Origin of the sequence: Caenimonas soli, from assembly GCF_013155545.1 — a bacterium.
Lineage (GTDB): Bacteria > Pseudomonadota > Gammaproteobacteria > Burkholderiales > Burkholderiaceae_C > Ramlibacter > Ramlibacter soli.
This window is the reverse complement of sequence record NZ_JABJVV010000006.1, coordinates 167,949-223,344: the sequence shown is the minus strand read 5'-3', so window position 1 is coordinate 223,344 and position 55,396 is coordinate 167,949. Positions and strand designations below refer to the sequence as shown.

Sequence of the window (55,396 nt, the reverse complement as noted above, 5' to 3'; positions counted from 1 at the left end):
CCGAGGCCGTCAAGGTGCTCAATGTCCTCGACCTGAAGTTCGAGATGGAAACCGCCCTGGTGGGCGGCGCCGCTTACGAGGCCAACGGCCATCCGCTGCCGGAAGCCACCCTCAAGCTCGCCAAGGAGGCCGACGCCGTGCTGTTCGGCGCCGTCGGCGACTGGAAATACGACAAGCTGGACCGCCCGCTGCGCCCCGAGCAGGCCATCCTGGGCCTGCGCAAGAACCTGGGCCTGTTCGCCAACTTCCGCCCCGCGATCTGCTACGAGCAGCTGGTCGATGCCTCCAGCCTGAAGCCCGAACTGATCGCCGGCCTGGACATCCTCATCATCCGCGAGCTGACGGGCGACATCTACTTCGGCGCCCCGCGCGGCCGCCGCACTGCGGTGGACGGCCACTTCCCCGGCAGCGAGGAAGCCTTCGACACCATGCGCTACTCGCGCCCCGAGATCGAACGCATCGCCCACGTCGCCTTCCAGGCGGCACGCAAGCGCAGCAAGCGCGTCACCAGCGTGGACAAGGCCAACGTGCTGGAAACCTTCCAGCTGTGGAAAGACGTGGTCACCGAGATCGGCAAGCAGTATCCCGACGTGGCGCTGGACCACATGTACGTGGACAACGCGGCGATGCAGCTGGTCAAGGCGCCCAAGAAATTCGACGTGGTGGTCACCGGCAACATGTTCGGCGACATCCTGTCGGACGAGGCCGCGATGCTCACCGGATCGATCGGGATGCTGCCCTCCGCCAGCCTGAACGCCTCGAACCAGGGCTTGTACGAACCCAGCCACGGTAGCGCACCCGACATCGCCGGCAAGGGAATTGCAAATCCTTTGGCTACAATATTGTCTGCTGCCATGATGCTCCGCTTTTCTCTCAACCAGCCCCGAGCCGCCGACCGCATCGAGTCCGCGGTGAAGGACGTGCTCGCCCTGGGCCTGCGCACGGCGGACATCTACTCTGACGGCACGAAGAAAATCGGCACGCGCGAAATGGGCGACGCGGTCGTCGCGGCCATTACGAAAAAGACCACCAAGGGCTAACAGCTCCGGTTCGTCGCGCCCCTCCCCGGCCCGAACGAGCCGGGGGACAAAAGGTTTACAGATAACTTTTGAAAGGGCGATGAAATGAAACTCTCGAACGGACAACAACCGCTGGTCGGCCTGGTGGGCTGGCGCGGCATGGTCGGCTCCGTCCTCATGGACCGCATGCAGGCCGAGGGCGATTTCGCCCTGATCGAGCCGATGTTCTTCTCGACGTCCAACGCCGGCGGCAAGGGCCCGGCACAGGCGAAGAACGAGACGCGGCTCAAGGACGCGTTCGATATCGAGTCCCTGAAAAAGTGCGACATCGTCATCACCGCCCAGGGCGGCGACTACACCGGCGAGGTGTTCCCCAAGCTGCGTGCGGCCGGCTGGAACGGCCACTGGATCGACGCGGCCTCCACGCTGCGGATGAAGGAAGACGCCGTCATCGTCCTCGACCCGGTCAACCTGCCCGTCATCAAGAACGCCCTGTCCAAGGGCGGCAAGAACTGGATTGGCGGCAACTGCACCGTCAGCTGCATGCTGATGGGCGTGGGCGCGCTGTACAAGGCCGGGCTGGTGGAATGGATGAGCAGCATGACCTACCAGGCTGCGTCCGGCGGCGGCGCCCAGCACATGCGCGAGCTGCTCACTCAGTTCGGCACGCTCAACGCTGAAGTCAGGTCTTTGCTGGACGACCCCAAGTCGGCCATCCTGGAGATCGACCGTAAGGTGCTGGCCCGCCAGCAAGGCATGTCGTCCGCCGAAACCGAGAACTTCGGCGTGCCCCTGGGCGGCTCGCTCATCCCCTGGATCGACAAGGACCTGGGCAACGGCGTTTCCCGGGAAGAGTGGAAAGCCGGCGCCGAAACCAACAAGATCCTCGGCCAGGGCGAAGGCTTCGGCACGCCGGCTACCCCGGTGGACGGCTTTTGCGTGCGCGTGGGCGCCATGCGCTGCCACAGCCAGGCCCTCACCTTCAAGCTGCGCAAGGACGTGCCGCTGGCCGACATCGAGCAGCTCATCGCCAACGACAACGCCTGGGTGAAAGTAGTGCCCAACAATCGGGAGGCCACGATGAAGGACCTGACCCCGGTGGCCGTGACCGGCACGCTGGACATTCCGGTTGGACGCATCCGCAAGCTGGCGATGGGTCCGGAATACCTGGGCGCCTTCACCATCGGTGACCAGCTGCTGTGGGGTGCAGCAGAACCGCTGCGCAGAATGCTGCGCATCCTGCTCGACGCATAATTCGAATTCTCCGTGTCGACGGCCTGTAATCTCTGGTTACAGGCCGTTGCCACATCACCACATGACCCAGGCTGTAACCATGCTCGGATTGACCGCCCCAAAGTTAAAAGCTGTCTCAGCTTGTCAGTCTAAGACATTGATGTTATGGTCCTTTTTAGCAAATTCAGTGTCGAGGCGTTTGTTCGCATGATGAGAAAAAAGTTGCCTGCAGACCGAGCAATGGGGGCGCAAATACCGATGGAAAAGCCGCACTGGCGCGCAACCGCCCTGGCAATTGCCACGGCCGTGCTGTTGGGCATTTCGGCGACGGACGCCCATGCCCTTGGCTTGGGCCGGCTTACCGTGCAGTCAGCCATTGGCGAGCCGCTGCACGCCGAGATCGACATCGCCGAGATCAATCCGGAAGAGTTGGCAAGCCTGCGCACCTCGATTGCCTCGCCCGAGGCGTTTCGCGCCGCCGGCCTCGAGTACAACCCGGCGCTCAGCAGCGTCTCGATCACCATCGAGAGACGCGCCAACGGCCGCCCTTACCTGCGGCTTTCGAGCCAGCGCCCCGTCAACGACCCATTTGTCGACCTGATCCTGGAGACCAACTGGTCCTCAGGCCGCATCGTGCGTGATTACACGCTGCTGTTCGACCCGCCGAGCCTGCGCCAGAGCGCGCCACCGCTCGCGGCACAGGTTCCTCCTACTGCGCCTTCGCAAAGGGCGCGGCCGGGCACCCCGGCACCCGCTACCGCCGCACCCTCGACTCGCGCACCCGTTGCTCCGGCTGCACGCGCAACCCCCGCCCCGGCACGCGAAGCCGTCGAGGCCAAGCAACCATCGGGTGATGGCAAGCAGGTCACCGTGCAAGCCGGAGACACCGCCGGCAAGATCGCAGCGGCGAACAAGGCGGCCAGCGTGTCGCTCGACCAGATGCTCGTGGCCTTGCTGCGGGCCAACCCCGAAGCCTTCATCGGCGGCAACGTCAACCGCCTGAAGTCCGGCGCAGTGCTGGACGTTCCGACGGAAGAGCAGGCCGGCCTCGTGCCTTCGGGCGAGGCCAAGCAATCGATCATTGCCCAGAGCCGCGACTTCAACGAATTCCGCCGTCGCCTTGCCGAAGGGCTGCCCGCCACCGGCATCGCCGCCCCCGATCGCCAGGTGTCCGGCAAGGTCACAGCCCAAGTCGAAGAGAAAAAGGCTGCCGCGCCCACACCCGACAAGCTCACGCTGTCCAAGGGCGCCGTGCAAGGCAAGGCGGCCGAGGACAAGATCGCCCGCGAACGAGCTGCCCAGGACGCCGCCACCCGGGTGGCTGAACTCGACAAGAACATTAGCGACCTGAACAAGCTCGGCGTTGCCACCGCTCCAGCGTCTTCCGGCAGCGCGAGCGCCGCCAAGTCCGGCGTGGCCCTGCCCATAGGGCCCGCGAGCGCGGCCAAGCCTGTGACGGCACCCGCCATCACAGTCGCAGCCAGCGCACCGGTCGCGGCCACAGTTGTGGCCCCGGCAGCCATCGCGGCAGCCTCCACTCCCGCACTGTCTGCATCCACGCCTGCGGCAATTGCCCCCGCCACAGAGCCGGCTTCCGCGCCGATGGGCGAGGCGGCGACAAGCGCCGCATCGCCCGCGAGCGCCGCCGCCAGCGCGGCCACGGCTGCACCCGTAGCCACTGCGGCCGCTTCCGCCGCAAAAGCCGCACCGGCGCCTGCAGCGCCGGCCGAAACCACGCTGGTCGAGGACCTGCTGGAAAATCCCATCGTTCCCGCCAGCATTGGCGGCATCCTGGCCTTGTTGCTGGGCTTTGGTTTCTATCGCGCTCAGCAGCGCAAGAAGTCCAACCAGGTCGACAGCTCTTTCCTGGAAAGCCGCCTGCAGCCCGATTCGTTCTTCGGCGCCAGCGGCGGCCAGCGCATCGATACCAATGAAGGCGGCGCCACAGGCTCCTCCCTGGTCTACTCGCCGAGCCAGCTCGACGCCGCCGGCGACGTCGATCCGGTGGCCGAGGCCGATGTGTACCTGGCTTACGGGCGCGACCTGCAGGCCGAGGAAATCCTGAAGGAAGCGATGCGTACGACGCCGCAACGCGTCGCCATCCATAGCAAGCTGCTCGAGATCTATTCGAAGCGCCGCGATGCCAAGGCGTTCGAACTGGTCGCCACCGAGGCCTACGGGCTGACTCGCGGCGAGGGCCCCGATTGGGAACACATCTGCGAGTTGGGCCAGGAACTGGATGCCGCCAATTCGCTGTATAGGGCTGGCGGCCAACCTACCTCAGGCGCCACCGGCTCCTCGGCGGGCAAGGCAGCTGCTGCAACGGCGGCCGCAGCGGTCGGCAGCTTCGGCGCCACGACGCCGACTCCGGTAGTGCCAGCTGCTGCACCGGCAGTCACCGATCTGGACCTCGACCTTGATTTTTCGCTCGACGACGACGAGCCTGCGGCACCTGCTCCCACGCACGCTGCGACGCAGCCCATCGTGAACCTGAACGCCGCTGCCACGCAGCCCGTTCCCAGCCTGGACATGGACTTCGGCTCACCCACCGCGCCTGTAGCGCTCGCTTCGCAGCCGGATCCGGTTCGCCTGGATGCACCCGACCTCACCCTCGACCCGAACAGCCTGAGCTTCACTGCCGAGCCTCCGAAAGCCGCCGCGTCTGCCGCCCCGGCGGCCGTAGCCGCGCCGGTTGCCGACGCGGGCATGATCGAATTCGACCTGGGCGCACTGTCCCTGGACCTTCCCGGGAATCCGGCGCCGGCTGTCCGCCAATCTGACGCGGACGAGGCACCCGTGAGCACCCAGGGTGCGACCCTCATCTCCGCGGACTACGAGGATTCGAGCGGCGACCCGCTGGCCACCAAGTTGGCGCTGGCTGAAGAGTTCAACGCCATCGGGGACCCGGACGGCGCACGCAGCTTGGCCCAGGAAGTCCTGGCCGAGGCCTCGGGCGATCTCAAGAACCGAGCCCAGCGATTTCTCGCGGAAATCAGCTGACCGGGGCATCCTGAAGGCCCGCCAATGAGGCTGGCTCTAGGCATCAGCTACAACGGACAAGCTTACGAAGGCTGGCAAAGCCAGCCTTCGGGGCGCACCGTCCAGGACCGGCTGGAACACGCCCTCACCCAATTCGCCGCCCAGCCGGTCTCCACGGTATGCGCCGGACGTACCGATGCCGGCGTGCACGGACTGATGCAGGTGGTGCACTTCGACACGGCCTTGCACCGGGAAGAATTCTCCTGGATGCGCGGCACCAACCGCTTCCTGCCCCCCGACATCGCCGTCCAATGGGCCCGGCCCGTCCCCGACGCCTTCCACTCGCGCGCCTGCGCAACGGCCCGGCGCTATGCCTACGTGGTGCTGGAATCCCCAGTGAGGCCCAGCGTGGACGCCGGGCGAGTGGGATGGGTGTTTCGCCCGCTGGACGACAGTGCCATGCAAAAAGCAGCGTCTATGTTGGTCGGGCAACACGACTTCACATCGTTTCGCGCATCCGCCTGCCAGGCCAAGTCGCCCGTCAAGACCATCTCACGGGTGGAAATCAGCCGCCGCGGCGCCTATTGGCGCTTTGAATTCCAGGCGGATGCCTTCCTGCACCACATGATCCGCAACATCATGGGTTGCATTCTTCAGATCGGCCAGGGCCACCAGGTGCCTGAATGGATGGGCCAGGTGCTGGAGGCCCGCGATCGGGACGCGGCGGCACCCACCTTTTCACCCGATGGGCTGTATTTTCTGGGGCCTGTCTACGCTCCCGAATGGAACCTGCCCAGCCGTACGGCTGCGTATGATTGGTTGCCATGAGCGTTGCCACCCGGACACGAATCAAGATCTGCGGCCTGACGCGCGAACAGGACGTGGACGCCGCCGTGGCCGCCGGAGCCGACGCCGTGGGGTTCGTCATGTACGACAAAAGTCCGCGCTTCATTTTGCCCGTTCGGGCTGCCGAGCTGGCCCGGCGCTTGCCGCCGTTTGTCACGCCCGTGCTGCTGTTCGTCAATGCGCCGGCAGCCCAGGTCATGGCTGCATGCGACCGCGTGCCCGGCGCAGCCGTCCAGTTCCATGGGGACGAAACGCCCGAGCAATGCCTGGAGGCGACCGCCGGCGGCCGGCGCCCGTTCATACGGGCCGCGCGCATCCCGCTGGATGACTCCCCGTTCGACTTGCTAAAATTCGCTTCCGATTACGCCAGCGCCCAGGCGATCCTGCTCGACGCCCATGTCGAGGGATACGGGGGCGCCGGGAAAGCATTCAATTGGTCACGTCTTCCACCAAGCGTCAACTGTCACCTCGTTTTGTCTGGTGGATTGACGCCTGCAAACGTGACCGATGGCATCGTGCAGGTGCGGCCGCGCTGTAAGACGCTGGCCGTCGATGTGAGCTCGGGCGTCGAGATTTCCAAGGGAATCAAGGACCCCGAAAAGATCAATCGGTTCGTCGCGGCGGTGCGTGCCGCCGACGCGCTACTTGCCTGAGATTTTCATGCCCTCCTATCAACAACCCGACCCGACGGGCCACTTCGGAATCTACGGCGGCAGCTTCGTCAGCGAAACGCTGACCCACGCCATCAGCGAACTGCGCGAGGCCTACGCCAAGTACCAGCATGACCCGGAGTTCCTGGAGGAATTCCGCTACGAGCTGGCCCACTTCGTCGGCCGCCCTTCCCCGATCTACCACGCCGCGCGCACCAGCCGCGAACAGGGCGGCGCGCAGATCTACCTCAAGCGCGAAGACTTGAACCACACAGGCGCCCACAAGATCAACAACGTGATCGGCCAGGCATTGCTGGCCAAGCGCATGGGCAAACCCCGCGTGATCGCGGAAACGGGCGCCGGGCAGCACGGCGTTGCCACCGCCACGATCTGCGCGCGCTACGGCCTGGAATGCGTGGTCTATATGGGCAGCGAGGACGTCAAGCGCCAAAGCCCCAACGTCTACCGCATGAACCTGCTGGGCGCCACGGTGGTTCCGGTCGAATCCGGCAGCAGGACCCTCAAGGACGCACTCAACGAGGCCATGCGCGACTGGGTGACCAACGTCGAAAACACGTTCTACATCATCGGCACCGTGGCGGGGCCCCACCCTTATCCCATGATGGTGCGGGACTTCCAGACGGTTATCGGCAACGAGTGCCTCACCCAAATGCCCGAGATGACCGGCGGCCAACCCGACGTGGTGGTTGCCTGCGTCGGCGGCGGCAGCAATGCGATGGGTATCTTCTACCCCTACATCCCCCACGAAAAGACCCGCCTGATCGGCGTGGAAGCCGCCGGTGAAGGCCTGGAAAGCGGCAAGCATTCGGCCTCGCTGCAGCGCGGCAGCCCCGGTGTGCTGCATGGCAACCGCACCTACATCCTGCAGGACGAGAACGGCCAGATCACCGAGACGCACAGCGTCAGCGCCGGCCTGGACTACCCTGGCGTCGGCCCGGAACACGCCTGGCTCAAGGACATCGGGCGGGCCGAATACGTCGGCATCACCGACAAGGAAGCGCTGGAGGCCTTCCACTACCTGTGCCGCACTGAAGGCATCATTCCGGCGCTCGAGTCCAGCCATGCGATTGCCTACGCGATGAAGCTGGCGGCGACCATGAAGCCCGAGCAGAAGATCCTGGTCAACCTGTCCGGCCGCGGCGACAAGGACATCGGAACGGTGGCCGACCTGGCCGGCGTGGACTTCTACGACCGCCCTTCCATGCGCGGTTTGCAGGTGAAAGGCGGCAAGTCATGAGCCGCCTCGCCGCCAAGTTTGCATCCCTGAAAAGCGCAGGCCGCAAGGCGCTCATCCCCTATGTCACCGCCGGCTTTCCGTTTGCCGACATCACGCCCGAGCTGATGCACGGCATGGTTGCCGCCGGGGCCGACGTCATCGAACTGGGGGTGCCGTTTTCCGACCCCATGGCCGATGGCCCGGTGATCCAGAAAGCCGGCGAAAAAGCGCTGGCCCTGGGCATCGGCATGGTCCAGGTGCTGGCGATGGTGAAGACTTTCCGCGCCAAGGACAGCACGACGCCGATGGTGCTGATGGGCTACGCCAATCCGGTCGAGCGCTACGACCTGGTCCACGGCAAGGACACCTTCATTCGCGACGCTGCCGAATCCGGAGTGGACGGCATCCTGGTGGTGGACTACCCACCCGAAGAGTGCGAGGAATTCGCCGCGAAGCTCAAGGCCAGTAACCTCGACCTGATCTTCCTTTTGGCCCCCACCAGCACCGATGAACGCATGCGGCAGGTCGCCCGGGTGGCGAGCGGCTATGTTTACTACGTCTCGCTCAAGGGCGTCACAGGCGCCGGGCACCTGGACACCGATGCGGTGGAACAGGCGCTGCCGCGCATTCGCCGCCATGTGAACATCCCCGTCGGCGTCGGCTTCGGCATCCGCGACGCCGCCACCGCGAAGGCCATCGGCAAAGTCGCCGATGCCGTGGTGATCGGCACCAAGATCATCCAGCTGCTGGAAACGCAGCCGCGCGATCAAGCCGTCGCCACCGTGGCCGATTTCCTGCGCGGGATCCGATCCGCACTCGACGCATAATGATGTCCCTCCAAGGAGTTCCCGCGCTATGAGCTGGCTAGAAAAACTGCTTCCGCCCAAGATCCAGCAAACCGACCCGGCCGACCGGCGCCAGGTCCCGGAAGGCCTGTGGGTCAAGTGTCCCAGCTGCGAGACCGTGCTGTACAAGACCGACCTGGAACAAAACCAGAACGTCTGTCCCACCTGCAGCCATCACCACCGCATAGGCGCGCGCGGGCGCCTCAACGGCTTCCTCGATGCCGAGGGCCGCTACGAGCTGGGCCAGGAAGTGCTCCCGGTTGACGCACTCAAATTCAAGGACAGCCGGCGCTATCCCGAGCGGCTCAAGGAAGCGCTGGAGAACACCGGCGAGACCGACGCCCTGGTGGTCATGGGCGGCGCGGTGCACAGCATCAGCCTGGTCGCGGCCGCCTTCGAGTTCGATTTCATGGGTGGCAGCATGGGCAGCGTGGTGGGCGAACGCTTCGTGCGCGGCGTCGAAGCCGCAGTCGAGCAGAAAGTGCCCTTCGTGTGCTTCACCGCCACTGGAGGCGCCCGCATGCAGGAAGGCCTGCTGTCGCTGATGCAGATGGCCAAGACCAATGCGGCGCTGACCCGCCTGGCCAAGAAGGGCCTGCCTTACATCAGCGTGCTGACGGACCCCACCATGGGCGGGGTGAGCGCGGGATTCGCCTTCGTGGGCGACGTGGTGATTGCCGAGCCCAAGGCGCTGATCGGTTTCGCCGGGCCGCGTGTGATCGAATCCACCGTGCGGGTGACCTTGCCCGAAGGCTTCCAGCGCGCCGAATTCCTGCAGACCAAGGGCGCGGTCGATTTCATTTGCGACCGGCGCGAGCTGCGCAAGACCGTGGCGCATGCACTTGCCATGCTGCAGCGCCAGCCCGCCGACGCCGTCGACTAACGCAGCACGGCGCCTTGCAGGTAGGCCAGCATGATGGCGGCCACCTGCAGCGCCACCAGGAAGGCCAGCGGCGACAGGTCGATGCCGCCCACCAGCGGGATCAGCCGGCGCCAGGGGCGCAGCAGCGGCGCGCAGAGGCGTTCGATCACGTCGACGATGGGCGAGTCGGCCTGGACCCACGACAGGATCGCATAGACGATCACCAGGCCGGTCAGGCCCGAGATCACCAGCCGCAACACGCCGAACACCGCCAGGATGGGCAGCAGCTGCAAGCCACCCACCCGGCCCATCAACAGCCATAGCAGGCAGAACTGGGCCAGCTCGATCAGGTACACGCTTACAAGGCTGGCCGTGTCCCAGCGTCCCATGGCGGGCAGGATTCGGCGCAACGGCAGGATCAGCCAGTCAGTGAGCGCAAACACGAAACGACCTACCGGGTTGCCGAACGGGATGCGCTGGTATTGCATGTACAGCCGCAGCAGGCAAGCCCCGCCCAGCAGGCCGGCCGCAACATCGAGAAGGAAGGAAATGATTTGGTAGGCCATAGCGCGGGTAAGTCGGTCGTGGGATGATAGCGGCCAGAAGAGCGAAACCGATGCCGTCAGCCCTCACCCTGCAGTCCCTTCCGCTGTTCCCCCTGGGCGCTGTGCTGTTCCCGGGTGGCGTGCTGCAGCTGCGCATTTTCGAGGTGCGCTACCTGGACATGATCGGACGCTGCCACAAGGCCGGCGCACCATTCGGCGTCGTCCTGCTGACGCAGGGCTCCGAGGTCCGGCATCCAGGCAGCAAGGAGGCGTTCGCCGGCGTCGGCACGCTGGCGACCATCAGCGAAGTCGAGAACCCGCGCCCCGGCCTCATGATGATCCGCGCCAACGGCGCGCAGCGCTTTCGAATCACCGCCAGCGACCAGCTCAAGCATGGCCTGTGGATCGCCGACGTGGAGCGGCTGCCCGCCGACATGGCCGTGCCCATCCCGGACGACCTCAAGATCACCGCCACCGCCTTGGGAAGGCTGATTCACTCGCTGCAGGAAAAGGTCGACGCCCCGGGCCAGATGCCGTTGCAGGGCCCCTGGCGCCTGGACGATTGCGGCTGGGTGGCCAACCGCTGGTGCGAGCTGCTCCCCCTGTCGCCGCAGCTCAAGCAGCGCCTGATGGAACTGGACAATCCCCTGGTGCGTCTGGAGCTTGTCAGCGACGTGCTGGCCCGCACGGGCATCGCGAACTAGCGCGGCGCGTACTCCGGCACCTGGCTGCGCAGCCAATGGCGAAGACCATCGCCCGCCGGCGCGGGGCCGGCATCGCCGATCCACCGCATCACCGCCTCGATATCAGACGACTGTCCCGCCGTCTTGGCCACACGCAGCTTGGGATGCGGCGTGGGCTCCGTCGTCTCGTCGTCGGCGAGCAGTTCCTCGAACAGTTTTTCGCCGGGGCGCAGGCCGGTATAGCTGATGGGGATTTCCTGCTCGGTCTTGCCGGACAGGCGAATCAGCATGCGCGCCAAATCGACGATCTTGACGGGCTCGCCCATGTCCAGCACGAAGATCTGACCCGAGCGTCCCATCAGCCCGGCTTGCAACACCAGCTGCGCCGCTTCCGGGATCGTCATGAAAAAGCGCACGATCTCCGGATGGGTCACGGTCACCGGTCCACCACGGGCGATCTGTGAGGTGAACAGGGGAACGACCGAGCCGCTCGACCCCAGCACATTGCCAAAGCGCACCGAGACGTACTGCGTGCCCGGAAACTCGGCTGCCGCGCCTTGCACCATGAGCTCGGCCAACCGCTTGCTCGCGCCCATCACGTTGGTCGGGTTCACCGCCTTGTCGGTGGAAATCATGACGAAGCGCCGCGCGCCGCACTCCCCGGCCACGCGCGCCGAATGCAGCGTGCCCTGCACGTTGGTGCGCAGCGCCTCTATCTCGTTGAGTTCTTCCATCAACGGGACGTGCTTGTAGGCCGCGGCATGCAACACCACGGCCGGCCGGTGCTTCAGCGCGATCGCCCGCAGCCGCTCGATTTCGCGGACATTGGCCGTGTAGTAGGAGCCACGCATCTGCGGATGGGCTGCGCGCAGTTCCTGCTCGAGCTGGTAGATCGCGAACTCGGACACGTCCACGCAGACCAGGTGCCCAACACCGAAGCGCGCCACCTGGCGGCACAGCTCCGAGCCTATCGAGCCGCCGGCACCCGTGACCAGCACGGTCTGCCCCGACAGCAATTCGGCCAGGCCTGCTTCGTCCAATTGCACAGGTGTGCGCCCGAGCAGATCTTCCAGCTCGATCCGGCGTGGCCCCGTGCTCTCGGTCTTGAGCCATTCGTCGGGGCGGGGCATGGTCAGCAACGCCACGCGCGAGCCGGCGGCGCTCATGAGCACCTGGTGCCGCTCAGCCGAGCCGGCGGGGCTGGCAATCAGTGCGGCCTCGGCCTGCGCGGCGGCGCAGATGTCGGCCAGGGCCGCCGTCTGGCCCAGGACCCTGACGTTCTGCATCGAACGGCCCACTTCGGCGGCTTCCGGCGACACGATGCCGACGGGGTGCCATTGCTGCGAACCCTTGAGCGCCCGCAGAGCATCCGACGCGTCCTGAATCCGGCCCGCGATGATCAGGCGCCGCCCGCCGCTTTGTCCCAGCGTCCGGTGCTCGGAAAGCGTGCGCCAGCCGGCCCTCGCCGCGCCCATGAGCACGAGCGCGATCAGCGGTTGCAGCAGCAGGACCGACCGCGGGAAGGCGGGCATGCGCAGCATCAGCACTGCCGCGGCCGTGAGCAGGCCGCCCAGCATGATGCCGGCGGCCAGCTGACGCAGCTCCGGGAGGCCTATATAGCTCCATACCTGCCGATACACGCGCGCGAACGTCAGGCCCGCCGCGTAGCCGAAGAGGCTCCACGGACTTGCCATCAGCGCCAGGCGGTTGAACTCGTCCGGAATGTCGAAATTGAATCGCAGCCAGAACGCGGCCCATCCTGCCAGCAGGACCAGCACCAGATCGACTACCAGCAGAACCGCGGGTTTTCTAGGCAGCCGCACGCCCGTCCTCGGCGAGCGCGAGCGCACGGCGCAATTGCTCGATCACGCGCGCCTGCTGCGGCGCGGTAAGGTTGGATCCCGAGGGCAGGCAGATGCCGGCCTCGAACAAGCCCGCGCAAACGTCGCCGCTGTCGTGCGCGAAATACGGCGCGCCGTGAAAGAGTGGCTGCTGGTGCATCGGCTTCCAGACGGGCCGCGCCTCTATCGAATGGCGTTCCAGCGAGCGCAGCACCAGGTCCCGCCTTTGCCCGGCGTTGGCTCCCTGCAAGGTGAAGCAAGTCAGCCAGCGGGTGGAGCGATAGCCCGGGGGCTCGGGCATCCAGCTCACCTGCGGCTGGTCGGCAAGGGCTTCGCGATACGTCTCGAAGACCTGGCGGCGCTGCGACACGCGTTGCTCGAGCACCCGCAGCTGGCCCCGGCCTATGCCCGCCAGCACGTTGCTCATGCGGTAGTTGAAGCCGATCTCCACATGCTCGTAGTGCGCCGCGTTCTCGCGCGCCTGCGTCGCGAGTTTGCGGGCGCGTTGCACCACGGCCGGGTCGTCGGCCACCAGCATGCCGCCGCCCGAGGTGGTGATGATCTTGTTGCCGTTGAACGAGTACACGCCGATCTTGCCGAAGCTGCCGCTGGCGCGGCCCTTGTACCGCGCGCCCAGCGATTCCGCAGCGTCTTCCAGCACCGGCACGCCATAGCGCTCGCATAGCGGCAGCAAGGCGTCCATGTCGGCGCTTTGGCCGTAGAGGTTCACGACGATGACGCACTTGGGCAGGCGCCCCTCGCGCCGCGCCCACTCGAATGCCCGCTCCAGCGCGGTCGGCGACATGTTCCAGGTCTGTGGATCGCAGTCGATGAAGACGGGCCGCGCACCGCAATACAGGATGGGATTGCAGCTGCCCACGAAGGTGAGCGACGAGCAGAACACCGTGTCGCCCGGCTGCACGCCAAGCAGCAGGAGCGACAGGTGGATCGCGGCCGTGCCCGAACTCACGGCCGCCCCGTGGCCCACACCGACATGCGCCGCCAGCTCCTGTTCGAACCCATCGACGTGCGGGCCCAGTGGCGCGATCCAGTTGGTCTTGAAGGCGTCCTCGACGAATGCGGTTTCCTCGTCGCCCAGGTGGGGCGACGAGAGCCAGATGCGCTGCGAGAGCTCGCGCCGGAGCATGACGTCCACTGCCCGCCCCGTCGCGTCCACCACCGGCAGATGATCGATCTGATGCTGGTCGAGCAGCGCCACCACGCGCGCGAGGGTAGCGTCGGTTCCGATGGTGATGGGGGCTTGCTCGGGCAGTTCGGCAACCGCTGCCGTGTCCTTCATATGCTGAAGCGCGGCGCGGCGCAGGTCGCCATCGGTCAGCGTGCGCCGCAGCCGCCCGTCGGGGTGCAGCACCAGCAGCATGCCGCGCCCCGTCTCATTCAACGCGAGCAACGCCTGCCCCAGCGTACAGCTGGCCGGCACGCACATTGCCGCGAATTCATCGGCGGTCATCTCAGTCTCCTTGCGGGAACACCGGCATACACGCCCGCTTCGTCCAAATGGGTGCAAACGACGGCGCCGGCGCCCACCACCACGTCGTCGGCGATGCGAAGGCCCGGCAAGACGCGGGCGCCGCTTCCGATCAGCACGCGGCGCCCTACTTTCACCCCGCCACCCAGTGCGGCAAGCGGGGCAACATGCGAGAAATCACCGACGCTCGCGTCATGATCCACCACGGCGCCGTGGTTGAGGATGACCGAGCGGCCCAGGATGGCAAGCGGCGCAACGACGGCCTGGGCCGCCACGAAGCAGCCGGGCGACACACTGGCGTGCGCGGACACACTGGATTGCGGATGAACCACGGTGGCCAGCACGCCCGGGGGCAGGGCCGCCACTTCCCTTTCGCGGCTGGCGGCGCTGCCGATGGCCACGTGAACCGCTGCCGCAGCGGCCAACGCCGCGTCGGCCGGCCGCAAGGCGACGCCCGCCAGCAACTCGCCGCTGCAGCGGACAGGATCGCGATCGCTGGCGAACACCAGTGACCACTTTGCTGCGCGCAACGCCGCATCCGCCACCACACGGCCGTGGCCGCCGGCGCCAAATATCAGCAAGCTCGACACGGCGGAAACGCCCTCGGGTTCAATAACTGTTTACCTTTTCCAGAAGTTGCGGGCCGGCCGGCAGGGTGGCGAGCAACGAAGCGATCCGTTCGCCCGCATGGCCGTCGCCCCACGGATTGTCACACGGCCACCGGCCATGACCCAGCGCCGCACGCAGGCCCGCCTCTATGGCGTCGCGCTCCGCCGGCACGTCGATGATGTTGGGGGTGCGCTCGCGCAGGCGCTGCCGGTCACCGACGTTGACCACGGGCGTGCCGAAGGTCGCGGCTTCGATGATGCCCGCCGAGGAATTGCCGATCAGCACTTCGCAATGGCGCAAGGCCGCGGCGAACAGCGGGCGCGGCGCATGACGAAGGCGCTGCGAACCTGCAGGCAAAGGGCTTTCATCGAGAGCCGCGACGATCTCGCGGGAACCCGCATCGGCGTTCGGCGCCACCCAGACCACCGGCAGGCCGATGTGCTGCAAGGCCTGCAATAGCGCCACCGCCTGCGCATGCGCCTGCCCGGCCTGCTGCACTACCGGATGAAATACCGCCATGATGAAGGGCCCGGTGCCGGCAAGGCCCAGGCCAGCCAAGCAATCGGCCCTGTTTACCGCGCCCAACTCGCTCAAGCCGTCGAGCCCGGGTGCTCCTGTGACGAAGATGCGCGATTCGTCCTCGCCCATTCGCAAGAGGCGGTCGCGCGACTGCGCTGTCGCCACAAAATGGTAGCTACTGAGCTTGCTGATGGCGTGCCGCACCGGCTCGTCCACCGTCCCCGAGCGCTCGCCACCGTGAATATGCACGGAGGGAACACCGACGTGAAGGGCTGCGATCGCGCCTGCCAGCATCTCGCCACGGTCTCCCAGCAAAAGCAGAAAGTCCGGGCGCTCGCGCGACAGCAATTGCGTCACACCTCGCAGGCAATCGGCGAGCGCCAGTGCCATGCCACTGGCGGTGCCCGTGCTCATGTCCAGCGCAATCTCCGCGCAAATGGGCAGTCCGGCGGCACGGATTTCCTCGACTGTGTTGCCGTGCTCCTCGCTCAGGTGCATGCCGGTGACCGCCACCTGCAGGCTCACACCAGGCGCCGCCGCAATGCGTTGCAACGTGCCCCTCATAAGGCCGAAGTCGGCGCGGGTTCCGCTCAGATAGAGCAGCCGCCGGGGCGCAACGGCACTCATTGCCCCTGCCCGCCTTCCAGGTGGTCCCACTGCAGCACGGTGCCTGCGGGTATGGCGACACTGGCCGAGCGGCCGACGATGCCCGGCAGTTCGCGCGGCGCGATCCCGGTTGCGGGGCGCCGGCAGGTCAACATGCCTTCACCGATGCGCGACCCGGCAGCAATATCCTTGGCCGCGACGATGCTGCGCCGCGCCACGCGCGCCGTGTCGAGCTCCTCGCCGGTGGGCGCTTTGACGCCCGTGCCCAGCATCGCGCTCACCCGGCGAATTCCCTTGACCATTTGCTCGAACTCCGCAGGCTCGAGGGATGCGCTGTGGTCGGGCCCCGGAAGGTCGCAGTCGAGCGTCAGGTGCTTTTCTATGACCGACGCGCCCAGCGCCACGGCGGCGAGCGCTGCCTCGATGCCCAGACTGTGGTCGGAGTAGCCCACCGCGATCCCGAGGTCGCGCGCCATCGACTGGATGGCTTTCAGGTTGAGGATTTCGTCGGGGGCGGGATAAGCCGAGGTGCAGTGAAGCACCGTGACCGCGGCCAGCCCTCCCCGGGCAGCCGCTATCCAGTCCAGTGCCTCCCGAATCTCGTCCATCGTGGCCATGCCCGTGGACACCAGCAAGGGCAGCTGCGCCGCCGCAGCGCGCTCGACCAGCACGCGGTGGGTGAGCTCGCCCGATGAAAGCTTGAGCCGTTGCACGCCAAGGCGAACGAGCATGTCCACGGCGTCCACGGAAAAGGGCGTCGAGAAGAATTCGATGCCGATTGCGGCGCAGTGCGCCTGGATGATTTCGTGCTGGGCTTGGGAAAGCTCCAGCTGCTGCAGCATCGCGAACTGGTCCTGGTGACCGGTCTGCCGCTCCTGGTATGCGGCGGTCGGCGCGCCGGGCACCACCAGGTCCTGGGCGCGGAAGGTCTGGAATTTGACCGCGTCCGCACCACTGGCCCGCGCGGCATCGCAAAGCCGCAAGGCCATGCCGAGGTCGCCGTTGTGGTTGACTCCGGCTTCCGCGATCACGAACACGGGGGATGTTGCAGCTACCATGCCGTCCAGCCGCCATCCACGACCAGGTTGTGCCCGGTCACATACTTGGAAGCGTCGCTCGCCAGGTAGCGCATCGCCTGGGCGATCTCGCTTACCTCGGCCATTCGGCCCAGGGGCACCCGGCTGGAATAGTTCTCCATGAAGACATCGTTTTGTCCGCTGGAAACACCGCCCGGGGTGACCGCGTTGACGCGCACACCCCGATGTCCCCAATAACTCGCCAGGTACTTCGTCAGTCCCCAGAGACCGGCCTTGCTCGCACCGTAGACCGCCGGCGTGTTGATCGGACGGCCCAAGTACATGGACCCTTCGTAGATGCGCTGGTCCGGCGCCACGATGCCGTAGATCGACAAGGTATTGACGATGCTGCCCTGGCCGCGCTCGGCCATGGGTGAGCCGAAGACCTGCGCCGCCAGCATCGCGCCGGTGAGATTGACACCCATTACTTCGTTCCAGTCTTCCAGCGGGAACGTCTCGAAAGGTTCGAAGAAGTTAGCCGACTTCGCCGCGGCGTTGTTCAGCAATACGTCGGCCGTTCCCCACCGGGCATCGAGCTGCGAACGCGCGCGCAGAAGCGATTCGCGGTCGGACACGTCGGCCGCGCAGTGCAAAAACGAGGCACTTTCGGGTCCGAGTTTTTGCTGCAGCAGGGCCTTGTTCCGATCGATGGCGAAGACGCGCGCGCCGGCCTCCAGGAAGCTGCGAACGACCTCAGTTCCGATGATCCCGGCAGCACCGGTCAGCACCACGACCTTGTCCTGAAGCCTGAATGGGTCGGTCATGATTGGCCCTTCTTTTTCATGAGCAATTCCACCATATCGAAATCCACCGGGTGGTCGATGTCGATTGATCGCTCGCGCGGCATCACGTGAAGCGCAATGCGTCCGCAATTCCACAGCGACTCGCTCAGGCTGCGGCGGTGCCATGCGTAGATGCTGGCATTCATTGCGTAGACCTTGGGAGCCGACTGGCGACTCAACACCTCGCGGCCGGGGAGACAGACGCGCTCGAAGGAGCCGTCAGGCTTTTGCTCCACCATGTTGAAGTAGGGATTCTTCTCGGATTCGTAGCCGGTGATGACCAGGTCTGCGTCGTCGCCCAGCAGCGCGTCGCAGGCCCGGATGTCCGCCACCTCTCGCAGCGGTGAGGTCGGGTCGAGATCAATGATGCGCGACACCGGCCCGGTCCGCGCCTCAATCCACTCGACCAGGTGGAGAATGGCAGGCAGCTTCCCCGCGGATGCCGTCGCGAGCACGGCTGGCCGCAGGAAAGGAACCTCGGCGCCATAGCGACGGGCCACCTCGGCGATTTGCTCGCTGTCGGTGGATACCAGGACGCGATCTGCCACACGGCTCGCGAAAGCCTGCTCGATCGTCCATGCGATGAGTGGCTTGCCGCACAACAGCCGGATGTTCTTGCCGGGCACCCCCTGGGAACCGCCGCGGGCGCAGATACTGATGATTTTCATGTCGCCTCCTTCATGGCCAGCATCAGCTCAGCGGCCTCGAAAGCCTCGGACAGGGGCGACACCAGCGGGCGTTGCGGATACTGTACCGCGGCCAGCCAATCGGCCATCTGGGACCGGTACGTGCCGGCGACGTCGAAATCGGTGGCGTCACTCGTGATGCTATGGACGCCGGCGCGATCCGCCACCGTGATCTCCCGCGCGATCAGGTCGCACACGATCGACCCACGTTCGGCCACGAAGGAATAGCGCCGCACCGGCCGCTGGGACACATAGTCCAGCGCCACCACAACCGGCGCCGCGCCAGGCCCCACCAGCAATGCCGTGTGAACGTCATCGCATGAAACGGGCAGGGACGAAAGATGACCGCCGATCGCGGCTTTCACCTGCAACGGGCCCAGCAGCCAGACGGCCATGTCGATTTCGTGGACCAGGTCGAACACCACGCCGCCGCCCTGGGCGGAATCGGCGCTGTACGACCCCGCGAGTCCCCGGCCCGGCCGCCATTGGGTCAGATCCTGCCCGACCTCGAGTTGGGCACGCACGAGCCTGCCGAGCGTGCCCGAGGCGAGAATCTGCCTGAGCCGCGCAAGCGCGGGCAAATGGCGCAGGTTACAGCCCACCTGCACCGCCAGCGGTGCAGGCGCGGCCGCGGCGGACGCGCGCAATCTGACGAGTTGCTGCCGCGCAATGACAATGGGTTTTTCGACCAGGCATGGCAGCCCCCCCTGCAGACAGGCGTCGAGCTCATCGGCATGGCGGCTCGAAACACTGGCGATCACCACGGCATCGGGTTTCCAACGGAGCCCCCGCGCCATGTCCGCGAACACCTCACAAGGCTCGAAGGATTCGTCGACCGTCCCGGTGCGCGAAATCACGGCCACCACCACGCCGGGCGAGAGCGCTCGCAGATGCTCCGTGTGGCGCTTGGCGATCGAACCGCGTCCGGTGACCAGCACGCGAAATGCCATCACAACTCCAGGAAGTCGGCAAGCACACCCAGCCCGTGTTCCGCGCTGCGCTCCGGGTGGAACTGGCAGCCGTAGATGTTGTCGCGGGCAACCGCCGCGCAAATGCGCACGCCGCCATAGAAGGTATCGGCAAGCCGGTGTGCTTCCTCGGTGGGCACGGGCGCGAAAGAATGGACAAAGTACACGGGTTGGCCCGGCCGCATTCGGGAAAGGATCGTCCCCTGCCACGTTTCGCGCGCGGCGGGCCTTTCCAGCCGGCTCCAGCCGATATGCGGGATGCTGTGCCGCTTCCCATCGGCATCGAGCGAAGGCACCGGCTGCACGCGTCCAGGGATCAGGCCCAGCCCGGCGTGGTCGCCAAACTCCTCACCGATGTCGAAGAGCATTTGCGCGCCTACGCAGATACCCAGGAAAGGTCGGCCCGTGTCCGTGTAGCGCTTGACCAGCTCGTCGAATCCACGCGCCCGCAGCTCCACCATTCCGTCAATGAATGCGCCGACGCCGGGCAGGACCATGCGATCGGGCAGCTCCTCGACCTGATGGGCCTGGTCCACCACCCGGACCTCGGCGCCGCAATGCTCGAGGGCACGGACAACATTGAGCAGGTTCCCGATGCCGTAGTCGATCACCATCACATGCCGGGCGTTCATAGCCGCACGTCCAGCCCCATATCGGCAGCCTGGTGCTTGAGCGCCGGCACGGTGGTGCGCTTCCAGTGCAGGGCATCGGCAACGGCCACGCCAGAGGCGCCCGCCTCGGCAGCCGTCTTCAGTTCCACAGCCTCGGCAAAGCCACCGCTTGCGATCACGGGCACATCCACGCGCGACGTGACGGCGCGCAACAAGGCGATATCCAGGCCCTTGCGGGTTCCCTCCTGGTCCACCGCCGTCAGCAATACCTCACCTGCGCCCAAGTCAACGGCCTTGACGATCCACTCGACCACGTCCAGGCCAGTGTGCTCCCGCCCGTTGTCCGTATATGCCTCCCAGCGTCCAGGACCGCTCTTCTTGGCCTCAACCGAGAGCACCATGCATTGCGCCCCGTACCGCTTGGACACTTCGGTGATGAGCGCGGGCCGTGCGATCGCGGCGGTGTTGATGGCCACCTTGTCTGCGCCCGAGCGCAACATGGTGTTTACGTCGTCGAGAGAGCGAATGCCGCCACCCACGGTGATCGGGATATAGACCTGGTTGGCCGCACGGCTGATGATGTCGCTGAGGTTGTTGCGCTGATAGAGGCTGGCAACGATGTCCATGAACACGAGTTCGTCGGCGCCCTGCCGGTAGTAGTCCAACGCGAACGCGTGCGGGTCCCCGACGACGCGCAGGCCCTCGAGGCGGATGCCCTTGATCAGGTTAGGGCCCTTGATGTCCAGGCGCGGAATGATGCGAAGCCGTGCCATGCCTGCCGGTCCTCAGACGGACCCGAACACGGTGTGGCGCAACTTCCACTGGCCGTTCTCGCGCTTCCAGAGATGCGGCGAGCGGAACGTGTCCGCGAGCCGCATGAAATAGTCCCGGTCCATGACGGGCGACTCGAACATCTTGGAGGCCTTCGGAAATTCCCTCTGCGGGATACTCAGGTAACGCAGGATCTCGTCGATGAATCGTTCGGGAAACTCGCCGTCGTAACGCCGCACCAGTGCAACGCCCTCGTCGCGGGTGATGTCGCGGGAGCGGATCTCCTGAGCGGCGTCGTAGGTGGCGCGGCCGATGCCGAACTTGATGTACGTCGTGTAGTAGTGATAGTCGTCGATCCGGTCGTCGATGCTGTTGTACTTGCTGTAGGTGCCCGGGGTGCGCTCCGGGGATGCCTCGAAGCCTCCGTGCTCCACCGCGTAGTAGTAGCAGCTTTGCGGATGCCACTTGAGGTAGTAGCCCAGGTAGTGCACCTCGACCTGCTTTTTCTCCATCTGCGCCGGATCGGCGGGCAGGTAAGGCAGCAGGTCCTGCTCTTCCAGCCCATAGTCGTTGTACAGGCTCGCCAGCGAGGTGCCGCCAAGATAGATGCTGTTCTTGTCGGCCGCGGTGAAATACGACCAATCGCGTTTGGCGCTGCTGGTATCGCCGATGGGATTGCCGTACTCCGCCTCATTCTCTCCATAGATCACGAAGGGAATGTCGTGCAGCACCGCCATCTTGGGCGCGAGGGACTTCTGGCCAAAGATGAAGGCCTGGAAAGGGTGGAACAGGTTCTCCACAGCCAGGCGCGTCAGCAGGCGGTGCACGCGGCCGTTGGGTGTCATCAGGTAGTTGTCAAAACCTGCGTGCAGCCACGACTGGAAATTTTTCCAACCCCATTCCGTATAAACGTGCGGTGCCCAGGTCACGGTGAGCGGATGCATGCCGAATCGCGTTTTCAGCACGTGTGATGCGTAAAAGCTGTCCTTTCCCCCCGACCCCGGCACCAGGCAGTCGTAGCCGGACTTGCTGCGAAATTTGTCGCATAGCGCCGCCAGCTGGTCCTCCCTGGTCTTCCAGTCAATGGTGCCGTGCTTCTGTTCGGCGAAGCGGCAGGCGTCGCACACGCCTTCGGCGTCGAAGGCAATCGTGGCCTTCTTGCTGGCCTTGGTGTGTTCGTACTCCACGGCCGAGTTGGGCCGCTGGTTGGAAATAACGCAGCGCTTGCAGAATTGCACCTGGCGCGGGAGGCCATAAAGCACCCGCGCGTTGTCTTCCCCTGACTCGAACTGGGACAAATCGACCGGAACCGGGTTAGGTATGAGTTGCATGCACTGCGGCTGGATTGTGGAGTGGAACAGCTTCGAGGGGCAGCACCGTCGCGGCCCCTTGCAAGGGGATTATAGGAAGCCGCGGATCACCTCGACCACGCGGTCGGTTGCTGCCTGGCCCGCCACGTGCACCTCGCGCCGCGGCATTTGACGCAGGCGATCGAGACCGGAAGCGATTCCGGGAACAGGCACGGCCAAATCGGCAACGCCATAGCGCTCCAGTGGCATGGCGTCATCGAAGACGGACCCCAGCACCTGCAAGAGCCGTGCCCCGGCCAAATGCCCCTCCAGGCCGACCGTGGAGTTCAACGTCGCAACCACATCGACCGCGTGAAGAAGCGGGTGCAGGGGCCAGTCCTGGCCGGTCAGGACAATCCGCGGGTCCGCCGGAAGCAACGGCTGCGGATCACCGGCGCGCGGGCGAACGCACAGCACGCTATCTTCTCGCGCCAGGATCCACCGGATCACCTCCGCGAGCGCGCGTCCCGGCAGGCCCGGATCGCCAGGAGTGCCATTGAACGGATGAAACGCGGGCTCGGTCTGCGTCGGCCATAAAACGACCTTGCGGCCATCCCAATCGTTCTTGCGCCGAATCTGGGCGCCGAGCGCCGCCATCGCGGGGGCGCGCAGCGCGTCGAATCCAGGATTCCCCGTCACTTCGACTTCTGTCGCCAAGCGGCCTGCGCCGATCAGGAATTCCCGCACCGATTCGTTCAGCACGCAGACCCGGTCCGCGTAGCCCGGTTTCCCTATCCATTTCACTTCGTCGATGCAGAAAAGATCCACCATGCAGACGGAGGGTATGCCGAGAGATCCGGCGGCCTCGATGGCAGCACGCTCCGCGCGCGGCGAATTCGTGGCCACCAACAGGGCAGGCCCGACCTGACGCAGGATCCGCTCTACGGTCCGCCGTGGCAGAAAGGCCTGGCGACCGAACTTGGCGTATGAAGCCCGCGCGGCGTCGGCACCCAGCGTGTCGATCAGGTCGGACATGGACAGACCAAGATAGGCAACCGTGTCGTCGGGGTCCGCGATGGGCCCGCTCATATCGCGCATCATCGCGCGGCCAAGTTCCAGCGCAGCGCCATCGGCGGCGGTCACGAAATCCTTGAACTGGACCACCTCCAACCCGGCTGCCCGCGCAACGGCAGCCGCAGTGGTCAGCGCCAGAACCAACGGGCGAACTTCGCCCTGCATAGCCAGGGCTTTCGCCACGGGCACCACCATCTTGATGTGGCCGCTACCGTAGGCAACGAACAAGACCGTGCGTTGGGATGCCGCACCGTTCATGCGCCGTCCCTCCGCCCCACCAGCCGCAATGCCGGCCGCTCCATGAGCATGTAGTACGCGCCGGCGCACGCCAGCGTGATGGCCACCAGCGCCAAGTATTGCAAGTGAAGCGCGATCTCGCCGCTCCGGAAGCGCAGCAACATGCAAAGCACCACCAGCAGTGGGTAATGCACCAGGTAGATGGAATAGGAAGCGTTGCCCAACGGCCGCACCCACCTGGTGGGTTGGCCCAGAAATCCCAGTACCAGGAAGAAGGAGGAGACAAAGAAGCCGAGCATCAGCGCCGTCGAGGCTGCCTTGCCGGCGGGCACACCGCTGAACGCCTCCACGGCGCCCAGCGCCAGGAAGGCGCAAGCGCCTACGGCCAGACTAGCCCTCGCCGGGATTTTCACCCCCCTCCAGCGGTTGATCTTGAAGGCCAGGAACCCCAGACCGAAGGCGATGTTGTAGGGGGAGAGGATGAACGACCATGGAAACGGCAATTGCATCCCCGCCAGCATGACCGCACCGGAAGCCGCCAGCCAGAGGCCCAGCAGCATCGCGCCCAGCCGGCCCAGCAGCAGCGATGCGAAAGTCATCAGGTAGAAGAAGAGCTCATGCGCCAGCGTCCACGCCACCACCGGCACAAAAGTGTCCAGATTCTCCCGCGGCACGATCAACAGGTTCGCAAGCACGGTGGAGGTGTCGAACGAGTAGGCGGCCGGGCAGGCGTTCGCGAACACCAGGCACCCTCCCGTCAGCCCGAGCATGACCGGGACGAAGGGCACATAGATACGCCGTGCCCTGGCAAGCAAGAACTCCCACGCCCGGCTCTTCTGCTCGGGCTCGTGCGTGAGCATAGCCATGAGAAAGCCGCTGATCACAAAGAACAGGTCGACGCCCCGGTGGCCGAACTCGAAAAATCCGCCAAACACCTGGAAGCCGAAGTACTTTTCTTTCTGGAACAGGACATGGGCGTGGTAGAGGACGACAAGCAGCGCCGCCCAGCCTCGCAAATCCTGGATTCCGCCGTAGTAGACGTGGCCGCGATTGACGGCGGTAGCAACCGCGCCTGGGACCGGCGCCCTGAGCGCATCAATGCTCAAGTCCGCGCTCCCACAATGCCAAGGCAGCCAGGGCGCGCAATTCACGGGTGTAATTCGCGCTGCCGTCGCGATGGCCAGCCAGCAAGTTCTCCACCCCTTCAGGCCGACACAAGCGGCGCAACAATTCGCTGCCCTCGAGCGTCCCGCGCAACCAGACATGGCTCTCGCCCCTGAACCATTCGCCCACCGGCACGGTGAACATCTGCTTCTTGCGATAAGCCAGGTCGGCGCCGATCAGCGGAGTCACGGCCTTCTTGTACCAATGTTTCTTGTCGCCCGCGTGCAGTTTGGTTGCGCCACGCGAGCGGAATGCGAATTCCATCATCCGCCAGTCCAGGAAAGGCGTGCGCGCCTCGATCGACACCGCCATGCCCATGCGGTCCGGCTTGACCAGGTTGTTGCCCGAGAGCAGCAACTGCATGTCCAGGTACAGGGCCTGGTTGAGGCGGTCGAAATGCGACGCTTCGTCGAACCAGGGCTTGGCTGCGGCTTCGAAGCTGTCCAGCCCTCGCAACTGCGCGGCCACGGCAGGCTGGTACAAGGCCTGCTTGGCTTGCGGGCTGAACAGCGAGATCGAGTCGAAATAGCTGCGGTGGAAAGCGGGGATCGCCATGGCCTGTGCATCGGACCGGGCGAAGAAGTCGCCGTATTTCTCGTAGCCGGCAAACAATTCGTCGCCGCCGTCTCCGGTCAGCACGACCTTCACGTGCTTGGCCGCGAGTTCGCTCACCCGCAGCGTCGGCATGAAAGACGCGTCGCCGTGCGGCTGGTCCAGGTGATATAGAACCTGCGGCCACCGATCCAGCATGTTCAGCTCGGCGATCTCGCTCGTGTGCTGGCAGCCGAAGCGCCGGGCCGCCTCCGCCGCGAAGGCCGACTCGTCATAGCGCGGATCGGCAAAGCCTATGCAGAAGGTTTTCACCGGGCTGTCGACATGCCGGGCCATCAGACCCACGATGGTGCTCGAGTCCACTCCGCCCGAAAGAAAGGCCCCCCAGGGGACATCGGCGCGCAAGCGAATGCGCGTCGCGTCGTCCAGGATGGCCATGAACTCCTGCGCCCATTCGTCGAACTCGAAATCGCGCTCCTGCTGCGCCGCCAGGTTCCACCAGCGCTGCGTCTGCACCCCAGAACGGGTGAACTTCATCCAGGTCCCGGGCATCACGTGGCGGATGCCGCGCCAAATGGTCCACGGCGCGGGGATGTAGTTGAAACTCAGGTAGTGATGAATCGCCTCGATATCGATGCCTGCCAGTCCCGCGCTGGCCTGCGTCCACGGCAACATGGCCTTGATCTCCGACGCGAACACCGCTCGCTGCCCGTCGTCGGCAACGTACAGCGGTTTGACACCGATGCGGTCGCGCACCAGGTACATCGCGTCCTCGCGCGCGTCGTCGATGGCGATGGCGAACATGCCGTTGAGCTTGCCGACGCAAGCGATGCCCTCGCGCTCGTACAGGCGCAAGATGACCTCGGTGTCGGAAGCGGTGCGCAGCACCACGCCCTGGCGGCGCAGTTCCGCGGCAAGCTCGACATAGTTGAATATCTCTCCGTTCTGGACGACTGCGACCTGGCCGTCATCCGAAACGAAAGGCTGGTGGCCACCACCGATGTCGATGATCGAAAGCCGCCGGTTGCCGATGGCCACGCCACGGTGCGGCTGGCTCCACAGGCCCTCGTCGTCCGGCCCGCGATGGACGAGTTTCTGCGCCATGGCGGCGAGCGCGTCGCCCGGCAATGCCTTGCGGCCGCGATCCCAATAGCCGAAGATTCCGCACATCTAGTTGCTTCCCTTGCCGCTCACGCGCGCGAGCGTCATGAGCATGATCTTGCAGTCCAGCCAGAGGCTGTGTTCCCGCGCATAGCGCAGGTCCAGTGCGAGGCGCTGTGCTGCGGTTGCATCGGAGCGCAGCAGCGCCTGGGCCAGGCCGGTGATGCCCGGGCGGACGCTGCAGCGCTCGGCCCAGTCGGCGTCGGTGTAGCCCGCGCGTTGCGCAGGCACGTCCGGCCGCGGACCGACCAGACTCATGTCGCCTGTGAGGACGTTGAACAATTGCGGCAGTTCGTCGATGCTGGTGCGCCGCAGATAGCGGCCAACCCGCGTAACGCGCGGATCATCCGCGGCGGTGTGATAGGGCCCGATGGAGGCGGCGTTCGCGACCATGCTGCGGAATTTGTACATGGCGAATTCGCGGCCACGCAGGCCCAGCCGGGTTTGGCGAAAGAGAACCGGCCGTCCGCTTTCCAGCCCGATAGCGACAGCCGCAGTCGCTATTACCGGTGACAGCAACGCCAGGGCAATCAGGGAAAGCATCACATCGAGGGCCCGCTTCATGCAGCCGGACCCGCCCCGGCCGCGATCCGATCGATGACGGCCGTAATGCGCTCCTGATCGCGCAGGACCTGCTCTCGCGTTCGGCCGGCCAGTTCGTGCTCGGCCTGGCGCAGCTTGGCCACCTCGGACTCGAACGCCGCGCTCTCGTCGCCCCGATGAAAGGTGCGCGACAGGATGACCGAGCCCGATCCCAGGCGCAGGTGTTCGGCCAGCACGTCGCGGCCCGGCAGCATGCCCTCGTCCAGCCGCGCAATGCCGCCGAATCCGAATCGCAGGCCCTGCCGCCTGGCCGCTGCCGCCACGCGATCGACCAGCCCGAGGGCCAGCGGTTGAAACATGAAGCGGTGTCCCAGTGACAGGTGCAGGTCGTTGAGTCCGACGAACACTTCGGCAAGCCCGGGCGTGGCTATCCACTCATCCAGACATTCCAGCGCGGAACCCGTTTCCAGCAAGGCCACGACGGGCACACGGCCGGCCACGATGCCGCAAAAATCGCGCAGCTCGCCGGCTTGCATGAACATGGGCAGCATCAGCTGGTCGGCCCCTCGTGCCAGCGTTGCCTCGACTTCTGCAGCGGTGGACTCATGCATCGGGTTAAGGCGCACCATCAACGGCGAGTTACGCAGCACCTGCTTGATGGAGGCAACATCCTCCACGGAGTGCGCGCTGATGAAAGTGTTGCGCCCGGCCTGGCGCTCGGCCTTGCCCAGGCGCTCCAGATCGACCCAAAGCCGGAAACCGCCGAGCGCGTCGCACCGGCGCGCGAATGCCGGATCGTTCGTGATCTGTATCAGTTCAAGCATGGAACACAACGATTATCGCGCGAGCGCCGCGCGCAGGTCGCCGCTGCCCCACCATGTGGCGGCCATGACCGCGAGGCCGGCCAAGGCTGCCAGCGCCAATCCGGACCATAAGCCCAGGGATGGCACCGAAGCCTGCGCCGCGAGGCCGGCCAGCACCAGCAGGCACAACAGCGAAACAAGCATGGCGCGCCAGGGCAGCCAGGAACGCGCGCTCGAACCCAGCGCCACGAGGACGCCGGCCGCCACCGTGGCTTGCAGCAGGTTGAGGACCCCCATCAGCCGCCCGCCGTCCTGCCCGCCCGAGACTCCGTAAACAAGTAGTAGTGCCAGCGCCAAACCGTAAGCCAGCACTGCTGCCTTCATGCGGCCGCGTGCGGCCAGAACCGTCAGCGCAACCGCGATCAGCGCTTGCGGCAACAAGCCCCACGCACCCAGGGCGCCCCATTGCGCCACCCGCGCCAGCGCCTGCGGTTCCATGCGGCCCCACCCGAACAGCAAGCCGGCGATGGCCGGCGCGCCGACCAGCAGTGCTGCGGCGGAGGCACAAGCCAGTGCCCAGGCCAGCGCGAAAGCGGCACGTACCGCGGCTCGCGCCGCATCCACATCCCCTGTTGCGAGGGCTCGGGCAATGGCCGGAAAAGCCAGGGCGGCAACCAGCTGGATCGCCAGCAGCAGTGGAAGCTCGACCAGTTTCCATGCGTAGTTGAACGTCGCCAGCGAGCCCTCGCCGGACTGCGAGGCGATTGAGCGCGCCGCGAACGGCAGGGCCAGCGGCAAGCCGGCCGACAACGCGGCCCACAGCCAGACCGGGGGGCCGGGCAACATAGCCCCCTCCCCCTCGCCCATTTTTGATTGCGACACGTGCGCGGGGGTTCGCCAGCGCAACCAGGCCAGCCGAAGCAACATGGCCGCCCCCAGCCCCACGCCGAGCCAGAGCACGGCATCCGCCGCTGGAACGCGCCACGCCGCCCAGGCAATGGCAGCGATCAGCGATCCATTGACCACCAAGTTGGCGCCATACATGCCGGTGAAGTCGCGTTCGTGCTGGAGCCGGGTGGTCCACAAGGCCGCCAGCAAAGCCGCCGGAAGCGCTATCGCGCTCCAGATCAGGGCGCGGCCCGCCTCGGGCAGCATGGCCGCGGGAAGCCCGCCGGCCAGCCAGCCAGCCACGGGCTGGCGCAAAAGCACCAGCAGGAGGGCCAGCAAGCCGCCGGCGCCAAGCAGGCCCCATGTCAGCTTGCGCCCGGTCGCGACCACCTGAGCCGCGCTCTGGCCCGCCCAGGCCGGCACCAGCACGTAGGCCAGCGCGCCGCTGGCCAGGACGCCGGCCAGCCAGTCCGGCAGGGTCAGCATCAGCACCACGACGTCGGCCAGGCCCGAGGTGCCGAAAGCGGCCGCCTGGGCCGATTCGCGCACCAAACCGAGCAGCCGGCTGGCCAGCAGCAGGGCCAGGGACAGGGCGCCGGCTTTCAAAAACATGGCGTGGATTATCAAGCGCGGGTGGGGCGGGGCCACAAAAAACTAAAATCAACGGTTTCGCCCGCAATTCCCCTACCTGCCGCCTCCATGTCCGACAAGAACACTCCTGCCCCGACCGCGCCGCCCACTGACGAAAACCAGCTGATCGCCGAGCGCCGGGAAAAGCTCAAGGCCCTGCGCGAGGCGCAGCGCCAAGGCAAGGGCGTGGCCTTCCCCAACGACTTCAAGCCGGGCCACCACGCAGCGGATCTGCTGGCCCACCACGGCGACAAGACGACCGAGCTTTTGGCCGAACAGGGCACTGCCGCCAGCATCGCCGGGCGGATGATGCTCAAGCGGGTGATGGGCAAGGCCAGCTTCGCCACCTTGCAGGACGGCACCGGCCGGTTCCAGGTGTATGTGACGCGCGACGACGTGGGCGAGGAAACCTACGCCGCCTTCAAGCATTGGGACCTGGGCGACATCGTGGCCGCCGAGGGCAAGCTGTTCAAGACGCGCACGGGCGAGCTCTCCCTGCACGCCACCAGCATCCGCCTGCTCACCAAGAGCCTGCGGCCTATGCCGGACAAGTTCCACGGCATCGCCGACCAGGAGGTGAAGTACCGCCAGCGCTACGTGGACCTGATGATGGATCCGGCCTCGCGCGACCGCTTCGTGGCCCGCAGCAAGGCTGTCAGCAGCATCCGCGATTTCATGGTGTCCAACGGCTTCCTCGAAGTGGAAACGCCCATGCTGCATCCCATCCCGGGCGGAGCCAATGCCAAGCCTTTCGTGACCCACCACAACGCCCTGGACCAGGAGATGTTCCTGCGCATCGCGCCGGAGCTGTACCTGAAGCGCCTGATCGTGGGCGGCTTCGAGCGGGTGTTCGAGATCAACCGCAACTTCCGCAACGAAGGGATCTCGGTACGGCACAACCCCGAGTTCACGATGATGGAGTTCTACGCGGCCTACTGGAATTACCGCGACCTGATGGACTTCACCGAGGCACTGATTCGCGACGCCGCCCAGAAAGCCACGGGCACGCTGCAACTGAGCTACAGCGGCAAGCCGGTGGACCTGGCCCAGCCGTTCGAGCGGCTGACCATTCGCGAGGCCATCGCCAAGCACACCGAGGCGGGAGACGGCGCGGACAGCCGCGACTGGCTGATCAATGCCCTGCGCAAGCTGGGCAAGAACGAGGAGAAGGACAAGCTGTCGGGGCGGTCCCTGGCGAGCCTGCAGGTGATGTTCTTCGAGGAAACGGTGGAAGAGAAGCTCTGGCAGCCCACCTTCATCATGGAACACCCGACCGAGATCTCCCCGCTGGCCCGCGCCAATGACTCCCGTCCGGAGGTGACCGAACGCTTCGAGCTCTACATCACGGGGCGCGAGTTCGGCAACGGCTTCTCGGAGCTCAACGACGCGGAAGAACAGGCCGCCCGATTCGCGGCCCAGGTCGATGCCAAGGATTCCGGCGATGACGAAGCCATGTTCTACGATCACGATTTCGTGCGCGCGCTGGAATACGGCATGCCCCCCACCGGCGGCTGCGGAATCGGCATCGACCGCTTGATGATGCTGCTGACGGACAGCCCGAGCATCCGCGACGTGATCCTGTTCCCGGCGCTGCGCCGGGAATCCTGATCGGCCCCATGCCGGGCCGTCTGGCCCATACCCTGGGCATCGATTTCGGAACCTCCAACTCGGCCATCGCGGCGGTCGCGAGCGACGGGTTGGCGCGGCTCGTGCCGTTGGAGGGGGAAGCGACCGCGCTACCGACCGCCGTTTTCTTCAACGCCGAAGATCGCAGCATCCACTTCGGACGCGATGCGATCGGCCTTTACCTGAGCGGCACCGACGGCCGCCTGATGCGATCGCTCAAGAGCTTGCTCGGTAGCAGCCTCTTGCAGGAGAAGACCGCCGTTCCGGACGGACTCGTGAGTTTCCAGGACGTCATTTCCAGATTCCTGAGTGAGCTGGGAAATCGCGCCGAGCGGCATCTGGGCGGCAGGCCCCGTCATGTCGTCATCGGCCGGCCCGTGCATTTCGTCGACGACGACCCGGCACGCGATCGCAGGGCCCAGAGCGCGCTGGGCAAAGCAGCCACAGCCGCGGGCTTCGGCGAAGTGTCGTTCGAGCTGGAGCCCATCGCTGCGGCGTTCGACTATGAGCGGCGAGTCGGCCGCGAAGCGCTCACACTCATCGTGGATGTCGGCGGCGGCACCTCGGACTTCACCGTGGTGCGCCTGGGACCCGCACGCGCCGCGCGGCGGGACCGCGCGGACGATATCCTGGCGACCAGCGGCGTCCACATAGGCGGAACCGATTTCGACCGGAAACTGAGCCTGGAACAGGTCATGCCGCTGCTGGGCCTGCGCCATCACGGGCCACAGGGACGCGAAGTCCCGGGCGCGATGCTTTCCGACCTGGCGACCTGGCATCTGATCAATTGGCTGTACACGCCACGCATGCTGCAGCAAGCCGAGCAACTGCGGGTCAATTACAGCGACACACGGATGCACGATCGCCTCCTGGCGGTGCTGAAGCAGCGCCTTGGGCACCGGCTGGCCGGCGAGGTCGAGCATGCCAAGATCCGTTCCGGCGCCGACGGCGCGGCGAACATCGATCTGTCCTACATCGAACCCGGCCTGGGCGCCGAACTCGATGTGCGCGCCATTGCCCGCCACTTGGCCGGACTGCTGGAAAGGGTCGTACATTGCGCCCATGAGTGCGTCCGCCGGGCCGGCCTGAAGGCAGGCGATCTCGATGCGCTCTACCTCACCGGTGGTTCCTCGGCCCTCATGCCTTTCCAGGAGGCGCTGCGCCGCGCCTTCCCCGACACCGAGCTTATCGAAGGCGACCTGTTCGGTGGCGTCGCATCGGGCCTAGCCTACGCGGGGGAACGGGTTTGAACTACCTGGCCGGCTACCCCGAAGCGACCCTGGCGCAGGTGCGCAGCCTGATCGCACAAGAGCGGCTGGGCGACTGGCTGCTGGATAGATACCCCGATGGCCACGGCATTCGCACCGACAGGGCCCTGTACGACTACGTCATGGAGCTCAAGAACACCTTCCTGCGCAGCTCCAGCCCCTTGAGCAAGATCGTTTACGACAGCAAGCTGCAAGTCGTCCAGCACGCGCTCGGCACGCACACCACCGTGTCGCGGGTACAGGGGAGCAAACTCAAGGCCAAACGCGAGATCCGTGTAGCGGCCCAGTTGCGCGAGACGCCGCTGGAATTCCTGCGCATGATCGCCGTGCACGAGCTGGCCCACCTCAAGGAGCGCGACCATGACAAGGCGTTCTACCAGCTCTGCGCCCGGATGGAGCCGCAATACCATCAATACGAGTTTCACCTGCGCCTGTACCTGACGCATCTCGACGCCGGAGGCCAGCCGGCCTGGCGCTGAAACCGCCGACGGTCAGGGAATCAGATCCAGCGCGTGCCGGTAGGCAGGGTCGGCCATCAGGTCATCCCACGCCTTGGCGGGGCTGGAGGGCAGCAGCGCAAGCCGCCGCTCTTCGCTGGCTTCGCTCGGCTGCCACCCGCCCTTGAGCTGCGCTTCGGTCAAGCCATCCAGCAGTTCATCGACGGCCTCGCCCTCGCCCACCGACTGGTTGCACAGCAGCACCATGTCGCAGCCGGCATTCAAGGCGGCGACACCCGCTTCGGTGTAGCTCACCTCGCGTCCGTCGATCATGCGCGCCCCCGCCATGCTCAAATCGTCGCTGAAAATGGCACCGCCAAAGCCCAGTTGGCGCCGCAGTATGTCGTTCAGCCAGCGGCTGGAAAAGCCCGCCGGCCGCGGATCGACCTTGGAATAGATGACATGCGCCGGCATAACGCTGGTCAAGGTGGTGTTGAGCCATTGGTACGGCGCGGCATCGTCGGCCAGGATCGCCTTGAGGCTGCGCCGGTCCACCGGGATGTCGGTGTGAGAATCCGCCTTCACGAAGCCGTGGCCGGGGAAGTGCTTGCCGCAGTTGGCCATTCCGGCAAGCAGCAGTCCGTGCATGAGGCTCTTGGCCAGCAAGGCCGCCACGCGCGGATCGCGGTGGAAGGACCGATCGCCGATGACGCCGCTTTCGCCCCAATCGAGGTCGAGCACCGGCGTGAAGCTGAAGTCCACGCCACAGGCCCGCAGCTCTGCGCCCAGCACATAGCCGACGGCGCTGGCGGCGTTGGTCGCCGCCATGGCGTCGCGCATCCACAGCTCGCCCAAGACCCGCATCGGAGGCAGGTGCGTGAAGCCGTCGGTTCTAAAGCGCTGTACCCGGCCGCCCTCGTGGTCCACGCAAATCAAGAGGTCGCCGCGAACCGACTTGATCTCGGCGCACAGCTGCGCCAGCTGGGCGCGGTCCTGCCAGTTGCGGCCGAACAGGATCATGCCGCCGGTCAGCGGGTGCGCCAGGCGCCGGCGATCGGCAGCAGTGAGGGAAGTCCCGGCGATGTCCAGGACCAGGGGTGCGTGTTCGGTCATTCAGTTTTCTTTCTTCTCGACCACGACGAAGCTGGCCGCGTAGTCGGTTTCGTCGGTCACGGTCACATGGGCCGTCAGGCCCTGCTTCTCGAACCATTCCTTCAGTCCGCCATGCAGCACGATGACCGGCTTGCCGCTGGGCAGGTTGGCTATCTCGCACAGGCGCCAGGTCATCGGCATGCGCAGGCCCAGGCCGACGGCCTTGCTGAACGCCTCCTTGGCTGAAAAACGGGTCGCCAGGAAGCGCAGGCCGCGTTCCGGCCAGCGCTTGCTGCGGGCTTGCCAGACGGCCAGTTCGCCATCGCTGAGGATCTTGCGGGCGAAACGCTCGCCGTGCCGCTCCAGCGAAACCCGGATGCGGCGCACGTCGCAGACGTCGGTCCCTATGCCGTGGATCATCGCGATCAGCGCCCCTGAAACGCCCGGTCGATGGCGGCGAGGTAGGCCTTCACCGTGGCGGCATATCCGAGTTCCAGGGCGTCGGAGATCAGCGCATGGCCGATCGACACTTCGCCGACCTCGGGCACGGCGCGCAGGAACGGCGCCAGATTCTCTCGATTGAGATCGTGGCCGGCGTTCACGCCCAGGCCAGCCGCCCGCGCCGCCTGCGCGGCCCTGGCAAAGCCCTGCAACACCTCGTCCTGCCGCGGCGTGCCGAAAGCACTGGCATAGCTTTCGGTATAGAGCTCCACCCGGTCCGCGCCGATCTCCCTGGCGGCGGCCATGGCGTGCGGCAGCGGGTCCATGAACAGGCTGACTCGCACGCCCAGCGACCGGGCTTCCTCGATCACGGGCCGCAAGCGCTGCGCGTCGGCCTCGAGGTCCCAGCCATGGTCGCTGGTGAGCTGCCCTTCGCTGTCGGGCACCAGGGTGCACTGCTGGGGCCGCAGGTCGCGCACGAAATCCATCAGGTTGTGAAAGGGGTTGCCCTCGATGTTGAATTCGACGCCGGGCCATGAGCCAAGCAGCTGGTGCAATTCGCGCACGTCGGTGGCCCGGATGTGGCGCGCATCCGGACGTGGATGAACCGTGATGCCATGGGCGCCGGCTTCCAGACACAGCGTCGCCGCGCGAAGCACGCTCGGGATGCCCAGGTGCCTGGTGTTGCGCACCAACGCTACCTTGTTGAGGTTCACGGACAGCGCGGTTTTCGTCGTGGAGGAAGTCATAGGTCCTGCAGGTCGATCATCAGCTGCCGGGTTCGCAGCGTTGTTACCCCGCAATGGTAGTGCAGCAAGGTCCGCAGTTGGGGCTTGAGCTCGGCCATCATGTGGGCCGCCTGCTGCAACGTTGCGTTGAACGGGGCCGCGTCGTCCACGGCTCGCTGCAAGGCCAGCCACTGTGAACCGCTGAGGCTGCCACGGCCGTCCGATTCGCGCGAAGCCACCAGGCCCGCCTCGGGCACCAGGCTGTAGCGGGCGTTCTGCTCCAGCGGGCCCAGCGTCAGGGTTTGCAGGTCCAGGGAGGGCAGCAGGCCGATCTCGCGCAGCAGCAGCAGCTCGAAGGCTCGCAGCGCCGGCTCGAGCGCCTCACCATGTTCGGAGGCCAGCACGCTCACCGCCGCAGCGTACGCGTCGAAAAGCTGCGGGTGCGCATCGTCGCGCGCCAGCAGCCGCAGCAACAACTCGTTGAGGTAGTAGCCGGACAGCAGGGCCTCGCCCGTGGGCATGACCTGTCCGCCAACCCATTCCGCGCCCTTGAGGGTGCGAATCTCGGCATCGCCGCCGAAGGCCACGCGCAGCGGCTGCAGCGGCAGCAGCACCGGCCGGAAGTTGGAACTGGGTTTCTTCGCGCCCTTGGCGACCAATGCCACGCGGCCATGGTGGCGGGTGAAGACCTCCAGGATCAGGCTGGATTCGCTCCAGTCGTAGCGGTGCAGGACGAAGGCGGGTTCGTCCGAGATGCGCTTGGTCGCCATGAGGGCCAAGCCGCTCAGGTACCCGACGGGCCGCCCCTAGGGCATCTGGGCCCCCTCGGGGGGCAGAGCAGCCGCGTAGCGGCAAACGTGGGGGCCAACATTTCACTCGTAGCCGAAGCTGCGCACCCGGGCTTCGTCGTCGGCCCAGCCGGAGCGCACCTTGACCCAGATCTCCAGGAACACCTTGGCATCCATCAGCTTTTCCAGCTCCTGGCGGGCCTCCGTGCCTATGCGCTTGAGCCGTTCGCCCTTCTCGCCGATGACCATGGCCTTGTGCCCGTCGCGCTCGACCACGATGGTTGCGGAAATCTTCACCATCCGCTTGTGCTTGGGGCTGGGTTCTTCCTCGAACTTGTCCACCACCACCGTGGAGGTATAGGGCAACTCATCGCCCGTGAAGCGAAACAGCTTCTCGCGCACCGTTTCGGCCGCCAGGAACTTCTCGCTGCGGTCGGTCAGCTCGTCCTCGGCATACCACCAGGGCTGCTCGGGGAGGTACTTTTCACAGATGCCAAACAGACGTTCGACGTCCTTGGCGTTCTTGGCCGACATGGGCACGAACTCGGTGAAGGCGTGGCGCTTCTGCATCTCCTGCAGCCAGGGCGCAATGTCGCCGCGACGATGGACTTCGTCGAGCTTGTTCGCCACGAGCAGGACCGGGATTCCGGGTTTGAGCAGGGACAGCACCTTGGCGTCGGCCGGGGTGAACTTGCCCGCCTCGACGGTGAACAGGACCAGGTCGACGTCGCTGATCGCGCCCACGACGGTCTTGTTCAGGGACTTGTTCAGCGCCGTGCTGTGGCGGGTCTGGAAGCCCGGCGTATCCACAAACACGAACTGCGCCGCGCCCACGGTTCGGATGCCGGTGATGCGGTGCCGGGTGGTCTGGGCCTTGTTGGAAGTGATGCTGATCTTCTGCCCGACCAATGCGTTGAGCAGCGTCGACTTGCCGACGTTGGGCTTGCCGACGATGGCGATCAGGCCGCAGCGCTGGGTGGTGGTTTCCATTTACTTCCCTTTGGCCTTCAGGGCCAGGAGCATGGCGGCGGCTGCCGCTTGTTCGCCGGCCCGGCGCGATGCTCCGATGCCGCGCTCCACCGCGCCGAGTTCGGAAATTTCACATTCCACGTCGAACGTCTGTTTGTGGGCCGCGCCGAGCGTCGCCGCCACCCGATAGATGGGCAGCTTCATCTTGCGGCCTTGCAGCCATTCTTGCAACTCGGTCTTGGGATCCTTGGCCGTCGCCGCCATGTTGGGATTGATCTCGACGTCCTGGAACAGGCGGTGCACCAGCGCTTCGGCCGCCCCATAGCCGGAGTCGAGATGCACGGCGCCGATCAGCGCCTCGAGCGCATCGGCCAGGATCGAAGGCCTGCGGCTGCCGCCGGAACGGGTCTCGCCCTCGCCCAGGCGCAGGACTTCGGGCAGGCCCAGCCCGACGGCGAGCTGATGCAGCGTTTCCTGCTTGACCAGATTCGCCCTGACCCGGGACAGGTCGCCCTCGGGCAGGGATTTGAGGCGGTCATACAGCAGCGCTGCGACCGCGAGGTTGAGGACCGAGTCGCCCAGGAACTCGAGGCGCTCGTTGTGGTCGGCCGAGAAGCTGCGGTGCGTCAGCGCCCGCGCCAGCAGCTGCGGGTCTGAGAACCGGTGCTGCAAGCGCGCTTGCAGTGCAATAAGTTGGCCATCCACGCTGACCTGACTATCTCGACGGTTTTGACTGACCGACGTATTTCAGGAGCAGGTAGGCCGGGCCGAACATGTGGATTTCCCTGTTGTAGGCGAACTTCACCACGACCTGGTCGCCGTTCTTGGAGACTTCCAGGTCCTTGCCGGTGATCGACTTGATATCGTCGATCGCTGCCGCTCTCTCGAATATCTGCCTGACCTCGGCCACGGTGTTGCCGCTCGAGGATTTCTGCACGGCCTTGAGGATGGCCTGGTATTCCACCACCGTCGGGAAGGCCTGTGCGGCCAATATGCCCAAACAGGCCAGCACGCCCACTACGACCAGCAGGCTGATGAAGGAGATACCGGACTGGCTTGACTTGACTCGACGCTTCATGTGCTAACACCCTCTGCAGGAAAATAAGAATTATTCAAACGACCCGATCCGCTTGAAGCTGCCGAAATTCATCCAGATGAAAAAGGCCTTGCCGACGATATTGCGGTCAGGCACAAAACCCCAGTAGCGCGAGTCGAGCGAATTATCGCGGTTGTCGCCCATCATGAAATAGTGGTCCTGCGGGACCTTGCACACCACGCCCTCGACACTGTAACGGCAATCCTGCTTATACGGAAAGTTCTCGACACCGGGAATGAAAGCCGGACGCCCCTCGTCGTTGAGGATGCGCAGGCGCTTGTCTCCCAGCGTCTCCTCGAACTGCTTGAAATAAAGCATGGCGTCGTCGTCGAAGAAGTCCGGCAACGCCTTCTTGGGCACCGGCTGGCCGTTGACGGTGAGCTGCTTGTTGAGGTACGCGACCTCGTCGCCCGGCACGCCGATGACGCGCTTGATGTAGTCCAGGCTCGGCTTGGGCGGGTAGCGGAACACCATCACGTCGCCGCGCTGCGGCGGGGTACCTTCGGTCAGCTTGATGTTGACGACGGGCAACCGAACACCGTAGGTGAACTTGTTGACCAGGATCAGGTCGCCGACCAGCAGCGTCGGGATCATGGAGCCGGAGGGAATCTTGAACGGCTCGAACAGGAAGGAGCGCAGCACAAAAACCGCCAGGATCACCGGGAACAGGCCGGCGGTCCAGTCCAGCCACCACGGCTGCATCAATAGCCGCTGTCGCGCCGGGGCCACGTCGCCGTCGACCTGGGTGATTCCCTGGGCTGCGAGGCCGGCTCGCCGCTGGGAGAACTGTTCGTCCAGCACGGCGGCCGCCTTGCGGCGCTGCGGCAGGAAGTACAGGCGCTCGGCCAGCCAATAGATGCCGGTGACCACCGTCGCCAGGAACAGCAGCAAGGCGAAGTTGCCTTCGACCGCGCCGAAGTACCAGGCTCCGGCATAGCCGACGAAGGCCGCGAGAACCGCGGCCGTGAGCACCGGCATCATGATGCCGCCCGACGAGCCGCCTCTAGGGCGGCATTGGCCCCCTCGGGGGGCAGCGAGCGACAGCGAGCGTGGGGGCTCATTCTTCCACCTGCAGGATAGCGAGGAACGCTTCCTGGGGGACTTCTACCGAACCGATCTGCTTCATTCGTTTCTTGCCTGCTTTTTGTTTTTCGAGGAGCTTGCGCTTGCGGCTGATATCGCCGCCGTAGCATTTTGCCAGCACGTTCTTGCGCAGCGCCTTGATGGTTTCGCGGGCGATGATATTCGCACCGATGGCCGCCTGGATCGCCACGTCGAACATTTGCCGGCTGATGATCTCGCGCATCTTGGCCACCACCGCCCGTCCGCGGTACTGGGACTGGCTGCGGTGCACGATGATCGACAGGGCATCGACCTTCTCGCCGTTGAGCAGGATGTCGACCTTGACCACGTCGGAGGCGCGGAACTCCTTGAAGGTGTAGTCCATCGAGGCATAGCCGCGGCTGACCGACTTGAGCTTGTCGAAAAAGTCGAGCACGATCTCGCCGAGCGGCAGCTCGTAGGTCAACATGACCTGCTTGCCGTGGTAGGCCATGTTCAGCTGCACGCCGCGTTTCTGGTTGGCCAGCGTCATGACCGGCCCCACGTATTCCTGGGGCATGTACAGGTGCACCGTGACGATGGGTTCGCGGATCTCGGTGACCTTGCCCTGGTCCGGAATCTTGGACGGGTTCTCCACCATGATCATTTCGCCGTCGGCCTTGAGCACCTGGTAGACCACGCTTGGCGCGGTGGTGATCAGGTCCTGGTCGAATTCGCGCTCGAGCCTCTCCTGCACGATCTCCATGTGCAGCAGGCCCAGGAAGCCGCAGCGAAAACCGAAGCCCAGCGCCTGGCTGACTTCGGGCTCATAGTGGAGCGAAGCGTCGTTGAGCTTGAGCTTCTCCAGGGCGTCGCGCAGCGAGTCGTACTGGTTGGCCTCCGTCGGGTACAGCCCGGCGAACACTTGCGGCTGGATTTCCTTGAAACCGGGCAGCGCCTCGGTGGCGGTAGCGGCCGCGCCGCCCGTGCCGGACTTGATCAGCGTGACGGTGTCGCCGACCTTCGCGGCCTGCAGTTCCTTGATGCCGGCGATGATGAACCCGACCTGCCCGGCTTCGAGCGAGTCGCGTGGTTCGCTGGCGGGCGTGAAGACGCCCAGGTTGTCGGCGTTGTAGGTCGCGCCGGTGGCCATGAGCTTGATCCGCTCACCCTTGCCGAGGCGGCCGTCCACGACCCGCACCAGCATGACGACGCCCACATAGGTGTCGAACCAGCTGTCGATGATCATGGCGCGAAGCGGGCCGTCGGGATTGCCGCGCGGCGCCGGGATGCGGGCCACCACGGCTTCGAGGATCTCATCGATGCCCATGCCGGTCTTGGCTGAACATGGAATCGCATCGGCGGCGTCGATGCCGATCACGTCCTCGATTTCCGCCTTGGCGTTGTCCGGGTCGGCCTGCGGCAGATCCATTTTGTTGAGTACCGGCACGACCTCGACACCGAGGTCGAGCGCGGTGTAGCAGTTGGCGACGGTCTGCGCTTCCACCCCCTGGCTGGCGTCCACCACGAGCAGCGCCCCCTCGCATGCGGACAGCGAGCGCGAAACCTCGTACGAGAAATCCACGTGGCCCGGCGTGTCGATCAGATTCAGGTTGTAGACCTGCCCGTCACGCGCTTTGTAGCGCAGTGCAGCAGTCTGCGCCTTGATGGTTATCCCACGCTCTTTCTCGAGATCCATCGAGTCGAGCACCTGCTCTTCCATCTCCCGGTCCGACAGGCCGCCGCAACGCTGGATCAAGCGGTCGGCGAGCGTGGATTTGCCGTGGTCGATGTGCGCGATGATCGAAAAGTTTCTGATGTGATTCATCAACGGGAACGCTTAAGTGATTGAATTCAAACGGGCGCGGAAAAGAAAAAAGGGCGCGTCGAGTAGTGACGCGCCCTGAACCAACAATCTATGGCAACTGCGATAGTTGGAGCTTCATTGTAGGCAAAAAGCCCAGGGCGTACAGCCAAGGCCGACGCCAAACGGGGTCGTTGCAGACCAGCAACAGGAATGTTATTCACAACTTATCAACAAAATAAGGGGGCAAGCTTTGGGACAACTTGTGGGCGATCTGTGGATCGGCTGTGCACCACTGGTATGCGTCCCGCATGGTGGTTTACGCGGATTCTTATATGCCGCTAATTGCCGATGAGACCTCGCGATTCTATCCAAAAACGTAGTTAGCCTCTCCAAAAGTTAGCGCGCGCAAACATAAATCACCATTCACGAGCCAGAAAAATATTTTTCGGCGGCCGTATTTTTTTCGTCATCCCACATGGAAAAGCCCCAAACCCGACCGCGGGCTGGGGCTTTGCGCCTTTGAAGCTATGCCTAGCGTGCCGGCCGGATCAGCAGGTACGTCGCCAGCTCACCCCGGCGCAGCAGCACTGGAATGGGTTTGCTCTTGTCCACCTTGGCCACTATGGCGTCGAATTCCTTCACGCTGCCGATCTCGGTATTGCCCAGGGCCACGATGATGTCGCCCTCGCGGATGCCGGCCCGTGCCGCACCTTCCGCAACCGACTCGACCTTCACGCCCCCCTTGATCTTGAGTTCTTTCTTCTGAGCGTCGGTGAGCTCGCTCACGGCGAGGCCGATCGACTGCGCAGCCGCGGAGCCCTTGGGCTTGTCGTCCTTGTCGGCGATACGGCGCACCGGCTTCTCGGGTTCGATTTCCGCGATCGTGACGTTCAGGTCGCGCGAACCACCCCTGCGGAACACCGTCATGGTGCTGCGCGCGCCGGGCTTGGTGTTGCCCACCATGCGCGGCAAGTCCGACGCCTTCTCGATCACCTTGCCGTCGAACTTGGTGATGATGTCACCCGCTTCCACGCCCGCCTTGTCCGCCGGCGAACCGCTTTCGACGCTGCGCACGAGGGCGCCCATCGGCTTGCCCAGCCCGATCGATTCGGCCACGTCCTTGGTCACCTGGTCGATCTGCACGCCGATCTTGCCGCGGGACACGCGACCCGACGCGCGCAGCTGCTCGCTGACGCGGATGGCCTCGTCGATCGGGATGGCGAACGAGATCCCCATGAAGCCGCCCGAGCGCGAATAGATCTGGCTGTTGATGCCCACCACCTCGCCACGCATGTTGATCAGCGGGCCGCCCGAGTTGCCCGGGTTGATCGCCACGTCGGTCTGGATGAACGGCAGGTAGTCGCCGGTGTCGCGCTGCTTGGCGCTGACGATGCCGGCCGTGACGGTGTTTTCCAGGCCGAAGGGTGAACCGATGGCCATCACCCATTCGCCGACCTTCAGGCGCGTGATGTCGCCGACCTTGACGGCGGGCAGGCCGGTGGCCTCGATCTTCACGACGGCCACGTCGGTGCGCTTGTCGAAGCCCACGATCTTTGCCTTGAATTCCCGCTTGTCCGGCAGCGTGACCAGGACCTCATCGGCGCCCTCCACCACGTGGGCGTTGGTCATCACGAATCCGTCCGTGGTCAGGATGAAGCCCGAGCCGACACCGCGCGGCTGTTCCTCTTCGGGTTGCGGCCGATTCGGGCGTGGCGTCTGGCGCGGAGCGCCCGGCATGGGCTGGCCGAAGAAGCGCCGGAAGAACTCCTGCATTTCCTCGTCGACCGCCCCGGGGGCGGCACCGCTGGTTCGCGCGCGCTCTAGCGTGCGGATGTTGACCACCGACGGCCCGACCTGCTCGACCAGGTCGGTGAAATCGGGCAAGGAGCGGCCCTGCGCGACAACGGGCTTCGCCGGCATCAGCGCCACGGTGCCGAAGACCGCCAGCGCGATCACCAAGCCATAGGCGCGCAGTGTTTTCCAATCGATCTTGAACATGTCGACCTTTCAATCAGATAAATGCTGAGAATAAAAAGCGCGGGAATGGTTCGATCGGCAGTGCGTCACCAACCTCTGCATACGGCTTACGTGGGGGCCTATTTGCGCCGCTCAAGGCTCTGCGCGAAGGCTTTCAGTGTTTGCGGGGGCACTTCCCCCACCGCCGTGAGCCACCAGTCCTGGATGCGCCGCGTCAGCGTCTGGGTCGCGCCGCTTGCGAACAGGCCTTCCTGGACGTGCCGCTGGCGGTCATAGGCTTCGACGAACAGCGAGACCGACGCGAGGCCGTCCGAGAAAATCCATTGCATCGTGCCCTCGGGCGCCGGCGCGCCGGAGCCCGGCCGCTTGTAGCAGCTGATCGGCTTGAAGCCGGCCACGGCGGCCTTGAGCTGCCAGCCTTCCGCGCCGGCCGTGGTCTTCGCAGCCTCGACCTTCTCGATGCGCCAGCCGTCCGTGGCCGCCATCATCTGGCTGAGCTTGTCGATGCGCACCGGCGCATCGAGCTGGAGTTCGGAGAAGGCCGCCTGCTCGAGCACGTTGCCCTCGGCATCTACCGTCTGCAGCTTGACCACCAGACCGGTTTTCTTTTCGCTCCAGATGCGATAACCAAAGCGCAGGTTGTCCTTGGGGGCGAGTTGCACCACGTCGGTTTCGAAGCCGGCAACCCGGTCTGCACCGACGCGGCGGGCCGCATAGAACTCGGGGATCGACGTTTCGCTGGACTTCAGCAGATCGGGGAACAGGCCAAGCGATTCCCTCTTTTCGGTGCGCGCGATGCGGCTTTCCGGCAGGAAGGTCACCACTTCGTCATTGCGCCTGAAGGTGGAGCGCGGCGCACCCGTCAGTGACTCGACCCGCTCGACTTGCAAGTCGCCGTCGCAGGCGTGCCAGATGCGGGCACTGGCCATGCCGGTATTGGACGACACCACGAAGGTGCCCACATAGCTGCGAAGACGTGAAGCCTCGTGCATGCGCATCAGCCACTCGCTGATGCTGCGCTCCGCATACTTCCCATTGGCCGGCGCCGCCTGCTGGACCGCAGGCCCCGAAGGGGCGGGTTGGGCCGACGCCAAGCCCATGGCAGCCAGTGCCCACAGGCCGGCGGCGATCAGTTTCGACTTACCGATATCTGCCATGCGCGTTGCGCCGCCTCAGCGGTTGGGCCCTTCGAACGTGGCGTTGCGAAGAAAGCCCGCCGGCATCTGCAGGGCGGACGCGCCGCCGAGCTGGCGATGCGCAGCCAGGAACTCATCCAGCCGAGGGTCGCGGATCATGGCGCCGCGCTCGCTGCCTGCGAGCACCGTGCCGCCCGCGCTGCCCGCCAGCTGCCCCTGCTCGGGCTTTCCCGCCAAGCCGCCCACCACGGTCCAGCCGATAGCGGCCACCGCCGCAAACGAAGCAAAGCCGGCCACCAGCTTCCAGCGAAAGCTGGAGTCATTGGCAGCTTCTAGCCGTGGCGCGGGCTCGACCCGCGCCGGCTGCTGCCGGGCAGCAGCCATCCTTTGCTCCTCCTGGAGCCGCAACTGCAACCGACTCATAAACACCGTCGGCATGGTGCCCGCAGCCAGTTCGCCGGAGCGCAGCACGTCGCCAATGAGGTGATAGGTGTGCCACGCCTCCCGGGCCGCGGGGTCCAAAGCCGCGGCTTCGACGCCCCGAGCGAAAGCCTCGCCCCGCAACTGGCCGTCCGCCAGTGCCGATATCAATTCCTGCGTTTGCATTTTTTCCATCACATCACCTCGCCCGTTCACTGCTTTGGCCGCCTTTACCAGCGCTTGCCCGACTGGTTTTCCAGCATGGGCTTGACCTTCGCCGAAATCGCTTCGCGCGCCCGGAAAATCCGGGATCGCACGGTGCCGATCGGGCAATTCATCACTTCCGCTATCTCTTCGTAGCTCAAACCCTCGATCTCGCGCAGCGTCACCGCCTGGCGCAACTCTTCGGGCAGGGCTTCCATGGCCGAGTTGACCGTGGCTGCAATTTCCTTGGCGGCCAGCACCGTTTCCGGGGTTTCCGCGGTGGTTAGTTCGTTCTCCACGGCGGAAGTTTCATCTTCGTCGTCGCCGCCGCCTCGAAGGGCGCTTTCCGAGACCGTTGGGTCGCGCTTGAGGTCAACCAACGCCTTCTTGGCGGTATTGACCGCGATCCGGTACAGCCACGTATAGAACTGGGCCTCGCCGCGGAACTGGGCCAGCGCCCGGTAGGCGCGGATAAACGTCTCCTGGGCGATGTCCTCCACCAGGTCGGTGTCGCGAACCATGCGTCCAATCAGCCGCTCTATCCGGCGCTGGTACTTCAACACCAGCAACTCGAACGCCTTCTGGTCGCCCGCCACGGTGCGCTCGACCAGCATCAGGTCGGTATCGGCGGGCGTGCGGGAGTCGGGAGGCGCTTTTGTCATGGTTTCACTGCGGGAGACTGTTCCTGCCGCAGCGCCTGCGGTCTGGCGCGCGAATATACAGCACGGCGCAGGTCTTCCCAGCGTTCGGGGTGCCTGGCGCGCTCCAGCCAGAGCCATCGCACAACCTTGCCGCCGGTAAAACGCAGAAGCAGCCAGCGCTGCAGATCCAGGCCGACCTCCAACGAACCCGCGGCCTCCTGCCCGGCCGCCGACCAATTCCAGTTTTCACCGTCCCAGCTGAAGTCCCCCGGGGGCGCACGCCACCAATTCCTGGCCGCACACAATCCCGCGAGCAGCACCAGCGCCGCCGAAGCACCCACTTGCCAGCCCGGCGCCCGAACCTGAACCGACCACAACGCCACGCCGGCCGCGCCCAACAGCCAGATGACCAGCAAAAGCGTTGCCGCGAAACGCGAACGCCCCACCGGATAACTCACCGATGGGGCGCTGTGCATGGAATGCGAAATGCCAAGTTATGAGAGGCGTTTGAAGACCAGGGTACCGTTGGTGCCACCGAAGCCGAAATTGTTTTTTACCGCCACGTCGATCTTCATGTCACGCGCCGTGTTGGCACAGTAATCCAGGTCGCATTCAGGGTCCTGGTTGAAGATATTGATCGTGGGCGGGCTCTTCTGCTCGTGCACGGCCAGTACGGTGAAAACCGATTCGATGCCGCCGGCGCCGCCAAGCAGGTGGCCCGTCATCGACTTGGTGGAGTTGACCACCGTCTTTTTTGCCGCATCGCCCAGAGCCGCCTTGATGGCGTTGGTCTCGTTCAGGTCGCCCAGCGGGGTGGAGGTGCCGTGGGCGTTGAGGTAGTCGACCTGGTCGGCGTTGACCCCCGCATTGCGCAGCGCGTTGAGCATCGCACGACGCGGCCCATCGATGTCCGGTGCGGTCATGTGAAACGCGTCGGCGCTCATGCCGAAGCCCGAAAGCTCGGCGTAGATCTTGGCGCCGCGGGCCTTGGCGTGCTCGTACTCTTCCAGCACCAGCACTCCGCCGCCTTCGCCCAGCACGAAGCCATCGCGATCCCTGTCCCAGGGGCGGGACGCCGTCTTGGGATCGTCGTTGCGAGTGGACAGTGCGCGGGCCGAGGCAAAGCCCCCGATGCCCAGCGGAGAAATAGCAGCCTCTGCACCGCCTGCAACCATGACGTCGGCGTCGCCCGATTCGATCATGCGGGCCGACAGGCCGATGGCGTGCAGGCCCGTCGTGCAGGCCGTGACGACCGCGATGTTCGGGCCCTTGAAGCCGTATTTGATCGAAACGTGGCCCGAGATCATGTTGATGATCGAGGCCGGTACGAAAAATGGCGAAATGCGGCGCGGGCCGCGATTGGTCAGCTCGGCGTGCGTCTGCTCGATCATCGGCAGGCCGCCGATGCCGGCGCCGATGTTGCAGCCTATGCGCGTTGCCAGTTCGTCGCCCAGGGCCTCACCCGTGGGCAGCCCACTGTCAACCACCGCCTGGCAGGCAGCCGCCAACCCCAGGTGAATGAAACGGTCCATGTGCCGGGCTTCTTTTTCGGGGATGTAGTCCACGATGTTGAATCCCTTGACCTCGCCCGCGAACTTGCAGGCGAAGTTGCCCGCATCGAACTGGGTGATGAAGTCAATGCCGGGCTTGCCGGCCAGCAGGTTGGCCCACGACTCCGCCACCGTGTTGCCCACGGGGCTGACGCAACCCAGACCGGTTACTACGACGCGCCGCCGACTCATTTCTCGTCAGGCCTTTTGATGGGCGTTGGCGTAATCGATGGCGTTCTGCACCGTCGTGATCTTCTCGGCGTCCTCGTCCGGGATCTCGATGCCGAACTCGTCTTCGAGCGCCATCACCAGTTCCACCGTGTCGAGCGAATCGGCACCGAGGTCTGCCACGAAGGCTTTTTCGCTGGTGACCTGGGACTCTTCCACGCCGAGTTGTTCGGCGATGATTTTTTTGACACGTGCTTCGATATCGCTCATGGTTCCCTCAAAGGGTTGTAAATGAATCCGCGATTTTAGCGTCTAGAGGCTTCTTGCCCCTGTAGGCCATTGCCGGGCGGATAAACCGGCGTTGATTGTTCTTCAGGACATGTACATGCCGCCGTTGACGTGGATTTCCTGTCCCGTCACGTAGCCGGCCTCGGGCGACGCGAGAAACGCCACCGCATGGGCTATATCGCCCGGCTTGCCAAGGTGGCCCAGGGGAATCTGTCCCAGCAATGCCTTCTGCTGCTCTTCGGGCAGCCCGGCCGTCATGTCGGTTTCGATGAATCCGGGCGCCACGCAGTTGACCGTGATGCCGCGGCTGCCGAGTTCGCGGGCGAGCGCGCGGGTCATTCCCGCGACACCGGCCTTCGCGGCTGCGTAGTTGGCTTGGCCCGGGTTGCCCGACGAACCGACCACCGAGGTGATGCTGATGATGCGCCCGTAGCGTTGCTTCATCATGGCGCGCATCACTGCCCGGCTCATGCGGAACACGGCCTTGAGATTGGTGTCCAGCACCGCGTCCCAATCCTCGTCCTTCAAGCGCATGGCCAGCATGTCGCGGGTGATGCCGGCGTTGTTCACCAGTACTTGCAGGCCGCCGTGTTCCTTGGCGATCGTGTCCACGAGAGCCTGCCCCGCCGCCGCGTCATTGACGTCGAGCGTGGCGCCCTTGCAGCCAGCGTGGGCCGAAAGTGCCTCCGTGATCCGGGCCGCACCCTCGTCGGTGGTGGCCGTCCCTATCACTTTCAGCCCCCTTTGGGCCAGCTCGAGCGCGATCGCCGCGCCTATGCCCCGGGAAGCCCCGGTGACCAGGGCCACTTGACCTTCAAAAGACGAACTCATGCCAGCAGCCCTTTCGCTTCGGCCAGGGTGGCAGGGTCGTACAGCGCGACGCCCGTCAGCTCGGGATCGATGCGCTTGCACATGCCCGCAAGGACCTTGCCCGGGCCGCACTCGACGATCGTGGTGATGGCCCGCGCTTTGATGGCCTGGACGCACTCGACCCATCGCACCGGGCCGAAGGCCTGCTCGTAGAGCGCCGAGCGGATACGGTCCGGGTCGGTTTCGACCTGGACCTCGATGTTGTTGATGACCGGGATCTGCGGGGCGGCGAACGCAGTGGCCACTAGCTTTTCCCTGAGCTTTTCAGCCGCCGGCTTCATCAGGCTCGAATGGAACGGTGCCGAAACCGGCAGCGGCAAGGCCCGCTTGGCGCCACTGGCCTTGAGCATTTCGCAGGCTTTCTCGACGGCGGCTTTGCTGCCCGCGATGACGGTCTGGCCGGGATCGTTGAAGTTCACCGCCTCCACCACTTCGCTGGTGTTCACACCGAAGCTGCGCACAGCCTCAGCGCAGCCTTCGATCACACTCTGCGCATCCATACCCAGGATGGCCGCCATCGCGCCCGTGCCCACCGGCACCGCATCCTGCATGGCCTGGGCACGGAAGCGCACGAGCGGTGCAGCCTGGGCCAGTGTGAGAACGCCCGAGGCGACCAGTGCCGAATATTCACCCAGCGAGTGGCCCGCCATCACTGCGGGAGCCGCGCCGCCTTCAGCGCGCCACGCCCGGTAGGCCGCGACCCCGGCAACCAGCATCACCGGCTGGGTGTTGGTCGTCAGCGCCAGCGCTTCCTTGGGGCCTTCACGGATCAGCTTGGCGATGTCTTCGCCCAGTGCGTCGCCTGCTTCCTGCAGTGTCTGGGACACGGCCGGATGATCGCCCCAGGCATCCAGCATGCCCACGGATTGCGAGCCTTGGCCCGGAAAGACGAATGCGAACGGTTTCATGCGCGGTTACAGAAAATGGAATGAATGGACTTGCGTCGAGCGCGGCGCGCTAGAAGTCCAACAGGACGGCGCCCCAGGTGAAACCGCCACCCACGCCTTCGAGCATGAGCGTGTCACCCTTTTTGATCTTGCCGCTGCGCACCGCTGCATCCAGCGCCAGCGGAATCGATGCAGCCGAGGTGTTGCCATGCTCGTCCACAGTGACGACCAGTTTGTCCAGGGGCAGTTTCAGCTTCTTGGCCGTGCCCTGCATGATGCGGATGTTGGCCTGGTGCGGAATGAGCCAGTCGATGTCGGCTTCGGTCTTGCCGGCCTTGGCCAGCGTGGCGCGCGCTGCTTCTTCGAGCACGCCCACGGCCAGCTTGAACACCGCTTGCCCGTCCATCTTGAGCAGCGGATCGCCCAGCACCTTCCCGCCGGCAACGGTGCCGGGCACGCAAAGAATGCCCACGTGCTTGCCGTCGGCATGCAGGTCGCTCGCCAGGATGCCCGGCGTATCGGACGCCTCGAGCACCACCGCGCCCGCACCGTCGCCGAACAGCACACAGGTGGTGCGGTCGTTGAAATCGAGGATGCGCGAGAAGACCTCGGCGCCGATCACCAGCGCCTTGCTGGCGGCGCCGGTCTTGATCATGGAGTCGGCGATGGTGAGCGCGTAGACGAAGCCGCTGCAGACGGCCTGTACGTCGAAGGCGGGGCAGCCGGCGATACCCAGCTTGTGCTGCAGGATGCAGGCCGCCGAGGGGAAGATCATGTCGGGCGTGGATGTGGCCACGATGATCAGGTCGATCTCTTCGGCGCGCACGCCTGCCGCCTCCAGGGCCTGGCGGGCGGCTTGGACGCCCAGGTCGCTGGTGCTGGCGTCAGCAGCGGCAAAGTGGCGGGCCCGGATGCCGGTTCTCTCTACTATCCATTGGTCGGACGTTTCCACGCCCTTGGCCGCGAGTTCGGTGGCCAAGTCGGCGTTGGTCACGCGGCGCGGGGGCAGGTAGCTGCCGGTGCCGGTGATGCGCGAGTATTTTTTCATCGATCAGATCACGACAGCGTCCAGGGGCGATACCTCGGCTTCGCTGGCTGCCAGCAAGGGCCTGGCATGGGCGATGCGCGCCTGGACGCGATCGAGCAAGTTGTTTCGGGCCGCATCATACGCGCGGTTCAGGGCCTGTTCGAAAGCGAACTCGTCTGCCGAGCCATGGCTCTTGAACACCAGGCCGCGCAAGCCCAGCAAGGCTGCGCCGTTGTAGCGGCGGTAGTCAACGCGGTTTTTGAAAGCCGATAGAACCGGATAGACGACGATTGCCGCGAGTTTGGTCAAGGCGTTGCGAGAAAATTCTTCCTTGAGGAAGCCGCCGATCATCGAAGCCAGGCCTTCGCTGGTCTTCAAGGCGACATTGCCGACGAAGCCGTCGCACACCACGATATCCGTCGTGCCCTTGAATATATCGTTGCCTTCCACGTTTCCGTAGAAATTCAAATCGCCGGAATTAGCAGCCGATCTCAGCAGTTCGCCTGCTCTTTTGATCATCTCGCTGCCTTTGATGACCTCTTCGCCGATGTTTAACAATCCCACCGACGGGGCTTCGACGTGCTTGAGGGCCGACACCAGGGCCGAACCCATCACCGCGAACTGAAGCAAGTGTTGCTCGGTGCAATCGACGTTGGCGCCGAGATCCAGCACCGTGGTGGCCGAACCCTTGGCATTGGGGAGCGGGTAAGCGATTGCGGGGCGATCGATGCCGTCCACCGTCTTGAGCAGGTACCGCGCCAGCGCCATCAGCGCCCCGGTGTTGCCGGCCGAGATGGCGGCCTGCGCGTGGCCGTCCTTGACTTGCTGGATGGCCACCCGCATCGAGGAGTTCTTCTTGCGGCGCAGCGCCACTTCCACCGAATCGTCCATGGCCACCACTTCGGAGGCGTGGACGATGCGCGCGCGCGGGTGGTTCAGCGCCTGCAGGCTGTCCTGCGCGCCTACCAGCAGCAGCTGGGCGTCGGGTTGATGTTCGAGGAACTGCCGGCAGGCAGCAAGCGTGACGCGAGGGCCGTGGTCGCCCCCCATGCAATCGACAGCCAGAGTAGTCATGGCTTAGGGCCTGTTAGCACTGTTTTTGCCAGTGCGAACATGCTTAAAACCGCGCCAATCCAGGCGCGCGAGGACGCCAAGGCTGGCCGCCTTGGCTAGGAGCGTAACGACGAGTGGCGCGGTTTTAAGCATGTTCCCTTCGGGTTGCGGCCAAAAAGGCCATGCGCCGCGTTGCGAAGCCTTGCCGGGGTGAGGCCCCGGCCGCGTTTCGCGCCTTGCGCATGACCTTTTTGACTCGCAACGCATCTGGCAAAAACAGTGCTAACAGGCCCTTAATGTAGAGCGAATCGGCCCGGGCAAAACAAAGGCCCGCACTGCGCCGCAGCCGGGCCTCATAGCCGGGAGAACCTGGATCAGGCTTCGTTCTTGGTTTTGAGCACCTTGCGGCCACGGTAAAAGCCGGTGGGGCTGATGTGGTGGCGCAGGTGGGTTTCGCCGGTGGTGGGCTCCACGGCGATGCCCGGCACGACGAGGGCGTTGTGCGAGCGGTGCATGCCGCGCTTGGACGGCGATTTCTTGTTCTGCTGGACGGCCATGATGGGCTCCTGGATCAAAAGGCCTTGCGCGGGGCGCAAGGCAGCTAAATGGGCGGGATGCGTTGGTGAGGCACCGACGCGAAGCCCATGATTATAGCCCAACCTAGGATTTGCGCGACTTGAGCTTGCCAAGCATGGCAAACGGGTTCTCGCGGCGGCTGGACGAGCCTTCGAATTCCGCATCGGCGACGGCCAGCTTGACCGGTTCGGGGCAAATTTCGTGGCGCGGCGCCAGGGGCAGCTCCATCAGCAGTTCGTCCTCGACCAGTTCGACCAGGTCGAAGCTGCGGCTCAGGGCCAGCACGTCCTCCTCGGATTCCTCGTCCTGCGCAGCGGCCATGTCTTCATCGGGCACGAAGCGAAACGACCGCTCCACGCTCACGGCGACCTCCACCGGCCCCAGGCAGCGCTGGCAAGTCAAGGGAAGTACGGCGTCGGCCTTCAGGTGCAGCCAGACCTCGGGGTGGACGTGGCCGGCATTGCGCAGTTCCGCGGTGGCCGACCAGGTGACCGGCAACTCGGCGCCACGCCCCTGGGTTTCGGCCATCAGGCGCTCGTGTTTTTGCACCGGCTGCTCGCCGCTGATCGTCCCGCCGTTCTCGGCGAAGCCCTTCACATCCAGGCGGCGCGCCGCAAACTCTCTGCTCATGGGGCCAGTGTAAGAGAATCGGGCCATGTCCGAGGCCCCCCTCCCCCTTCAAAAGCGGCCGCTCGTGCTGGGCTCGAGCTCGAGTTACCGTCGTGAGCTGCTGTCGCGCTTGAATCTGCCCTTCCAGGTTTCCGTACCGGACGTGGATGAGACGCCGCGCCCCGGTGAGTCTCCCAGGGAGCTCGCATTGCGGCTGGCCCTGGCCAAAGCTCATGCCGTTGCGGCCAAATTCCCGCAGGCTGTGGTGATCGGCTCGGACCAGGTGGCCGACCTGGATGGCGAGCCGCTGGGCAAGCCCGGCACGCATGAAAGAGCCGTAGCCCAACTGCGTCGCATGCGCGGACGCAGCATCGTGTTCCAGACCGCCGTCGCCGTGGTGTGCGAAGAAAGTGGCTTCGAGCAGCTGGAACTGGCGCCCGTCACCGTTCGCTTCCGCGAACTCGGCGATGCCGAAATCGAAGCCTACCTGCGCGCCGAGCAGCCCTACGACTGTGCCGGCAGCGCCCGCAGCGAGGGGCTCGGCATCGCCTTGCTCGACGCCATCGAAAGCGACGATCCCACGGCCCTGGTCGGCCTGCCACTGATACGCACCTGCCGCATGATCCGCGCGGCCGGTGTGAAAGTGCTGTGATGGGGGCGCCCACCGGCCGGCTTTACCTCGTCCCGGCTCCGCTCGATTTCGGCTGCGCCGTCCAGGCGCCACTGGCCGACGTGATGCCGGCAGGCACCTTGGCGGCCGCGGCGAGGCTGACCCACTGGATTTGCGAGAACGCCAAGTCGGCGCGGGCCTACCTGAAGCGAATCGACGAATCGCACCCGCTCGCGCTGCCGATTCGCGAGCAACAGATCGTCGAACTGCCGCGCGAGGTTCACAAGAAAGGCGATCATGAAGGGGGTTTCGACGCCACGGCGCTGCTCGCACCCACCCTGCAAGGGCGTGACGTCGGCCTGCTCAGCGAGGCCGGGATGCCGGCGATTGCCGACCCGGGTTCGTCGGTGGTGCGGGCCGCGCATGACCTTGCTGTTCCCGTTGTCCCCCTGGTCGGGCCCGTTTCCCTGCTGCTCGCGCTGGCGGCAAGTGGCCTGAACGGCCAGAATTTCGCGTTCGTCGGTTACCTGCCTCAAGATGCCGCGCAGCGAGCGCAGCGCATCAAGGAGCTGGAATCACTGGCGTCCAGGACCGGCCAGGCCCAGCTGTTCATCGAAACGCCTTATCGCAACGCGGCGATGTGGGACAGCCTGCTCAAGACGCTGCAGCCGCCCACCCGCCTGGCGGTAGCCAGCGGGCTGACCCTTCCCGAGGGCTCTACCCATAGCAGGCCGGTCAAAGCGTGGAAGCAGCAGGCGGTGCCGGTAAGGAACGACACCCCGGCTGTGTTCGCCATCGGGCGCTAGGCCCCTAGGGCTCAGCGAAGGGCGGGGACCGTCTTGAGGGCGCGCATCGCGCCCTCTCCGACCGCGGCGCCGAACTTCTTCGCCAGGCGCTCCGCCACGTTGTCGCGGCGGGTGTAGTCCACCACGTCCTCGGCTTTTACGATCTCGCGTGCCACGAAGTCCAGGTTGCCCAGCTGGTCGGCCAAGCCCAATTCGACGGCTTGCTGGCCGGTCCAGAACAACCCGCTGAACAGTTCGGGCGAGTCCTTGAGGCGTTTGCCGCGACCGGCCTTCACCACGTCGATGAATTGCTTGTGCACCTGGTCCAGCATGCCCTGGGCGAAGACCCGGTGCTTTTCGGTCTGGGGGCTGAACGGGTCCAGGAAGCCCTTGTTCTCGCCCGCCGTCATCAGCCGGCGCTCCACGCCCACCTTCTCCATGAGGCCGGTGAAGCCGAAGCCATCCATCAGCACACCGATGCTGCCCACGATGCTGGCCTTGTCCACGAATATGCGGTCCGCGGCAACGGCGATGTAATAGGCCGCCGAAGCGCAGGACTCTTCGACCACCGCGTACACCGGCTTCTTGTGCTTGGCCCGCAGGCGCTTGATCTCGTCGTTGATGATGCCGGCCTGCACCGGGCTGCCGCCCGGCGAATTGATCAGCAACACCACGGCCTGGGCGCCGGTATCTTCGAAGGCGCTGCGCATGGCGGCGATGACCGATTCAGCGCTGGAGTCGCCCTCCGAGTCGATTTCCCCCTTGATCTCGATCACCGCCGTGTGCGGCAGCGTCTTGTCGGCATGGGTCGGGCCCCTCCCCATCAGCGCCCACAAAAGGAACACGAAGAAGGCCAGCCAAGCCAGCCGGATGAAGCTGCGCCAGCGGCGGGCGGTTCGCTGCTCCTGGAGCGTTGCGAACATCAGTTTCTCGAAAGTGGCGCGCTCCCAGCCTGGCGGCGCCGGTTCGGGCGGTTGCGATTCGTTCATGATTTCTTAAAAGAGGACGGGTTTGAGGTTGTAGGCAGTATGCCAGTGCACTACGCCGTGTTGCTCGGAGAGCTCAATTTTTACCAGGCCGCCCCGGCACGGGCCGCCTGCGCACTCGCCGGTATCGGGCTGGTACACCGCTCCGTGCGTGCCGCACAGCAGCCAGCGCCCGGTATCGTCGAAGAAGCGATTGGGCTGCCAATCCAATTCCATGGCCACATGGGCACAACGGTTGAGGTAGGCGTGCACCCGGCCCTGGTAGCGGATCGCGAATGCGCGGCAGGTCTGGCCCCCGAAATTCACGTCGAAGGGCACGGCCTCACCCCCGTCCACTAGGTCGGCGGAGTTGCAAAGAGGCAGTGCTTCGTCCATCGCTCTCAGGCGTTTTCCAGCAACCAGCCGCGCAAGCCGGCCACCGTGTGCGCGACAAAAAGGGGCTTCAGCGGCTCGAACTCGCCAGGCTCATGGGCGCCGTAGCTCACGCCCACGGCGGGGCATCCGGCGTTCAGGGCCATCTGCAGGTCATGCGTGGTGTCACCGACCATCAGCGTGCGCCGCGGCTCGGTACCGAATTCGCGCATCAGCTCCTGCAGCATCAGCGGATGGGGCTTGCCCTCGGTCTCGTCGGCGGTGCGCGAACCATCGAACACGCCCTTGAGCTGCACCGTGCGCAGCACTTCGTCGAGCCCGCGGCGCGACTTGCCGGTCGCCACCGCCAGCCAGTGATGGCGCGCCTTGAGTTCGTCCAGGAGGGGCAGCACGCCGTCGAACAGGCTCAGGTCGTTCTGGTGCGACGTGTAGTGGTGCCGGTACCGCGCACCGAGTTCCGGGTACTTTTCCTTGGGCACGTCCGGCGCCGCGTGCGCCAGCGCCTGCATGAGGCCCATGCCGATCACATAGGCAGCCGCCTTGTCCGAGGGCTTGCTGCCGCCCACATCGACCACGGCGCGCTGTATGCAGCGCACGATGATCTTGGTGGAATCGAACAGCGTGCCGTCCCAGTCGAAGGCGATCAGGTCAAACTGGCGGGGGCGTTGCGGTGGCATGGTCGGCAAACTTCTTGAGTTCCGGCGGCATCGCGGCAAGCAATTCGATGCGTTCGCCGGAGTCGGGGT

The 55,396-nt window shown here is 65.4% G+C and carries 58 protein-coding genes (2 of these 58 only partly in view); 14 read left to right on the top strand and 44 right to left on the bottom strand.

The window, feature by feature from the left end; all coding sequences use genetic code 11:
* The 8 genes from leuB to accD form a co-directional block, all read left to right on the top strand.
* Positions 1-1,040: the 3' portion of a 3-isopropylmalate dehydrogenase gene (gene leuB, locus HNE04_RS11405; protein WP_172218894.1), read on the top strand. 49 nt of this gene lie to the left of the window's left edge; only the last 1,040 of its 1,089 coding nucleotides appear in the window; the start codon falls outside the window, past its left edge; its stop codon occupies positions 1,038-1,040.
* A gap of 84 nt (positions 1,041-1,124) precedes the next feature.
* On the top strand, positions 1,125-2,273 hold the full coding sequence (asd, locus tag HNE04_RS11400; protein ID WP_172218893.1) for an aspartate-semialdehyde dehydrogenase: 1,149 nt from the start codon (positions 1,125-1,127) through the stop codon (positions 2,271-2,273).
* A 237-nt stretch (positions 2,274-2,510) separates the two neighbouring features.
* Positions 2,511-5,252 carry a FimV/HubP family polar landmark protein gene (locus HNE04_RS11395; protein WP_172218892.1) on the top strand — a complete coding sequence of 914 codons (2,742 nt, stop codon included), beginning with the start codon at positions 2,511-2,513 and terminating at the stop codon, positions 5,250-5,252.
* Positions 5,253-5,276: 24 nt separating this feature from the next.
* Positions 5,277-6,059, top strand: a complete 783-nt coding sequence (gene truA / locus HNE04_RS11390) for a tRNA pseudouridine(38-40) synthase TruA (protein ID WP_172218891.1) — start codon at positions 5,277-5,279, stop codon at positions 6,057-6,059.
* Entirely contained in the window at positions 6,056-6,730 is a 675-nt protein-coding gene (locus tag HNE04_RS11385; protein ID WP_172218890.1) for a phosphoribosylanthranilate isomerase, read from the top strand. Before truA ends, HNE04_RS11385 begins: the two co-directional genes overlap by 4 nt.
* A gap of 7 nt (positions 6,731-6,737) precedes the next feature.
* Complete coding sequence (trpB, locus tag HNE04_RS11380; RefSeq protein ID WP_172218889.1) at positions 6,738-7,985, top strand: tryptophan synthase subunit beta; 1,248 nt, start codon at positions 6,738-6,740, stop codon at positions 7,983-7,985.
* Entirely contained in the window at positions 7,982-8,791 is an 810-nt protein-coding gene (gene trpA / locus HNE04_RS11375) for a tryptophan synthase subunit alpha (protein WP_172218888.1), read from the top strand. The genes trpB and trpA overlap by 4 nt, the downstream gene beginning before the upstream one ends.
* Before the next feature lie 28 nt (positions 8,792-8,819).
* The gene (accD, locus tag HNE04_RS11370; RefSeq protein ID WP_172218887.1) at positions 8,820-9,692 is read left to right on the top strand and encodes an acetyl-CoA carboxylase, carboxyltransferase subunit beta; all 873 of its coding nucleotides are present in this window, start codon (positions 8,820-8,822) and stop codon (positions 9,690-9,692) included.
* Here the strand turns inward: accD and HNE04_RS11365 are convergent.
* On the bottom strand, positions 9,689-10,237 hold the full coding sequence (locus HNE04_RS11365; protein ID WP_172218886.1) for a YggT family protein: 549 nt from the start codon (positions 10,235-10,237) through the stop codon (positions 9,689-9,691). The two genes, accD and HNE04_RS11365, sit on opposite strands and share 4 nt — an antisense overlap.
* 50 nt (positions 10,238-10,287) lie before the next feature.
* Here HNE04_RS11365 and HNE04_RS11360 point away from each other — a divergent pair, with 50 nt between their 5' ends.
* Positions 10,288-10,920, top strand: a complete 633-nt coding sequence (locus tag HNE04_RS11360; protein WP_172218885.1) for an LON peptidase substrate-binding domain-containing protein — start codon at positions 10,288-10,290, stop codon at positions 10,918-10,920.
* On the opposite strand, the gene HNE04_RS11355 is transcribed toward HNE04_RS11360, so the two are convergent.
* The 17 genes from HNE04_RS11355 to HNE04_RS11275 form a co-directional block, all read right to left on the bottom strand.
* The gene (locus HNE04_RS11355; RefSeq protein WP_172218883.1) at positions 10,917-12,722 is read right to left on the bottom strand and encodes a polysaccharide biosynthesis protein; all 1,806 of its coding nucleotides are present in this window, start codon (positions 12,720-12,722) and stop codon (positions 10,917-10,919) included. The genes HNE04_RS11360 and HNE04_RS11355 overlap by 4 nt on opposite strands.
* Complete coding sequence (locus tag HNE04_RS11350; protein ID WP_172218882.1) at positions 12,709-14,211, bottom strand: aminotransferase class I/II-fold pyridoxal phosphate-dependent enzyme; 1,503 nt, start codon at positions 14,209-14,211, stop codon at positions 12,709-12,711. Before HNE04_RS11350 ends, HNE04_RS11355 begins: the two co-directional genes overlap by 14 nt.
* On the bottom strand, positions 14,208-14,819 hold the full coding sequence (locus HNE04_RS11345; RefSeq protein ID WP_328700310.1) for a NeuD/PglB/VioB family sugar acetyltransferase: 612 nt from the start codon (positions 14,817-14,819) through the stop codon (positions 14,208-14,210). The genes HNE04_RS11350 and HNE04_RS11345 overlap by 4 nt, the downstream gene beginning before the upstream one ends.
* A 19-nt stretch (positions 14,820-14,838) precedes the next feature.
* Positions 14,839-15,984, bottom strand: a complete 1,146-nt coding sequence (neuC, locus tag HNE04_RS11340; RefSeq protein WP_172218881.1) for a UDP-N-acetylglucosamine 2-epimerase — start codon at positions 15,982-15,984, stop codon at positions 14,839-14,841.
* The gene (gene neuB, locus HNE04_RS11335) at positions 15,981-17,021 is read right to left on the bottom strand and encodes an N-acetylneuraminate synthase (RefSeq protein WP_172218880.1); all 1,041 of its coding nucleotides are present in this window, start codon (positions 17,019-17,021) and stop codon (positions 15,981-15,983) included. The genes neuC and neuB overlap by 4 nt, the downstream gene beginning before the upstream one ends.
* A complete protein-coding gene (locus HNE04_RS11330; RefSeq protein ID WP_172218879.1) occupies positions 17,015-17,803 on the bottom strand; it encodes an SDR family oxidoreductase in 789 nt (262 codons plus the stop codon). The genes neuB and HNE04_RS11330 overlap by 7 nt, the downstream gene beginning before the upstream one ends.
* Entirely contained in the window at positions 17,800-18,489 is a 690-nt protein-coding gene (locus HNE04_RS11325) for an acylneuraminate cytidylyltransferase family protein (protein WP_172218878.1), read from the bottom strand. Before HNE04_RS11325 ends, HNE04_RS11330 begins: the two co-directional genes overlap by 4 nt.
* Positions 18,486-19,457, bottom strand: a complete 972-nt coding sequence (locus HNE04_RS11320) for a Gfo/Idh/MocA family protein (RefSeq protein ID WP_172218877.1) — start codon at positions 19,455-19,457, stop codon at positions 18,486-18,488. Before HNE04_RS11320 ends, HNE04_RS11325 begins: the two co-directional genes overlap by 4 nt.
* A complete protein-coding gene (gene hisH / locus HNE04_RS11315; protein WP_172218876.1) occupies positions 19,457-20,107 on the bottom strand; it encodes an imidazole glycerol phosphate synthase subunit HisH in 651 nt (216 codons plus the stop codon). The genes HNE04_RS11320 and hisH overlap by 1 nt, the downstream gene beginning before the upstream one ends.
* On the bottom strand, positions 20,104-20,859 hold the full coding sequence (gene hisF, locus HNE04_RS11310) for an imidazole glycerol phosphate synthase subunit HisF (RefSeq protein WP_172218875.1): 756 nt from the start codon (positions 20,857-20,859) through the stop codon (positions 20,104-20,106). Before hisF ends, hisH begins: the two co-directional genes overlap by 4 nt.
* Before the next feature lie 12 nt (positions 20,860-20,871).
* Entirely contained in the window at positions 20,872-22,188 is a 1,317-nt protein-coding gene (locus HNE04_RS11305) for an N-acetyl sugar amidotransferase (protein WP_172218873.1), read from the bottom strand.
* Positions 22,189-22,257: 69 nt separating this feature from the next.
* Positions 22,258-23,478: a UDP-glycosyltransferase gene (locus HNE04_RS11300; RefSeq protein WP_172218863.1), complete on the bottom strand. Its 1,221-nt coding sequence runs from the start codon at positions 23,476-23,478 to the stop codon at positions 22,258-22,260.
* Positions 23,475-24,563, bottom strand: a complete 1,089-nt coding sequence (locus HNE04_RS11295; protein ID WP_172218861.1) for an acyltransferase family protein — start codon at positions 24,561-24,563, stop codon at positions 23,475-23,477. The genes HNE04_RS11300 and HNE04_RS11295 overlap by 4 nt, the downstream gene beginning before the upstream one ends.
* Positions 24,553-26,343: an asparagine synthase (glutamine-hydrolyzing) gene (gene asnB / locus HNE04_RS11290; protein WP_172218859.1), complete on the bottom strand. Its 1,791-nt coding sequence runs from the start codon at positions 26,341-26,343 to the stop codon at positions 24,553-24,555. The genes HNE04_RS11295 and asnB overlap by 11 nt, the downstream gene beginning before the upstream one ends.
* A complete protein-coding gene (locus tag HNE04_RS11285; RefSeq protein ID WP_172218857.1) occupies positions 26,344-26,898 on the bottom strand; it encodes a sugar transferase in 555 nt (184 codons plus the stop codon).
* On the bottom strand, positions 26,895-27,701 hold the full coding sequence (locus HNE04_RS11280) for an aldolase/citrate lyase family protein (RefSeq protein WP_172218855.1): 807 nt from the start codon (positions 27,699-27,701) through the stop codon (positions 26,895-26,897). The genes HNE04_RS11285 and HNE04_RS11280 overlap by 4 nt, the downstream gene beginning before the upstream one ends.
* A 12-nt stretch (positions 27,702-27,713) precedes the next feature.
* A complete protein-coding gene (locus HNE04_RS11275) occupies positions 27,714-29,180 on the bottom strand; it encodes a lipid II flippase MurJ (RefSeq protein ID WP_172218853.1) in 1,467 nt (488 codons plus the stop codon).
* 87 nt (positions 29,181-29,267) lie between these two features.
* On the opposite strand from HNE04_RS11275, the gene lysS reads away from it, so the two are divergent.
* The 3 genes from lysS to HNE04_RS11260 are packed head-to-tail and all read left to right on the top strand — an operon-like array spanning position 29,268 to position 32,571.
* Positions 29,268-30,806, top strand: coding sequence for a lysine--tRNA ligase (gene lysS / locus HNE04_RS11270; protein WP_172218851.1), 1,539 nt, complete (start codon positions 29,268-29,270; stop codon positions 30,804-30,806).
* Positions 30,807-30,814: 8 nt separating this feature from the next.
* On the top strand, positions 30,815-32,074 hold the full coding sequence (locus HNE04_RS11265) for an Hsp70 family protein (protein WP_172218849.1): 1,260 nt from the start codon (positions 30,815-30,817) through the stop codon (positions 32,072-32,074).
* Entirely contained in the window at positions 32,071-32,571 is a 501-nt protein-coding gene (locus HNE04_RS11260; protein ID WP_172218847.1) for a M48 metallopeptidase family protein, read from the top strand. The genes HNE04_RS11265 and HNE04_RS11260 overlap by 4 nt, the downstream gene beginning before the upstream one ends.
* A gap of 12 nt (positions 32,572-32,583) precedes the next feature.
* Here the strand turns inward: HNE04_RS11260 and nagZ are convergent, their stop codons facing one another.
* From nagZ to HNE04_RS11150, 22 genes are all read right to left on the bottom strand, one after another.
* Positions 32,584-33,642, bottom strand: a complete 1,059-nt coding sequence (nagZ, locus tag HNE04_RS11255) for a beta-N-acetylhexosaminidase (protein WP_172218846.1) — start codon at positions 33,640-33,642, stop codon at positions 32,584-32,586.
* The gene (gene acpS / locus HNE04_RS11250) at positions 33,643-34,041 is read right to left on the bottom strand and encodes a holo-ACP synthase (RefSeq protein ID WP_172218845.1); all 399 of its coding nucleotides are present in this window, start codon (positions 34,039-34,041) and stop codon (positions 33,643-33,645) included.
* A 5-nt stretch (positions 34,042-34,046) separates the two neighbouring features.
* A complete protein-coding gene (locus HNE04_RS11245; RefSeq protein ID WP_172218844.1) occupies positions 34,047-34,811 on the bottom strand; it encodes a pyridoxine 5'-phosphate synthase in 765 nt (254 codons plus the stop codon).
* Positions 34,808-35,560, bottom strand: coding sequence for a DNA repair protein RecO (gene recO / locus HNE04_RS11240; RefSeq protein WP_172218843.1), 753 nt, complete (start codon positions 35,558-35,560; stop codon positions 34,808-34,810). Before recO ends, HNE04_RS11245 begins: the two co-directional genes overlap by 4 nt.
* A gap of 102 nt (positions 35,561-35,662) precedes the next feature.
* Positions 35,663-36,568, bottom strand: coding sequence for a GTPase Era (gene era, locus HNE04_RS11235; RefSeq protein ID WP_172218842.1), 906 nt, complete (start codon positions 36,566-36,568; stop codon positions 35,663-35,665).
* Positions 36,569-37,252 (bottom strand): ribonuclease III, encoded by a 684-nt coding sequence (gene rnc, locus HNE04_RS11230; RefSeq protein WP_172218841.1) that lies wholly within the window; start codon positions 37,250-37,252, stop codon positions 36,569-36,571.
* A 10-nt stretch (positions 37,253-37,262) separates the two neighbouring features.
* Positions 37,263-37,625 carry a DUF4845 domain-containing protein gene (locus HNE04_RS11225; protein WP_172218840.1) on the bottom strand — a complete coding sequence of 121 codons (363 nt, stop codon included), beginning with the start codon at positions 37,623-37,625 and terminating at the stop codon, positions 37,263-37,265.
* 30 nt (positions 37,626-37,655) lie between these two features.
* Entirely contained in the window at positions 37,656-38,621 is a 966-nt protein-coding gene (gene lepB, locus HNE04_RS11220; RefSeq protein WP_172219121.1) for a signal peptidase I, read from the bottom strand.
* Between the two features lie 79 nt (positions 38,622-38,700).
* A complete protein-coding gene (gene lepA / locus HNE04_RS11215) occupies positions 38,701-40,512 on the bottom strand; it encodes a translation elongation factor 4 (RefSeq protein WP_172218839.1) in 1,812 nt (603 codons plus the stop codon).
* Positions 40,513-41,022: 510 nt separating this feature from the next.
* Positions 41,023-42,489 carry a DegQ family serine endoprotease gene (locus tag HNE04_RS11210; protein ID WP_172218837.1) on the bottom strand — a complete coding sequence of 489 codons (1,467 nt, stop codon included), beginning with the start codon at positions 42,487-42,489 and terminating at the stop codon, positions 41,023-41,025.
* A 98-nt stretch (positions 42,490-42,587) separates the two neighbouring features.
* On the bottom strand, positions 42,588-43,625 hold the full coding sequence (locus HNE04_RS11205) for a MucB/RseB C-terminal domain-containing protein (protein ID WP_172218835.1): 1,038 nt from the start codon (positions 43,623-43,625) through the stop codon (positions 42,588-42,590).
* Between the two features lie 15 nt (positions 43,626-43,640).
* The gene (locus HNE04_RS11200; RefSeq protein WP_172218833.1) at positions 43,641-44,219 is read right to left on the bottom strand and encodes a sigma-E factor negative regulatory protein; all 579 of its coding nucleotides are present in this window, start codon (positions 44,217-44,219) and stop codon (positions 43,641-43,643) included.
* Positions 44,220-44,254: 35 nt separating this feature from the next.
* Positions 44,255-44,890 (bottom strand): RNA polymerase sigma factor RpoE, encoded by a 636-nt coding sequence (gene rpoE, locus HNE04_RS11195; RefSeq protein WP_172218831.1) that lies wholly within the window; start codon positions 44,888-44,890, stop codon positions 44,255-44,257.
* Positions 44,887-45,345 (bottom strand): hypothetical protein, encoded by a 459-nt coding sequence (locus HNE04_RS11190; RefSeq protein ID WP_172218502.1) that lies wholly within the window; start codon positions 45,343-45,345, stop codon positions 44,887-44,889. The genes rpoE and HNE04_RS11190 overlap by 4 nt, the downstream gene beginning before the upstream one ends.
* Positions 45,346-45,363: 18 nt before the next feature.
* Positions 45,364-46,611 carry a beta-ketoacyl-ACP synthase II gene (gene fabF / locus HNE04_RS11185; protein ID WP_172218829.1) on the bottom strand — a complete coding sequence of 416 codons (1,248 nt, stop codon included), beginning with the start codon at positions 46,609-46,611 and terminating at the stop codon, positions 45,364-45,366.
* A 6-nt stretch (positions 46,612-46,617) separates the two neighbouring features.
* Complete coding sequence (acpP, locus tag HNE04_RS11180) at positions 46,618-46,857, bottom strand: acyl carrier protein (protein WP_153585007.1); 240 nt, start codon at positions 46,855-46,857, stop codon at positions 46,618-46,620.
* A 102-nt stretch (positions 46,858-46,959) separates the two neighbouring features.
* Complete coding sequence (fabG, locus tag HNE04_RS11175) at positions 46,960-47,706, bottom strand: 3-oxoacyl-ACP reductase FabG (protein ID WP_172218827.1); 747 nt, start codon at positions 47,704-47,706, stop codon at positions 46,960-46,962.
* Positions 47,703-48,653: an ACP S-malonyltransferase gene (gene fabD / locus HNE04_RS11170; RefSeq protein WP_172218825.1), complete on the bottom strand. Its 951-nt coding sequence runs from the start codon at positions 48,651-48,653 to the stop codon at positions 47,703-47,705. The genes fabG and fabD overlap by 4 nt, the downstream gene beginning before the upstream one ends.
* 49 nt (positions 48,654-48,702) lie before the next feature.
* The gene (locus HNE04_RS11165; protein ID WP_172218823.1) at positions 48,703-49,680 is read right to left on the bottom strand and encodes a beta-ketoacyl-ACP synthase III; all 978 of its coding nucleotides are present in this window, start codon (positions 49,678-49,680) and stop codon (positions 48,703-48,705) included.
* Positions 49,681-49,683: 3 nt separating this feature from the next.
* Positions 49,684-50,733: a phosphate acyltransferase PlsX gene (gene plsX, locus HNE04_RS11160; protein WP_172218821.1), complete on the bottom strand. Its 1,050-nt coding sequence runs from the start codon at positions 50,731-50,733 to the stop codon at positions 49,684-49,686.
* A gap of 353 nt (positions 50,734-51,086) precedes the next feature.
* A complete protein-coding gene (gene rpmF, locus HNE04_RS11155) occupies positions 51,087-51,269 on the bottom strand; it encodes a 50S ribosomal protein L32 (RefSeq protein ID WP_168110083.1) in 183 nt (60 codons plus the stop codon).
* A 103-nt stretch (positions 51,270-51,372) separates the two neighbouring features.
* Positions 51,373-51,918, bottom strand: coding sequence for a YceD family protein (locus HNE04_RS11150; RefSeq protein WP_172218819.1), 546 nt, complete (start codon positions 51,916-51,918; stop codon positions 51,373-51,375).
* 25 nt (positions 51,919-51,943) lie between these two features.
* On the opposite strand from HNE04_RS11150, the gene HNE04_RS11145 reads away from it, so the two are divergent.
* Positions 51,944-52,549: a Maf family nucleotide pyrophosphatase gene (locus HNE04_RS11145; RefSeq protein WP_172218818.1), complete on the top strand. Its 606-nt coding sequence runs from the start codon at positions 51,944-51,946 to the stop codon at positions 52,547-52,549.
* A complete protein-coding gene (locus HNE04_RS11140) occupies positions 52,549-53,313 on the top strand; it encodes an SAM-dependent methyltransferase (RefSeq protein WP_172218816.1) in 765 nt (254 codons plus the stop codon). Before HNE04_RS11145 ends, HNE04_RS11140 begins: the two co-directional genes overlap by 1 nt.
* An 11-nt stretch (positions 53,314-53,324) precedes the next feature.
* On the opposite strand, the gene HNE04_RS11135 is transcribed toward HNE04_RS11140, so the two are convergent.
* The 4 genes in view from HNE04_RS11135 to HNE04_RS11120 are tightly spaced (at most 6 nt apart) and all read right to left on the bottom strand, a layout consistent with a single transcriptional unit that may run on beyond the window.
* Positions 53,325-54,281, bottom strand: coding sequence for a S49 family peptidase (locus tag HNE04_RS11135; RefSeq protein ID WP_172218814.1), 957 nt, complete (start codon positions 54,279-54,281; stop codon positions 53,325-53,327).
* Between the two features lie 6 nt (positions 54,282-54,287).
* On the bottom strand, positions 54,288-54,653 hold the full coding sequence (locus tag HNE04_RS11130) for a Rieske (2Fe-2S) protein (protein ID WP_172218812.1): 366 nt from the start codon (positions 54,651-54,653) through the stop codon (positions 54,288-54,290).
* A 5-nt stretch (positions 54,654-54,658) separates the two neighbouring features.
* Positions 54,659-55,327 carry an HAD family hydrolase gene (locus tag HNE04_RS11125; protein ID WP_172218802.1) on the bottom strand — a complete coding sequence of 223 codons (669 nt, stop codon included), beginning with the start codon at positions 55,325-55,327 and terminating at the stop codon, positions 54,659-54,661.
* A protein-coding gene (locus HNE04_RS11120; RefSeq protein WP_172218800.1) for an RluA family pseudouridine synthase crosses the window boundary here: on the bottom strand, positions 55,299-55,396 show its 3' end. It continues 916 nt past the right edge of the window; 98 of the gene's 1,014 nt are visible here — the last part of the coding sequence; its start codon lies off the right edge, out of view; its stop codon occupies positions 55,299-55,301. Before HNE04_RS11120 ends, HNE04_RS11125 begins: the two co-directional genes overlap by 29 nt.

Coding starts and splice junctions, on each gene's coding strand:
- asd (WP_172218893.1), top strand. CDS start 1,125: ATGAAACTCTCGAACGGACAACAACCGCTGGTCGGCCTGGTGGGCTGG.
- HNE04_RS11395 (WP_172218892.1), top strand. CDS start 2,511: ATGGAAAAGCCGCACTGGCGCGCAACCGCCCTGGCAATTGCCACGGCC.
- truA (WP_172218891.1), top strand. CDS start 5,277: ATGAGGCTGGCTCTAGGCATCAGCTACAACGGACAAGCTTACGAAGGC.
- HNE04_RS11385 (WP_172218890.1), top strand. CDS start 6,056: ATGAGCGTTGCCACCCGGACACGAATCAAGATCTGCGGCCTGACGCGC.
- trpB (WP_172218889.1), top strand. CDS start 6,738: ATGCCCTCCTATCAACAACCCGACCCGACGGGCCACTTCGGAATCTAC.
- trpA (WP_172218888.1), top strand. CDS start 7,982: ATGAGCCGCCTCGCCGCCAAGTTTGCATCCCTGAAAAGCGCAGGCCGC.
- accD (WP_172218887.1), top strand. CDS start 8,820: ATGAGCTGGCTAGAAAAACTGCTTCCGCCCAAGATCCAGCAAACCGAC.
- HNE04_RS11365 (WP_172218886.1), bottom strand. CDS start 10,237: ATGGCCTACCAAATCATTTCCTTCCTTCTCGATGTTGCGGCCGGCCTG.
- HNE04_RS11360 (WP_172218885.1), top strand. CDS start 10,288: ATGCCGTCAGCCCTCACCCTGCAGTCCCTTCCGCTGTTCCCCCTGGGC.
- HNE04_RS11350 (WP_172218882.1), bottom strand. CDS start 14,211: ATGACCGCCGATGAATTCGCGGCAATGTGCGTGCCGGCCAGCTGTACG.
- neuC (WP_172218881.1), bottom strand. CDS start 15,984: ATGAGTGCCGTTGCGCCCCGGCGGCTGCTCTATCTGAGCGGAACCCGC.
- neuB (WP_172218880.1), bottom strand. CDS start 17,021: ATGGTAGCTGCAACATCCCCCGTGTTCGTGATCGCGGAAGCCGGAGTC.
- HNE04_RS11330 (WP_172218879.1), bottom strand. CDS start 17,803: ATGACCGACCCATTCAGGCTTCAGGACAAGGTCGTGGTGCTGACCGGT.
- HNE04_RS11325 (WP_172218878.1), bottom strand. CDS start 18,489: ATGAAAATCATCAGTATCTGCGCCCGCGGCGGTTCCCAGGGGGTGCCC.
- HNE04_RS11320 (WP_172218877.1), bottom strand. CDS start 19,457: ATGGCATTTCGCGTGCTGGTCACCGGACGCGGTTCGATCGCCAAGCGC.
- hisH (WP_172218876.1), bottom strand. CDS start 20,107: ATGAACGCCCGGCATGTGATGGTGATCGACTACGGCATCGGGAACCTG.
- hisF (WP_172218875.1), bottom strand. CDS start 20,859: ATGGCACGGCTTCGCATCATTCCGCGCCTGGACATCAAGGGCCCTAAC.
- HNE04_RS11305 (WP_172218873.1), bottom strand. CDS start 22,188: ATGCAACTCATACCTAACCCGGTTCCGGTCGATTTGTCCCAGTTCGAG.
- HNE04_RS11300 (WP_172218863.1), bottom strand. CDS start 23,478: ATGAACGGTGCGGCATCCCAACGCACGGTCTTGTTCGTTGCCTACGGT.
- asnB (WP_172218859.1), bottom strand. CDS start 26,343: ATGTGCGGAATCTTCGGCTATTGGGATCGCGGCCGCAAGGCATTGCCG.
- HNE04_RS11285 (WP_172218857.1), bottom strand. CDS start 26,898: ATGAAGCGGGCCCTCGATGTGATGCTTTCCCTGATTGCCCTGGCGTTG.
- HNE04_RS11280 (WP_172218855.1), bottom strand. CDS start 27,701: ATGCTTGAACTGATACAGATCACGAACGATCCGGCATTCGCGCGCCGG.
- HNE04_RS11275 (WP_172218853.1), bottom strand. CDS start 29,180: ATGTTTTTGAAAGCCGGCGCCCTGTCCCTGGCCCTGCTGCTGGCCAGC.
- lysS (WP_172218851.1), top strand. CDS start 29,268: ATGTCCGACAAGAACACTCCTGCCCCGACCGCGCCGCCCACTGACGAA.
- HNE04_RS11265 (WP_172218849.1), top strand. CDS start 30,815: ATGCCGGGCCGTCTGGCCCATACCCTGGGCATCGATTTCGGAACCTCC.
- nagZ (WP_172218846.1), bottom strand. CDS start 33,642: ATGACCGAACACGCACCCCTGGTCCTGGACATCGCCGGGACTTCCCTC.
- acpS (WP_172218845.1), bottom strand. CDS start 34,041: ATGATCCACGGCATAGGGACCGACGTCTGCGACGTGCGCCGCATCCGG.
- HNE04_RS11245 (WP_172218844.1), bottom strand. CDS start 34,811: ATGACTTCCTCCACGACGAAAACCGCGCTGTCCGTGAACCTCAACAAG.
- recO (WP_172218843.1), bottom strand. CDS start 35,560: ATGGCGACCAAGCGCATCTCGGACGAACCCGCCTTCGTCCTGCACCGC.
- era (WP_172218842.1), bottom strand. CDS start 36,568: ATGGAAACCACCACCCAGCGCTGCGGCCTGATCGCCATCGTCGGCAAG.
- HNE04_RS11225 (WP_172218840.1), bottom strand. CDS start 37,625: ATGAAGCGTCGAGTCAAGTCAAGCCAGTCCGGTATCTCCTTCATCAGC.
- lepB (WP_172219121.1), bottom strand. CDS start 38,621: ATGCCGGTGCTCACGGCCGCGGTTCTCGCGGCCTTCGTCGGCTATGCC.
- lepA (WP_172218839.1), bottom strand. CDS start 40,512: ATGAATCACATCAGAAACTTTTCGATCATCGCGCACATCGACCACGGC.
- HNE04_RS11210 (WP_172218837.1), bottom strand. CDS start 42,489: ATGTTCAAGATCGATTGGAAAACACTGCGCGCCTATGGCTTGGTGATC.
- HNE04_RS11205 (WP_172218835.1), bottom strand. CDS start 43,625: ATGGCAGATATCGGTAAGTCGAAACTGATCGCCGCCGGCCTGTGGGCA.
- HNE04_RS11200 (WP_172218833.1), bottom strand. CDS start 44,219: ATGGAAAAAATGCAAACGCAGGAATTGATATCGGCACTGGCGGACGGC.
- rpoE (WP_172218831.1), bottom strand. CDS start 44,890: ATGACAAAAGCGCCTCCCGACTCCCGCACGCCCGCCGATACCGACCTG.
- HNE04_RS11190 (WP_172218502.1), bottom strand. CDS start 45,345: ATGCACAGCGCCCCATCGGTGAGTTATCCGGTGGGGCGTTCGCGTTTC.
- fabF (WP_172218829.1), bottom strand. CDS start 46,611: ATGAGTCGGCGGCGCGTCGTAGTAACCGGTCTGGGTTGCGTCAGCCCC.
- acpP (WP_153585007.1), bottom strand. CDS start 46,857: ATGAGCGATATCGAAGCACGTGTCAAAAAAATCATCGCCGAACAACTC.
- fabG (WP_172218827.1), bottom strand. CDS start 47,706: ATGAGTTCGTCTTTTGAAGGTCAAGTGGCCCTGGTCACCGGGGCTTCC.
- fabD (WP_172218825.1), bottom strand. CDS start 48,653: ATGAAACCGTTCGCATTCGTCTTTCCGGGCCAAGGCTCGCAATCCGTG.
- HNE04_RS11165 (WP_172218823.1), bottom strand. CDS start 49,680: ATGAAAAAATACTCGCGCATCACCGGCACCGGCAGCTACCTGCCCCCG.
- plsX (WP_172218821.1), bottom strand. CDS start 50,733: ATGACTACTCTGGCTGTCGATTGCATGGGGGGCGACCACGGCCCTCGC.
- rpmF (WP_168110083.1), bottom strand. CDS start 51,269: ATGGCCGTCCAGCAGAACAAGAAATCGCCGTCCAAGCGCGGCATGCAC.
- HNE04_RS11150 (WP_172218819.1), bottom strand. CDS start 51,918: ATGAGCAGAGAGTTTGCGGCGCGCCGCCTGGATGTGAAGGGCTTCGCC.
- HNE04_RS11145 (WP_172218818.1), top strand. CDS start 51,944: ATGTCCGAGGCCCCCCTCCCCCTTCAAAAGCGGCCGCTCGTGCTGGGC.
- HNE04_RS11140 (WP_172218816.1), top strand. CDS start 52,549: ATGGGGGCGCCCACCGGCCGGCTTTACCTCGTCCCGGCTCCGCTCGAT.
- HNE04_RS11135 (WP_172218814.1), bottom strand. CDS start 54,281: ATGAACGAATCGCAACCGCCCGAACCGGCGCCGCCAGGCTGGGAGCGC.
- HNE04_RS11130 (WP_172218812.1), bottom strand. CDS start 54,653: ATGGACGAAGCACTGCCTCTTTGCAACTCCGCCGACCTAGTGGACGGG.
- HNE04_RS11125 (WP_172218802.1), bottom strand. CDS start 55,327: ATGCCACCGCAACGCCCCCGCCAGTTTGACCTGATCGCCTTCGACTGG.